Source organism: Pseudarthrobacter sp. AG30 (genome assembly GCF_003116525.1).
Lineage (GTDB): Bacteria > Actinomycetota > Actinomycetes > Actinomycetales > Micrococcaceae > Arthrobacter.
In genome coordinates this window covers 85392-141950 of the sequence record NZ_QEHL01000016.1, presented here as the reverse complement: position 1 = coordinate 141950, position 56559 = coordinate 85392, and the positions used below count along the sequence as shown (strand labels likewise).

Here is a 56559-nt window from a genome sequence, read left to right as displayed (position 1 = left end):
CATGGCCCGCTGGAGGCGCTCGTCGATCTCGGCCCCGCTGATTTCCGCCTCGGTCCGGATACGGCGCATCAGCTCAACCTGAAGGTAGCTGATGGGATCCAGGTATTGGTCGCGGATCTCCAGGGAACGCTTCAGCGTGGGCTGGGCGTCCAGGAGGATGTCCTCGCCGGTGAGCTTGCGGACCTCGACCACTGTGAGTTCGTATTCCTCCCGGATGGTGCGGAACAGGTGGTGCAGTTCTTCCGGGACCAGGGTGGACACGTAGTAGCCGGCGATGTCCATGTCCGTCTTGGCCAGGGTCATCTCCACGTTGGACAGCACGGACCGGAAGAAGTTCCAGTGGTCCATCATCTCCACCAGCTGGGCGGAGTGACCGGCTTCCCGGGCAGCCTTCAACCCCGAGCCCACGCCGAACCAGCCCGGCACGATCTGCCGCGACTGCGTCCAGCCGAACACCCATGGAATGGCGCGCAGGCCGCCGAGGCCCGCGCCCGAATCCGGACGCTTGGACGGCCGGGAGCCGATGTTGAGCGACCCGAGCTGTTCCACCGGCGTGGACGCCATGAAGTAGGCGGGCAGGTCCGGGTGGTCGATCAGCTTGCGGTAGCGGTCGAACGCGGCATCCGAGATGGACTCCATGACGTGTCCGTATCGCTCCCGCTGGTCCTCGGAAGTCCGGGGGGTGCGGTGCAGGGCCGAACCCTGCAGCACCGCAGCCAGTGAGAGTTCCAGGTTCTCCCGGGCCAGTTCGGGCAGGGAGTACTTGTCCGAGATGACCTCACCCTGTTCCGTGAACTTGATTTCGCCTTCCAGGACGCCGTTGGGCTGGGCCAGGATGGCGTCATAGGTGGGTCCGCCGCCACGGCCCACGGAACCGCCGCGGCCGTGGAACAGGCGGACGCGGACACCGTGCTTGGCCGCGATATCGCGCAGCTTGCGCTGGGTCTTGTGGATCTCCCACTGGCTGGTCATGACGCCGGATTCCTTGTTCGAGTCCGAGTAGCCCAGCATCACTTCCTGGACGTCCCCGCGCAACCGCACCAGCTCCCGGTAGGAGGGATCGGACAGCAGCTGGTCGACAATCTCGGCCGAGGCCCGCAGCTCCTCCACCGTTTCCAGCAGCGGCGCGAAGCCAAGCTTGGCGTAAGGCTTGTCGCCGAACAGGTTCACCAGGCCGGCTTCGCGGGCCAGGACGGCAGCGGCGAGGACGTCGTCTGCGCCGCGGGTCATGGAGATGATGTAGGTTTCGATGACGTCCGGCCCGTACATGCGCAGGGCCCGCCGGATCTCCCGGAAGACGTCGTAGGTGCCGTCGGCGGCGCCGTCGAGCTTGATCGGGTGGCCGGAGAGCGGGCGGCGGGACGCCAGTTCGGAGCCCAGCACCTCGAAGCGTTCCTCGCGGCTCAGCTCCGCGTAGCGCAGCCCGGGGCCACCAATCCGGTCCATCAGCTGCCCGACGGCGTCGTGGTGGTGATCGGCGTGTTCGCGGATGTCCAGCGTGGCCAGGTGCAGCCCGAACGAGGCGATGGCGCGGCGCACCCGTGCCAGCGAACCGTCTGCGGCCAGGGCTGCCGAGTGGTTGCGGAGCGAGAGTTCGAGCAGCTGCAGGTCGGCCATGAGTTCATCGGTGGCGTTGTAGTCGCGCCCGTGCTCGTGGTTCGAATTGACTGCCACCCGCTTGCCCGTGTTGATGAGCTTGGCCTTGATGCAGGTGAGCTTCAGCCGGTAGGGCTCCTGCGCATTCAGTTCCAGGACCCGCTTGTCCAGGCCCGGCAGGTTCTTCAGGTCCGTTTCGATTGATTCGAGCAGCGCGCGGTCGGCACCGGCCAGGGCGGTGGAGTTGGAGAGCACGGAGATCAGTTCATCGATCATGCCGATGCTGATGCGGATGGCGCTCTGGTTTTGGATCTGGAGGATTTCCCGGGTCACGGCCGCGGTGACGTTCGGGTTGCCGTCGCGGTCACCGCCGATCCAGGAACCGAACCGGATGGGTGCGTCCTTGGCGGCCAGGCTGACACCGTGCTCACCCAGGAGGTCGGCGAGTTCGGACAACATCTGCGGCATGGCGTCGGTGAGGATGCCGCCCAGGTAGTAGATGGCGTTCCGGGCCTCATCCACGGGCGTGGGCCGGACCTGGCGCAGTTCGTCGGTCTGCCACATCTGGTCGATGATCTCGGCCAGCTGCCGGTCCTGCCTCCGCCGCGCCGTTGACCCCTCGGCCGTGGAGTGGGACAGGACGTCGGAGATCTTGCGGATCTTGTCCAGGACCGAGCGGCGGGACGCTTCGGTGGGGTGTGCGGTGAAGATTGGGCGGACGTCCAGCCCGTTGACCACTTCCTGGAGGACGTCCGGGCCCGCCTGCTCGGCGATGTCCGCCACGGTCTTGGCCAGCCAGCCGTCCTTTTCCGCCCGGTTTCGCAGGCCGCGGACCCGATGGACCTGCTCGGCGGCGTTGGCCAGGTGGAAGTAGAACGCGAAGGCGCGCACCAGGTCGGTTGCCTGCTCAATCGGCAGGGAGCCGAGCAGTTCGCGGACCTGGGCGACGACGTCGTGCGCGCTCCAGGGGCCGGTGGCGTCCGCGCCGCCGCGCGCCGCTTCCTTGGATTCCTTGGTCAGCAGCCGGACCTGTTCCACGAGGTCCAGGAGTTCGGGCCCATGCTGGCGGACCAGGGATTCGCCGAGGAGGGTGGAAACACGGCGGACGTCTGCCCTCAGTTCGGAGGCCAGGTCTGTTTCGGGATGTGCGGCAGTGTGAGCCATGGAAGCTATCTTTCGAGGGTTTCGGACTTGGCTCGTACACTGCGCTGGATACTGTGAGCCACGTTACTAGCTAAAGATGCTACCCCCGGTCCGGCGCCACAGTGGAATCTGTCTCAAAAGATGTCGCCACCGGCGGAATGAACAGGAAATACCCGTGGTTGTAGCGTGGGCACACGCAACCGGAAGGAACCATGTCCACCACCACCGCAGCCAAGTTCGAGCGCTGGCAGCGCTTCCGCACCAACCGGGACAAGGCGCTGGCAGCCCCGCACGGCTGGCTCACCCTGACCTCTTTCCAGTGGCTCGAGGACTCACCGGCCGGCGTCGACCTCGCCCCGGGCCTCTGGTCCGTGGACGGCACGACGGCGGTACTCACCGCGGTCCCGGCGGACGGGCTCACGCTGGTGGAGACGGGCGGAAAGGTGGACGGGACCGTGTCCGCTGTCCTCGCGGACGAGGAGTCGCTGATGTGGGTCCGGTTCGGCGGCCCGGACGGGAACCAGGTGGTGGTGGAACTGGCGATGCGCGGCGGGAAATACGCGATCCGCACCCGGGATTCGGCCTCGCCGGTGTTCACCGAGTTCGACGGCGTCCCCACCTACCCGTACAACCCGGAGTGGGACGTCACCGGCCGGTTCGTGCCCTACCCTGAGCCGGTGGAGGTACCGATCGGAACCGCCAACCCGCTGGTGGACGGTGTGCACCGCAGCGTGGGTGAGGTGGTCTTTGGCCTCCCCGGCAGCAGCCACGAGTTCCGGCTGCAGGCCGAGGAGGAGAAACTGGGCGCGCTGACCGTCACCTTCCACGACGAAACGAACGGCGACACCACGGACGACTGGCGGAAGCTTTCGCTGCCCCGGCCCCGCCCGGACGGCTCCGTGGTCCTGGACTTCAACCGTGCCATCAACTACCCCAGCGCCTTCACCCCCTACGGCACCTGCCCCATGCCCGTGAAGAACAACAGCCTGGACATCCGCGTGGAGGCAGGAGAGAAGCAGCCGTACCCGGGCGCGTGACCGGTTTCGACAGGCTCAACCCCCGAACGCTGACACGCCTGTGATGGCCCGGCCCACGATCAGGGTGTTGACCTCGAACGAGCCCTCGTAGGTGTAGATGGCCTCGGCGTCGGCGAAGATCTTGGCCATCCGGTAGTCGGTGACAATGCCGTTGCCGCCAAGGATGGACCGGCCCAGCGCCACGGTTTCGCGCATCCGGGCGCTGAGGTAGGACTTGGCCAGGGCCACCTGCGGCATGCCCGCAGCGCCCTGGTCCTGGAGCCTGGCGATCCCTGCCATCATTCCCATGCTGGCTACGGTGTTGCCCAGCATGGTCACCAGCTGTTGCTGGATCAGCTGGAAGTGCGCCAGCGGCCGGCCGAACTGCTTCCGCTCCACAGCGTACTGCCGGGCGACGTCGAACGCCGCCAGCTGCTGGCCCACCGTCTGCCAGGCCACCATGATCCGCGAACTGCGCAGCAGCTCCTTGGTGTCCTCGAAGCTGCTGATGCCGCTAAAGCGGTCCGCCTCCGGCACCCGCACCTCGCTGAAAACGATGTCCGCGTTCTGGACGGTCCGCAGCGCGATCTTGTTCTCGATCCTGCTCCGGCTGACGCCGGGCAGGCCGGCGTCCACGATGAAGCCCCGGACTGAACCGTCGGCTTCGTCGCGCGCCCAGACCAGCATGTAGTCGCAGAACGTCCCGTTGCCGATCCAACGTTTGGCGCCGTTGAGCACCCACGTGTCGCCGGCGTCGTCCGCTTCTCCGGTGCCGGAGGAAATCCGCCGGGCACGTGTCTCCATGCCGCCGGCGACGTCGGAGCCGTGCAGGGGTTCGGTGAGGGCGAAGGCGCCGGTGATCCGCAGGTTCGAGGCGTCGGCCAGCAGCCGCCGTTTCTGGTCCGGCGAGCCGAAGGCGTGCAGGGATTCGACGAAGAGGTCGTGGTGGACCAGGAAGAACGTGGCCAGGGAGGTGTCCACGCGGGTCATCTCCGCGATGACCAGCCCGGCGAACAGGTTGCTGTAGCCCCGGTGCGCCGGCGTGCTCAGTTCCAGGGCGGCCAGCTTGGGCAGGATGTGGGCAGGGAACTCGGCTTTGTTCCACCAGTCGCCGGCGTAGGGTGCCACGTCGGCGGCAAGGAAGTCCCGCAGCTCCGCCAGCTTGTTGCGCTCGGCCTGTCCCAGCATGGATTCGACGGCGAAGAAGTCCGCCGCCGGCAGGTCCGGGATGTCCGGGGAACTCATCGCGGCCCCATCCGGATGGCGCCGTCCAAGCGGATGGTCTCCCCGTTCAGCATGGCGTTATCGACGATGTGCGCCACCAGGTTGGCGTACTCCGCCGGCTTCCCCAGCCGGGACGGGTGCGGTACCTGGGCGCCCAGCGAGTCCTGGGCCTCCTGCGGCAGGCCTGCCATCATGGGCGTTTCGAAGATGCCCGGGGCGATGGTGACCACCCGGATCAGCGAGCGTGCCAGTTCCCGGGCGATGGGCAGCGTCATGGCGGCCACGGCCCCCTTGGAGGCTGAGTAGGCGGGCTGGCCGATCTGCCCGTCGAAAGCGGCCACGGATGCCGTGTTGATGATGACGCCGCGCTCCGGGCCGCCCAACCGGGTGGCGACGGGTTCGGTGGCCGCCATGGCCTCGGCCGCCAGCCGCAGCACGTTGAAGGTGCCGACCAGGTTGACCTGGACAACGCGGCCGAACGCTTCCAGCGGCAGGACGCCAGCACGGCCCAGCACCTTGCCGGGAGTGGCAATTCCTGCGCAGTTCACCACGATCCGCAGCGGGCCCAGCCCGGCGGCTGTTGCGACGGCGGCCCGCACCTCGGCTTCGCTGGTCACGTCCGCCGCGGCGAAGACGGCGGACTGCCCGGCTTGGGTGCGGCCGTTGAGGTCGTCCGCCACCGCCTGGCCGCCCGAGGAGGCGAGGTCCAGGAGCACCACCGAGGCGCCGTCGTCGAACAACCTGCGTGCGGTGGCCGCTCCCAGCCCGGAGGCCCCGCCTGTGACCAGGGCGACGCTGCCTTTGATGTCCATACATCCTCCTTGATGCGCGTGCCTCCGGCCGCGGCGCGGCCTCGGGCAACAGTTAATGAATGTTAACTGAAATACGGCGCCGCCGCACTCACCCCCGCGGAGCCGAGGACCCGGCACCGCCGCTAGGGTGGACGGCATGACCCCCAGCAGCACCGACTTGGCCACCTGGCAGGACCGTGCGGACCACGCGGCCCGCTCCGTGACCGGGCTGTTCGGCCGGAACCTCTTGCTCCTTCCCGGAACGCACCTCGCTGCCGTGGTGTGGCAGGGCAGGCACCCGGCCGGGAAGGACGCCCCCGAGGCGGGGCAAGAACCCGTTGCGGGGCAAGAACCCGGCCGGCCGCGGGAGCGGTGGCTCGCCGCACTCCGCGGCGCAAGGCCCGCCGCGCGTCTGCTGTCCCCGTGGCACTACTGGTGGCAGGCGCATTACGTGGACTGCCTGGTGGACACCGGCCTGCGAGAGCTGGCCGGCGGAGCCACGCCGGCTGCTCGGTTCAACGGGCCGGACCGTCCCAGCGCAGGGCATCTAGCCTCACGGCTGGTCACCGGTATGAGGCTCCGCAATGCCCTGACGCTCGTGAACAGCTACTACGACGACATGGCATGGCTGGCCCTGGCGACCCTGCGGCTGGACAAGCTCGCAGAAGAAGCGCAGCGGCCCGGACGCCGGCGCAACGCCCGGGTGCGTTCCGCACTGGCCCTGCAGTTCGACTCCGCCTGCACCGACGATTTGGGCGGGGGGACGTTCTGGAGCAAGAAGCGCGATTTCAAGAACACCCCGGCCACGGCACCTGTGGCGTTGTTCTATGCCCGCACCGGCCGGCGCGGCATGGCACAGACGCTGCTGGACTGGCTGGACGCCACCCTCTTCGACCAGGATCAGGGACTCTACCTCGACGGTGCACGGCTGGGTCCTGCCGGGGACGTGCTGGTGGAACGGTCGCTGTACACCTACAACCAAGGCCCGGTCCTGGGCGCCCTCCTGGAACTGGGCGGCGACGCCAACCTGGCCCGGGCCGCCGCACTGGTGGACTCCGTCCAGCGGCTGCTGACCGTTCCGGCAGCCGGCGGCAACGCCAACGCCGGCACGGTGCTGCGCTGCGAAGGAACGGGCGACGGCGGTCTCTTCACCGGGATCCTCTGCAGGTACCTCGCGCTTGCCGCGGCGGACCGGCGGCTACCCGGGCCTGCCCGCGCTGCGGCCGCTGCGTTGGTGCTGGACACCGCCGAGGCGTTCTGGGCCGGACGGCGGCCGGTGGGCGCCGGTGAAGCAAAGGCGCCCCTGGCCGGCAGGAGCATCTTCTCCGTTCACGCCTGCCAACCCGCGGACCGGACCTATCCGCCGGGAGTGCCGGTGGAGCTCGCCACCCAGCTGCAGGCCTGGATGACGCTGGAGGCAGCGGCCACGGTCATGTCCGCCGGCCGGGCCACTGAACAGCCCGGTCCGGCCGTATGACAGGCAAGCCCGGCCAAACCGGCAGGGCCTGCGCTCAGCGGATACCGGACAGCGGCGTGACTGTTCCGGCTTTCAGCGTCAGGGGCACGTCAGCGGCCAACCGGACCTCTTTCGGACCTGCCGGCGGGAACATGAGGGACGTCAGGGACTGTCCGTCCACGAAAACCTCCACGGAGGACCGGTCCACGTAGGCGGTCAGCTGCACGGTCCCGCCGGCGGTGCGCGCCTCCACCGAACGGGCCTGGCGGTAATCGCCGCTGCCCTCGGAGGGTCCCTTCCCCTGGCCGCCGGCCGCGGCGTCCCCGTCCCGGGTGATGAAGGCCCGGCCGGCCGCGAAGTCGTAGCCGATGGTGGCGTAGGTGGTGCCACCGCTTTGCAGGAGCAGGGTGGCTTTCCCGGTGCCGTCGGCGGGTTTTTCCAGCTCGACGTCGGCCTTGAACGCTCCGGTGTCCGGGATGGGCAGGGTACGGGCATCCCGGATCGGGCCGGCGGGCACCTGGACAGGCGTCCCTTCCAAGGACTGGAGCGCAGGGGTGGGCGCCTGCACCAGGGCGGGGCGGCCGGCGCCGGACGCGAGCCGGATGTCGCGGACCACCGAAGCCGCCCCGAACCAACCGTCAGTGGGCAACTCCCGGGCATAGGCCCAGTTGTTCATCCAGCCGATGGCGTGCCGGGATGCCTTCCGCTGGCCATCGCTTTGGCGCGGATCATCCCAGGTGACGGCCGCGTAGAAGTCCGCCCCGCCGTCGAGCCACTGGTGGCCGCCGTCCGCCGTGAAGGCCTTGCCGTCGAACCCGCCGGTCCAGTAGGCCAGGCCGGTGGTGCGGCCTTCTTTGGAACCGTTGGCGCTCGCGGCCAGGACCCAGGTGCGTTTGGCGGGGTCGCCGTCGATGTCCATTTGGAAGAAGTCCGGGCACTCCAGGATTCCCAGCCCGTCCTGCTCGAACCCGGACACATAGGTCCACCGCTTAAGGTCGGGGGAGGTATAGAACCCGATCTTGTGGCCCTCAGCGAGGAGCATGAGCCACTGGTTGTTGGCGTCGTCGCGGACAATGCGCGGGTCCCGCCAGTGCTCCGCGCCGGGGTTTTCCATCACCGGGTTCTGTCCATAGCTTTGGAAGCTGTAGCCCTGGTCCGTGGAGTAGAAAAGGGACTGGCGCTGCACGCCGTCGAGCTGCTGGGTGAGCACCGCGATGACCGCCCCCTTGCCAAAGCCCGCGGTGCCTTCCGTGTCCACCACGGCGGAGCCGGTCTCGATGTCCCCCAGTCCGTTGCGGAACTTGGGGATGGCCACGCCCCGGTTCTCCCAGTGCACCAGATCGGTGCTGGTGGCGTGGAACCACTCGGTCCCGTTCCCCTCCGGATAGTCGGCGTTGTAGAGGTAGTAGTAATGCCAGAGACCATCCAGGAAGAAGGGCCGCTGGGGATCATTCATCCACCGCTGGTCCGGGGTGAGATGGTAGGCAGGCCGGTAGCCGGCTTGGCCAGCCGGTGGCGCCTGCGGCCCCGGGGGAGCCGTTGATGCTGGGGGCGCCGTGGGTGCCGCACCATCGTGCTGTCCGTCGACCGTCCGCGTGTTTCCGGTAATCACCAGGGCCGCCGCCACCAGGAGCACGGCCACGGCTGCGGCCGTCCACAGAAGGGGGCGGCGCCGAAGGGCGGCATACGCCGGTCCGAAAATTTTGGGGAGCATGGGGTCATCGATCCGTCGCTGAACGCACAAGTGCCGTCCCCCGGGTCGGGGAACGGCACCAGCGCAAGTGAACCGTCAATTTTACCCGGCAGGCCGCCGGGAGCCGAATCCGGTTCGTCATGCGGCCGCAGCTAGTCACGGCCTGCGGGGCGCTTCTTCTGCGGATACGGCGTCTCGCCCCGTGCCAGCATCTCCACGAACGCGGCGATCCGGCGTTCCCGGGTGGCTGCCTGCTTGGCCGTGTTGGTCCGGAACACCAGGGCGAACAGGTTGGTCTTGGTCAGGACATCGAACATCTCCTGCGCGGCCGGGTTCGCGGCGATCGCTGCCGCAAGGTCCGGGGGGACCTCCACGTCGGCCTGGCCGCCGTAGGCTGCTTCCCAGCGGCCGTCCGCCTTGGCCGCGGCAACTGCCGCCCTGCCGGCGTCGGTCATTTTTCCCTCCGCTTCCAGCCGGGCGACATGCCCCACGTTGCGGGCCGACCAGATACTCCTGGGCCGCCGGGGTGTCATCCGCTGAAACGAGCTTTCATCATCGCGGCGCCGGAGCTGACCGTCGATCCAGCCAAAGCACAGGGCCTCATCCAGGGCCGCCGGATAGTCGAGGCCGGTCACCGTGCCGCCCTTCTTATGCAGCACAAGCCAGACGCCGGGGCTGGTGCTGTGGTTCGCTTCCAGCCAGGCGCGCCAGGCAGCGGCGTCGGGCACCAGCAGTTCCTCGAGGTCATCGGCCATGGCCCCATTCTGCCGGGAAAATGACCTACCACAAGCCCCTGCGCACCGGCCGGCCACGTGGCATCATGGCCATACAGCCGCACACCACCCAGCACCAAGGACAACGCCATGCTCCGAGTCCGCCCCGTCCACTTCACCTCGCGCACCGACACCTGGAAGCAGTTCCTTACCGTACTGGGGATGGCACAAACAGAGGACGACGGCGGCTGGCAGGTCTTCGATTCCGCGTCCGGCCGCCTGGCGCTCCATGGGGCGGAGGCCGGGTCCGGGCAGGACGGCCGCACCGTCTTCGCGGTGGAGGTGGGCGACGTGGCAGAGTTTGCCCGCCGCACCAACGACTCGGCACAGGAGGAGGCAACCGTGCCCGCCGAACTGGTCACGGCCGACCACGGCGAAGCCTGCCGCATCAGCGCGCCGGACGGCTTCAGCTTCCTGGCCGACAAGGCCGTCCACGAGGCCCAGTGCGCCGACGCCGACCCCGCCCTTGCCGTCGTCGCCGTCTGGTACACCGCAGATCCGGAAGCTGCCGTCCGCACCATGCTGCATATCGGGGCGCGGCCGCGGCCCGTGCCCGACGACGACGAAACCGCCGACTTCACGACCAAGAACGGCGGCGTCCTGCTGGTCCGGGCGGCGTCCGGGCCGTCCCGCTCCGGCCTGGGCTTCGAGTACGGCGGCCCGCTGGAACCGTTGCGGGAGCGGCTCGCTGGAGCCGGTTTCCCGGCCAGCGTCACCGAGGAGGCCTTCGGGAGCACCCTCCACGTGGCCAATCCGGACGCTGGCAGCCCCAACGCGCCCGCCACCGTCTGGATCTCGGAGCGCCGCCCCATGGGGTAGAACTTAACCATGAACGTGCGCACACCTGACCCGAATCCCGGCTGGCTCTCCGAAGAAGACCTCTTTGAGGCGCGCGGGCGGCTGCCCATGGTGTACGTGGAGGCAGTTCCAGTCAGGCTGGACCCGCTGGGCTACGTCAACGAGGTGGGAACGCTGCTGCAGGCCGATGCCGACGGGACCATGGTGCGCTCCCTGGTGTCCGGCCGGGTCATCTACCGCGAGACCATCCGCGCCGCCCTGCTGCGGCACATGGAAAAGGACCTGGGCCCCCTGGCGTTCCCCCAGCTTCCGCTCAGCCCCGTGCCGTTCACGGTGGCCGAATACTTCCCGGCACCGTCCCAGACAGGGTTCACCGACGAGCGGCAACACGCCGTGTCCCTGGCCTACATCATCCCGGTCACGGGCGAGTGCGAACCCCGCCAGGACGCCCTGGAACTGACGTGGATGACCCCGGAAGAAGTGCTCAGCCCGGGCGTCCAGATGGAGTTTTCCGGCGGCCGCGGCGGCCTCATCCGGCAGGCCCTGGCCTTCGCAGGCGTGGGCTTCTGACCACCCCGCCGGGACGTGGGGGTCCCCGGTTTTAGGTGCCCGGCTTTGTAGACTGTAGGGCGGACCGCAAGAGAACTTAAGGACTCCCATGACCGAAACACCAGCCGCCAGGCACCACCGTGAACAGCAGGCTGGATCTCTGACCACCGGCACCCACATCCTCCTTCCGGACGGCCAACGCACCGCCGAAATCGACCAGGTGGAGCTTGAGCGGGACGACTACGGCTCCCCGGCCCTGGTACTGGCGAGCCTTTCCGGCGGCGGAACGCTGAGGGTTGCCGTGGGCGCCACGGTCACCGTTGTGGATGGAGCGCACGACGACGTCACGCAGCTTCCGCTGCCGGCGGACCTTCCAGAGGCCGCACCTTTGCCCGAGGCGGGAGCCGCGCCGGCCCAGCCGGCGGCCGGGACGGGCCCCATTGCGGTGGCGCCCGCCGTCGTCCTTCCCCCGCTGCCGCCCGCGCCGCCCGCGGCAACCGGACCCAGCGAGGAGGAACTCGCGCTCATCCCGGCGCCGGCCGGCACCCCTGAGTCCGTGGTGGAAGCCGCTGCGGAAGCGCACCCTGATGCGGAGGGTGTCCTGCTCCTGGCCGACCGGCTGTCCAAAGGGGTCAACTTCAAGTCCGGCAGCTGCCTGAAGGACCTCAGCGACCTCGCGCACGAACTGTTCGTCACGCTCAAGGACGCAGACGCCGCGCTGTCCGTCGCGGACCTCCTCACGGTGCTGCCCTACGACGGCAACCCGGGCCGGTGGACCTCCGTGGAAGCATCCCTGGCACTGGCCAGCTACATCTGCCGGCAGGACGGCCAGGATAAACGCGCCGAAGTCTACGAGAAACTGATCCGTACCCCGGAAAACCAGGAAACGGATCCGTTCAAGGCGCGCATGGCGGCCAAGGTGCGGCAGCGCTCACTCAACGAGCCCAACCTGTACGACAAGGAAATCTTCCGCTCGATCGACAACTCCAACCACGACGCAGAACGCGAATGGCGGCTCCTGCGGCTGGAGTCCCTGCTGTTCCTGCGTGCCCACGGCGGTTCGGAAACCATCGGCATGACCGAACTTGAACGGCGCATCAGCAACGAGCTGGAGGCAGTCCGAGCCTGAGCCCGGCGGCGACCCTCCGGCGGTAAAAATTCCCCCTACCCGGGGCGTAGCCGGAGTTGTACATTCGGGGCTATGACGAACAATCTCAGCGTAGTGATCAACGCCGACGCGCCGCAGGTCTGGACCATGCTGCGTGAACCGTCCAAGGTGGCCCAGTGGCACGGCTGGCAGGCCGAGGACCTGGAGTCCGAGATCAAGCAGATCTATTTCTCCGGCGACGAACAGGAATCCGCGGACCATACCAGCCTGACGGTGCACGGCGGGGACACGTTCGAACTCCACCCGGTGCCGGAAGGGACAAGGGTCAGCGTCACACGCGGGGCGCTGGACCACAATTCGGAGTGGGCAGCCTGGGACGAGGACATCACCCAAGGGTGGCTGACGTTCCTGCAGCAGCTCCGCTTCGCGCTGGAACGCCACCCGCACGGCAAGCGGCACACCCTGTTCCTGCACCTGACGGACGGGAAGGGCTCGGCCATCGAAAAACTCGGGCTGAAGGACCTTCCGGCCCCGGGCGAGCCGTACCAGGTCACTTTGGATACCGGAGAGGAAATCAGCGGCAAGGTCTGGTACCGGACCAGCCACCAAGTGGGCCTCACCGTGCACAGTTACGCCGAGCACGGCGAAGGGCTGCTGGTGGTTGCGGACCACCCTGCCATCAAGGACGTCCGAGCGGAGGGCGACGGTTCGCTGGTGGTGGTTTCCACCTATGACCTTGGCGCCGGAGCCTTCGACGCCGTGCGTTCCGCCTGGGATTCTTGGCGGGAGGCCAACTACCCCGGGACGGACCCAGCCAGCTGACGCTCCGCCGCCGGCCTGCCCGGGGCCGGTTGCCGGCGTCGTAAGGTTTGCTGGCAGACTGGTGTGGTGCCTGCCAACCCTGCCTTCGCCCTGCCTGAAACCCAATCGCAGTTCTCTTTCACCGTAGGCACGCGGCTGGCGGACTCCTGCCCGCCGTCAGCGGCCCAAGAAAGGGAAAACGGCGGCGAGTTCCTGGGCCGCACCGGCACCATCACCACCCCGCACGGTGAGATCCAGACGCCGGCGTTTATCGCCGTCGGCACCAAAGCAACGGTCAAGGCGGTACTGCCGGAATCGATGGCGGACCTGGGCGCGCAGGCCCTGCTGGCCAATGCCTACCACCTGTACCTTCAGCCCGGCCCGGACATCCTGGACGAGGCCGGCGGCCTGGGCGCCTTCATGAACTGGTCCGGTCCCACGTTCACGGACTCCGGCGGTTTCCAGGTGATGAGCCTGGGGTCCGGGTTCAAGAAGGTCATCGACATGAAGACTGTTGCTGCCGCGGGCGCACCCGGCCCGGATGACGCCGTGGCCCCCGGCAAAGAGCGCCTGGCGCACATCGACGACGACGGTGTCTGGTTCAAATCCCACCTCAATGGCGACCGCCACCGCTTCTCCCCGGAAATTTCCATGCAGGTCCAGCACCAGATCGGCGCGGACATCATGTTCGCGTTCGACGAGCTGACCACCTTGCAGAACTCCCGCCGCTACCAGGAAGAGTCCCTGGAGCGCACCCGGCTGTGGGCGGTGCGGTGCATTGAGGAGCACTTCCGCCTGACGGAGGACCGCGCGGGCAAGCCGTACCAAGCCCTGTTCGGCGTGATCCAGGGGGCACAGTACGAGGACCTCCGCCGGAAGGCGTGCCGGGACCTTGGTGCCATGCCGTTCGACGGGTTCGGTATTGGCGGGGCCTTGGAGAAGGAGAACCTGGGCACGATCGTCCGCTGGTGCAACGAGGAACTGCCGGAGGACAAGCCGCGCCACCTGCTGGGGATCTCCGAGCCGGACGACATCTTTACGGCCATCGAAAACGGCGCCGATACGTTCGACTGCGTCTCCCCCACCCGCGTGGCCCGGAACTCGGCCTTCTACACGCCCTACGGCCGGTTCAACCTTTCCGGCGCCAAATACAAGCGCGATTTCGGGCCCCTGCAGGAAGGCTGCGACTGCTACGCGTGTGCCAACTACTCCCGGGCATACATCCACCACCTGTTCAAGGCCAAGGAAATGGTGTCCGCCACCCTCATCTCCATCCACAACGAGCGGTTCGTGGTAAAGATGGTGGACGACGCCCGGCTGGCCATCGAGTCCGGCACGTTCTTCGACTTCAAGGCGGAAACCCTGGGCCGGTACTACTCCTGAGCGTACTCCCGGCAGCCTCCGCTATCCTGACCAGATGCTCATTAAGATCCAGGCCGCAGCAGGCCCTGCCGAAGCCCTTGTCGCCCGTCCGTCCAGCGGAACCGGCCCGTTCCCCGGCGTGATCCTTTACATGGACGCCTTTGGCCTGCGCCCCCGCATCGAGGAGATGGCGCAGCGCATCGCGGACTGGGGCTACGTGGTGCTGGCCCCCAACGTCTTCTACCGGGACGGAACCGTGGAGCAGCTGGCCCCGGCCGTTGACATGTCCACCCAGGAAGGCCGGGAAGCGGCCGGCAAGGCGGCGTTCCCGCGGGTCGGCCACCTGACGTCGGACAAGGCGCTGCCGGACATCGATGCGTGGGTTGCCGCGCTGGCCGGACTCGACGGCGTTGCCCCCGGCCCCATCGGAACCACCGGCTACTGCATGGGCGCCCGACTTGCCGTCCGGACCGCCACTGCGCACCCCGAGGTAGTGGCAGCCTGCGGTGGCTTCCACGGCGGCGGCCTGGCCACGGACGAGCCGGACAGCCCGCACCGTGGGCTGGGGAACGCACGGGCCCGCTTCGTGTTCGGCCACGCCGACAACGACAGGAGCATGGCCCCGGACGCCGTGGCCCGCTTGGGCGACGCGCTGCGGGACACGGGCTTGGAGGCGTCCAACGTCATCTACACCGGGGCTCCCCACGGGTACACGATGGCGGACACGTCGGCCTTCCACCCTGAAGCCACGGAACGACATTTCCGTGAACTGCGGGCCCTCCTGGACGGGACGCTGAAGGCCTGACCCGGCCGGCCGCCGTCGAACTCGCCGGAGAGCTGCCGGATCGCCGGAACGTTGCGGCGATCCGGACGGCTTCCGGCGATCCGGACGGCTTGCGGCGAGCCCGGGAGGCAGGGCGGCCCTGGCAGGTTTTCCACATGACGACGGCGGCGCCTTCCTGAGTTGCCGCAGCGGCAGGATCCTGTCCGGATGACACTCCAGCCGCCTTTCCGTCTCCCCTCCCTTCCGAGCACCGGCAACCTATGGCGGACGGCGCAGTTGCACGAGAGCGGCCTCAATTCCCGGGCCATCAAGGCATTGGTCCTCCACGGGAAGCTGGTACGGCTTCGCCACGGCTGCTACATCCGCGCCGAGCTGTGGGAGAAGCAGACAAGTCCCGTCCGCAGCAAGCAGTTGATTCGCGCCCACGCGCACGGGACCCTGACCACCTCATCGGGCGGCTATGTGTACAGCCATACCTCTGCGGCCCGGATGCACGCTCTGCACCTGTGGGCAGTCGATGACACGATCCACCTTCTGCTGCCGCGGAATCCTTCCAGCGAGCGGCTCGGCAAGGATGTCCAAGGCCATACCCGGCCGTGGACAGCGTCGGAGGTGGTCACCCTCGGCGGCCTCAGGGTGACCTCGATGGAGCGGACGGTAGTTGATTGCGCCATGATGCTGGGTTACCGGCAGGCACTGGTACTGACCGATCATGCCCTCCGGCTTGGGGCCGACAAAACCCTCCTCGAAAGCATGGCCGAGGGGCTGGAGGGGCGCCGCGGGATCCGGACCCTCCGGCGCGCCCTTAACCATGCAGATCCACGTTCGGAGTCAGCCGGCGAAACACTGACCCGGGAACTCCTGATGCGGCTGAAACTTCCCCTGCCGGAGCCCCAGGTGTTGGTAGCAACTCGTGCCGGCCGGTACCGGCTGGATTTCGCCTGGAAGGACAAGAAGGTGGCACTCGAATTCGACGGGAAAGCGAAGTACTTCGACTACCGGCCAACGGCTGAGGTGCTGTTTCAGGAGCGGCAGCGCGAGAAGGACCTCACCGAGAACGGCTGGACCTTCCTTCGCCTGACCTGGGCCGACCTCTTCCGTGAACATGAGTTCAAAGCCCGTGTCCTGGCCGCACTTGGGCGGTAGCCAAACCGCCGGGTGGAGCGCCAGATCGCCGGAACGGGACCAGGTCGCCGGTTCTTTCCGGCGACCTGGCACCGTTCCGGCGACCTGGCATCTTTCCGGCGATCTGACACCCACGCGGCGTGAAGCGCCACACCCGGGCCGGTGCCGGAACACAGCGATTATCGGATCCCAAGCATTCTTTGAACACGTTCAGTTTTATGTCACACTCGTTTTTGAACACGTTCAAGAATGGGGAGACGCGGTGGTTGCCAAGAGTGAACAGACCCGGCAGCGGGTGGCGGACACTGCGCTGCGCATGTTCCGTGAGATCGGCTTCGAGAAGACCACCATGCGCGCCATCGCTGCCGAGGCAGGCGTTTCCGTAGGCAACGCCTACTACTACTTCGCGTCCAAGGACGATCTTGTCCACGAGTTGTACATCCAGGTGCAGGCCGAGCACGCTGCCCTGGCCTCCGAAGCGCTGGAGCGGACCGCCGGATTCGCTGAGCGGCTGAAGGCCACATTGCATGCCGGCCTTGACGTCATGGCCCCGTACCACCGCTTCGGAGCGGACTTCGTGGCCACCGCCATCCGGCCAACATCGCCGGTGAACCCGTTCTCCGGGGGCTCAACCCTCGCTCGGGAAGCATCCCTGGATATCTTCAGGAACACGGTGGACGGGACCCGCCCTGCCGTACCGAAAAAGGTGCGGGACGACCTGCCGGAACTGCTCTGGCTCTGCTACATGGGCATCACCCTGTTCTGGGTCTACGACACCTCCGAGGGCCAGCGGCGGACCAGGAAACTGGTGGACGGAGCGGCTCCACTGGTGGCCCGCGGACTGGCACTTGCCCGCATCCCGGGAGTCGGCAAGGTGCTGGACGACGTCCTCGACCTGAGCCGCAGCATCCGCGGTTAAGAAAGACAACAACCATTGGGGGAAAAGGTGGACAGCACAAGGACAGTTGTACTGGCAGGCGCTTCGGGCTTCATTGGCACCTACCTGCGCCGGCGTTTCCAGGAGGACGGCTGGATGGTGCGGACCATAGGACGAAAGGGAACGGGCAGTGCCGGGGCAGCATGGGCCGACGACGCCGGCATGGCCCGGGTGCTCAACGGCGCCGAACTGGTGGTGAACCTCGCCGGACGCTCCGTCTCGTGCCGTTACAGCGAGCGGAACAAGGGGGTGATCATGGACTCGAGGGTGTCCACCACCAAGGCACTCGGCCGGGCCATCGCGCGGTGCCAGGAGCCGCCGTCGACCTGGCTGAATGCCAGCACCGGAACCATCTACCGCGATGCCCGCGATCGTCCCCAGTCCGAGTTCGACGGCGAGCTGGGCACCGGCTTCTCGGTGGACGTGGCCAAAGCTTGGGAAGCCGCCCTTGAGTCGGCGGTCACACCGGGAACCCGGAAGATCCCCCTGCGGATCGCTATCGTGCTGGGCCGCGGCGGCGGTGCACTGGCTCCGTTCGCCAACCTCGCACGGCTGGGGCTGGGCGGCCACATGGGTGATGGCTGGCAGAAGTTCAGCTGGGTCCATGTGGAGGACCTGTACCGCAGCATCCGCTTCCTGCACGCGCGGACCGGCATCGCAGGGCCGGTAAATGTGGCTTCACCGGAAGTGGTGAGCAACCGGGAGATGATGCATTTGGTGCGCCGGGCCTACGGCGCGCGCTTCGGCATACCTACCCCGGGATGGCTCCTTCGGGCAGGCGCCATCCTGATCCGCACGGAGACCGAACTCGTTCTGAAGAGCAGGTGGGTACAGCCGCAGAAACTGCTCGACGCGGGCTTCGTTTACAGCCAGCCGGAGCTGGGGCAGGCCTTGCTTCAGATCGCCCGGTCCCGGCCGTGAACCGCCCGCTCCACGTCCCCTTTGGACCAGGGGCATTCGTGCCCGGCGCCGCACTGGCAGGCTCTGAACCGCTGGATTCCTGACCATATGACGTCCCGATGCCCTGTACGTCACCACATGGAAAGCGCCCGACGCCGGGTGGCAGGATGGGGGCATGACTTCCGCTACCCCTGATGCAACGCTGTCCGTCAACGGTCCCGCCGTCGTCCTCACCATCGCAGGTTCCGAGGCAACCGGCGGTGCCGGCGCCCAGGCCGACCTGAAGACATTCCAGGAGCTGGGCGTCTTCGGCATCGCGAACCTGACCTGCATCGTCTCCTTCGACCCGAAGGACAGCTGGAACCACCGCTTCGTGCCGGTGGACCAGCAGGTGATCGCTGACCAGCTGGAGGCGACGACGGCGGCGTATGGTCCGGCCTCCGGCGCACCGTCCGCGCTGGACACGGTGAAGATCGGCATGCTGGGCAGCCCGGCAACGATCAGCACGGTGGCCTCCGCGCTGCAGGAAAACAGCTTCGCCAACGTGGTCCTGGATCCGGTGCTGATCTGCAAAGGCCAGGAACCGGGCCATGCGCTGGACACGGACCAGGCCCTGAAAGCCCAGATCCTGCCGCTGGCAACCTTCATGACGCCGAACCACTTCGAGGCGGAGTCCCTGTCCGGGCTGGAGATCACCGACGTCGAGTCCCTGAAGGCCGCCGCCGTCCGCATCCACGAACTCAGCGGTGCAGCGGTCCTGGCCAAGGGCGGGGTGCGGCTGGAAGGCCCGGACGCCGTCGACGTCTTCTACGACGGTGAGACCCTGGAAGTCCTCACAGCCCCGAAGGTGGGCGAAGTTGCCGTCTCCGGTGCCGGCTGCTCGCTCGCCGCAGCCGTGACCGCGGAGCTGGCCAAGGGCGCCACGCCATTGGATGCAGCCCGGACCGCCAAGGACTTCGTCACCGCCGGTATCCGCAACCGCGTAGCGTCGGGCGCCCCGTTCGATGCGCTCTGGCAGGGCGGCGCCCGGTAGAACCTCTTCTCCCCGCGCCGCGTTCGCCGGAAACCTTCGAGCTCGCCGGGAGTTTCCGGCGAACCCGGGAGTTTCCGGCGAACTCGACGTGTTCCTAGCGCCGCGGGATGTTGCGCAGGTTGCTGCGGGCCATGCTCACGGCCTCGCCCGCTCCCCGGTTCAGGACCACCTTGGACATGGCGGTGGCGAACCCCAGCACCTGCGAGCCGGAGATCTTCGGCGGGATGGACAGCGCCTTGGGATCGGTGATGAGCTCCACCAGTGACGGGCCGGGGTGCGCGAACGCCTCCCGGTACGCCGCCTCGATCTGCGCAGGATCGGTCACCCGGACGGCATGGAAGCCCAGGGCTTTGGCCACGGCCGCGTAGTTGGCGTCCGGCACGTCCACGCCGAAGTCGGGCAGCCCGTCCACCAGCATCTCCAGCTTGACCATGCCCAGGGTGGAGTTGTTAAACACCACCACGTTCACCGGCAGCTTGTAGGCGGCCGCGGTGATGAGCTCGCCCAGCAGCATGGACAGCCCGCCGTCGCCGGAGACGGAGATGACCTGGCGGCCGGGGTAGGCCAACTGGGCGCCGATGGCGTGCGGCAGGGCGTTGGCCATGGAGCCGTGCAGGAAGGACCCGATCAGCCGGCGGGTGCCCAGCGGGTTGATGTACCGCGCGGTCCAGACGTTGCACATGCCGGTGTCCGCTGTGAAGATGGCGTCCTCGGCGGCCACCTGGTCCAGCAGCGACGCCGCGTACTCCGGGTGGATGGGCTGCTTCTTCTCCACCTTCCGGGTGTACGCACCCACGGCCTTGTTCATCAGCCGGTCATGCTTCTTCAGCATCTGGTCCAGGAACCGGCGGCTCTTCTTCGCCGTCACCAGCGGCAGCAGTGCGCGCAGGGTGGGCAGCACGTCGCCGTGGACGGCAATGTCGACGTCGGTCCGGCGGCCCAGCCGGTGGGCCACCCGGTCCACCTGCGCGGTGCGGGTGTCCGGCAGGAACTGGTCATAGGGAAAGTCGGTGCCCAGGAGGACCAGCAGGTCGGCGTCCTCGATGCCCTCCGCGGCGGCTCCGTAGCCCAGCAACCCGGTCATGCCGATATCGAACGGGTTGTCGTACTGGACGAAGTCCTTGCCGCGCAGGGAGTGGCCCACCGGCGCCTTGGCCAGTTCGGCGAGCGCCATCAGCTCGCTGTGCGCCCCCTCCACGCCGGCGCCGGCGAAAATGGCCACCTTGCCGGCGTCGTTGATGGCGTCCGCGAGGGCCTGGACGCTGGCCGGGTCCGGGACCAGGCTGGCCGGCCGGAAGGTGGCCGGGAGCGGCGTGGGGCCTGCGGCTTCCAGTCCTGCGATGTCGCCAGGCAGGGTCACGACGGCGACTCCCCCAAGCCCCAGCGCGTGCTGGATGGCGCTGTGCATCACCCGGGGCGCCTGCTCAGCGGTGCTGACCAGCTCCGAGTACACCGAGCACTCGTTGAACAGCCTGTCCGGGTGGGTTTCCTGAAAAAAGCTGCTGCCGATCTGCTTGCTGGGAATGTGCGAGGCGATGGCCAGCACGGGCGCCCCGGAGCGGTTGGCGTCGTAGAGCCCGTTGATCAGGTGCAGGTTTCCGGGGCCGCAGGATCCAGCACAGACCGCCAGCCTGCCAGTGAGCTGGGCTTCGGCAGCGGCGGCAAAGGCAGCGGCTTCCTCATGGCGGACGTGGATCCAGTCGATGCCGCCCTTCGCGGCGCCACCCGTTTGGCGGACGGCGTCCACGATCGGGTTGAGGCTGTCACCCACAATCCCGTAGATCCGCTGCACGCCGGCAGCCTGGAGTTGTTCGATGAGCTGGGTGGCAAGTTCCTTGGCCATGGTGCAGACTCCCGCGATTGTGGTGGTGTTGACACTCGCCCAATATAGTCCGCCCACCCCGGGCACACCGCCCGCCGCCAGCGGCCGCGGTGGTGCAGCTAGCCGGGCGCGTTTGCCAACGCTGCCTGCGCCTCCGCGAAGAGCGCGCCGGCGAGCAGGGTGGCGGTCCGCACAATGAACGCACGACGCCGGGCGGTGCGGTCAGGGCCGCTGCCCGCCAGGAGGGTGTCGATCTGGGGCAGGACGGGCCAGCCGTCGCAGAGGGTGATGACGGTGATCAGCAGGTCCGCGGCGTCCGTGCGGTCGATCCCGGGCAGGACGTCAAGCACCTGGCCCACCTTGATGGCGCAGTGGTCGGACCGGGTGGCACGGCTGACGGTTTCCTTGCCGCGTTCAAGGCCTTCCCAGAACAGGAGCCGGGGCAGGACGCCGTCGGTGGTGTGCCGGTCAAAGAGGCGGCCGGCGTATTCTCCAAACGCTTCCGGCCCGCTGCCGCTAATGGGTACCTCGGTCATGACCCGGACCATTTCGGCGGCCAGGACGGCGTCGAAGAGCTCATCCTTCTTGCCGAAGTACTGGTAGATGCGTTCCTTGTTCACGCCCGCGGCAGTTGCGATCCGGTCCACCCGGGCTCCCGCCAGGCCCTTGGCACTGAACTCCTCCGTGGCAGCAGCGAGCAACAGTTCCTTGGTCCGCTCCGTGTTCCACGCCATGACACAAGTCTACGCAATTCCAACCAGGTAGTTGCAATTGTTGCAGGCCGCGGTTTATTGTCGTTGCAAACAAAAAGCAACTAACTAGTTGGAGTTCCCATGGACACGGTGACACAGCCCGCCTCCCCCACCATTGCCAATTCGACAACCCCCACGCCACCGGAGCCCGCGGCGCTGCCCATTCCGCCGTCCATCCACGTCCGCGCCGCCATCACCTGGCTGGCCATCTTCCCGCTGGTGGCCATCGGAATGATGGCTTCCGCCCCGTTGATGGAAAGCTGGCATCCCATCTTCCGGGCGATGGCCCTGACCATGGTGGTGGTGCCGACTGCGGTGTACGTGGTACTGCCCCGCCTGTTCGCCGCCCACGGCTTCCTGGCGCGGCGGCGGACTGCCCGGCGCTAAGGACCCCCAGCGCATAAGGAGGCGTACGACGACGGCCTGGCAGCCGTCGTCGTACGCCTCCTTGGGAACCAGGCACCCTGGTGCCTCCCGGACTAGACGCCGAGCGGATCCTTGTCCTTGCCGCCACCCACCGGCGTTTGTTCCCAAGCGTGGCCCTGCTCGTCATCGAGGTGGGTGGCCTTCTTGTTCTTCAGGGCGAAGATGTAGACCAGCAGCGAGATGCCGATAGCCACGGTGACGTAGGTGAAGAGGAGCTCAACCTGCCCGGCCTTCTGCAGCGCGGCACCGATCAGCGGCACCGTCCCGCCGAAGAGGGAGTTCGCGATCGCGTAACCCAGGCCGACGCCGAGGGCGCGGATGGAAGCCGGGAACAGTTCGGCCTTCACCAGTGCGTTGATGGAGGTGTAGCCGCCCACGATCAGCAGGCCGCCCATCATCAGCATGAAGGCCACGAAGGGATCCTTCGTCCCGGCGAGCGCGGACATCAGCGGCCAGGTGAACAGCACGCCGGTGATGCCGAACCAGAGCAGCAGGGGCTTGCGGCCCACCTTGTCCGAAATGATGCCGTAGACGGGCTGGAGCAGCATGAAGATGAACAGCGCCCAGAAGTTGATGACCGAGGTCGTTTCCTTGGCGATGCCGCTGGTGGTGTTCATGAAGCTGAGGATGAAGTTGGTGTAGGTGTAGAACGCCACCGTTCCGCCCAGGGTGACGCCGATGCAGATCAGCAGCGCCCTCCAGTGCTTGGTGAAGAGCAGCCTGAGCGTTCCGGGCTGGGCTTCCCCGGATGCCTTGGCGTTTGCTGCGGCCTCGACCTGGCTGGCGGAGACGGTTTCCTCCATGGAACGCCGCAGCCACAGCACGACCAGTGCGGCCACGCCGCCGATGGCGAACGGGATGCGCCAGCCCCACCCGGCCAGGGCCTCCTTGTCCAGGACGTTCTGAAGGACCACCAGCACCAGCAGTGCCAGCATCTGGCCACCAATCAGCGTGACGTACTGGAAGCTGGAGAAGAACCCGCGGCGTTTGGCGGTGGCCGCCTCCGACATGTAGGTGGCGCTGGTGCCGTATTCGCCACCCACCGAGAAGCCCTGGACCAGGCGCGCCAGCACCAGCAGGACCAGCGCCCAGACGCCGATCACGTCCTTGGTGGGCAGGATGGCGATGAAGAATGAGCCCGCGGACATCATGGTCACGCTCAGCGTCAGGGCCGCCTTCCTGCCCTTGCGGTCGGCGAACCTGCCGAAGAACCAGCTGCCGATGGGCCGCATCAGGAACGTGACGGCAAAGACAGCCATGCCTTCCAGTGCGCCCTGCAGCGGATCCTTGGAGTTGAAGAAGTGTGGCTGGAAGTACGCCAGGAACGCCGTGTAAATGTAGACGTCGTACCATTCCACGAGGTTGCCCGCGGAGCCCTTCAGGATGTTGCCCACCGCCCGGCGGGTCTGGGCTGCCTCCGACTGGGGCGCGGCTTGTTGGGTGCTCATCGGTGAGTTCCTCCTGTAGTAACCTCGGCCTCCTGCGGCGGAGGGCCTCATCCACGGTATGGGTGATCCACCGCACAACCAACGAGGAACGCACTTTCCTAACACTTCCTTAGGTTTCGCGGCGCCCCGCTTTCCCCCTGCCCGACCTCCCGCCGTCGGGCAAATTTTCCCGCCACGCGGTAGTCTCACGGGGGCGGGAATGAACCGGCAACTGGACCTGGAAACAGTGGAAACGCGGCAAGGAAGATGGCCATGGACGTGCTGATCGTCGAGGACGACGACGCCATGGCCGGCGCGCTCACGGCCGCCGTCGAAAGCGCCGGGCACCACCCGCGGCGGTTGTCCCGGGGCGCTGACGCGCTGCTCTCCCACCGGAATTTCCGGGTGATCCTGCTGGACCTCGGGCTTCCGGACATGGACGGCCTGGAGGTGCTGCGCAAGCTCCGGCAGGTCACCGATGTGCCCATCCTGATTTTGACGGCGCGCGACGACGAACGCAGCGTGGTGCTCGGGCTCCGCTCCGGCGCGGACGACTACCTGGTCAAACCGGTGAAGCTGGTGGAACTGCTGGCCCGGATAGAAGCTGTAACGCGCCGGGCCGGGCGCAGCAGGGGGACGCCGCAGGAGGTGATCGTGCTTGGCGATGTGGAGATCGACCTGGCCAAGCGCACCGCGTCCAGGGCAGGCGAACCGGTGCCGCTGACCGCCACGGAATTCGAACTCCTCGCCTTGCTGGCCAGCCATGCAGGCTCGGTGGTCACCAGGGAACAGATCCTGGACGCCCTCTGGGGTGACGCCTTCCTGGCCTCGTCCCGGTCCCTGGACGTGCACCTCACCGGGCTGCGGGCAAAACTCGGCAAGCCGGGATTCATCATCAATGTCCGCGGCGTGGGCTACCGCGTCGAGGCGGCTGCCGGATGAGGCTGCGGGTGCTCGGGGTCCTCAGCGTGCTGTGCCTGGTGGTGGTCTTCCTCATCTCGGGCACCATCCTGACCTCCGCCTCCCGGGAGCTGACCCAGGAACTGCAGATCAATCGGGCGGCCTCCTTGAACCGGCTGGCACAAGTGGCCTTTGACGCCGCGAACGACGGCGACACCGTGCGCCTGCAGCGGGAAATGGACACCTATTCCGGGCTGTATGGCGAGGGGATGGTGGTCCGCGTCCAGCAGGCCACGCTGCGTTCGGGGGACCTGGACGCGGGCCGGCCCGATGTGCAGGACGCGCTGTCGATGGCCCGGCTGAACGTGAGCAACACGTCCCTGGAACCGCTGGAGCCCTTCGGCGCGGGGTCGCACGTCATTTTCCGGCCCTTTGGCAGCGCCAGCCAGGTGCTCGGTGCCGTGGTCCTGGACGTCCACGCGGAGACGGCCCGGCAGAAGCTCCAGCAGCGCTGGCTCGGAGTGGGCGTTGCCGCCCTGGCGCTGGCAGCAGTGCTGCTGCTGGGGGCGGCCAGGGTCACCGGCTGGGTGCTGCGGCCTGTCCTCCGGCTTGATTCGGCGGTGCACGAGCTGGAACGGACCGGGCGCACTGAGCGGCTTCCGGAGGAAGGTCCCCCGGAGCTGCGGGAACTGAGCCGGTCGTTCACGGCGATGGCCAGGACCGTGAGCGCCAGCATGGAAGCGCAACGGCAGCTGATCGCGGACACGTCCCACCAGCTGCGCAACCCCGTGGGCGCACTCCGGCTGCGGCTGGACCTGCTCCAGCTTGAGCTGAAATCCGCCCGCGAACACGACGCAGCGGACCGGGCCGTGGCGGAGCTTGAGCGGGTGGAGGACATCCTTGACGGGGTTATGAAACTTGCCGCCGCAGAGCACCGGGCCTCGGAAGGGTACCTGCGGGCATCTGGCTCTCCCGCAGACCATGCGGCCGCCCTGCCCGTCGACCCGTTCCCCGTCCTTCAGGGGGAAATCGAAAGGGCGGCACCCCTGGCGGACCAGGCCGGGTGCCGCCTGGTGCTCGGGCCGGCACCCCATCCTGCGGCCCTGATTGCGTGCCGGGCCGCCGAGCTGGCCCAGATGCTGGACGAACTCCTCGGCAACGCCTTCAAGTACGCGCCCGGGGCCACCGTCACCGCTGCCGTGCGGACGGAGATGGACGCGGTTGTGGTGGAAATTTCCGACGACGGCCCGGGGCTTTCGGCGTCCGAACGCGCCTCGGCTGCCACCAGGTTTTGGCGGTCCCCCCGGCACTCCTCGGTTCCGGGGACCGGGCTGGGTATGACCATCGTGGGTGAGCTTGCCGCCGCGAACGGGGCCCGGCTGGTGCTGGCCGAAGCAGTCCCCCACGGATTGACGGCCCGGATCGAGTTCCACGCCTACTCGAATGCCGCCCCGGATGCGATGCCCGGCGGTGGTACCCGTGCCTAGCGTTTCCATCCCCGCACCGCACCCGTCCCGCCGGTCCGTCGTGGCGTGGGCCACCGCCGTCGGACTTGCAACCGTGCTGCCGCCCGCCCTCAGTGCCTGCACCGGCGGGGACCGGCCGGAGAGCCTCATTGTGGCGGGCGGCGAACCGGGCGGCTTCTACCTCGAGTTCTCGACGCTCCTGGCGGCGGCCCTGGAGCGTCACGGCGTGGCCAACCATGCGCGTGCCGTAGCCACCGGCGGGAGCCTGGACAACATTGCCGAACTCCGAGCCGGGCGCGCCGCGTTTGCCGTGGCCCTCGCGGACGCTGCCGGGGACAAATCCAGCGGGAATGCGCCAGAGATCGCTGCGATCGGGAAGGTCTACGAAAACTACGTCCACTGCGTGGTGCGCAAGGACAGTGGGATCCGGGATGTCTCCGGGCTTGCCGGGCGCCGGGTTGCCGTGGGACAGCCGGGGTCCGGTACTTCCCTCACCACCCCCCGGCTCCTTGAAGCGGCCGGCCTGGGTGCCTCGGCAACTGCCGCAGCGCCCACAGCCGGGACCGCCGCCGTCGAAAATCTTGGCCTGAACGACGGTATTGCCGCCCTGAAGGCGGGTGCCGTGGATGCGTTGTTCTGGTCCGGTGGCGTGCCGACGGCCGCCATCGCCGCAGCCCAGCAGGAGGTGGCGCTGCGGCTGCTGGACCTCTCCGGCCTGCTGCCCGAGCTGCGACGGCGGTACGGCGGCATCTATGACCGTGTCCTCATCCCCGAAGGCAGCTACCCCGGCATCCCGGCCGTGTGGACGGTGGGCGCACCCAATTTGCTCCTGTGCCGCCGGGACCTGGACAACGCCACGGTGGAGCGGACGGTGCAACTGCTGGTGCATAACGCCGGCGAACTCATTCCACAGTCCAGCCTGGGGGTGCAGTTCCTTAGCGCCGAAAGCCTCATCAATACCGCCGGCGTCCCCCTGCATCCCGCCGCGGCCGACGCCTACCGGACCCTGCACGGCTGACCCAACGCCCGCTCACCTCCGACCGGAAAACCCCAAACGCCCGCTCACCTCCGACAGGAAAAACCCAAACGCCCGCTCACCTCCGACCGGAAAACCTCCAACGCCCGCTCACTTCTTTGGCAAGATGTGAGCGGGCGTGCGGGGGATAGCTGCAAGACGTGAGCGGGCGTGCGTGTCAACTCCCGGAGTGGGCCTGCAGGAAGCTGTACACCTCGGTTTCGTCCACGCCCGGGAAGGCGCCGGGCGGCATGGCGGCCAAGAGGTGTGAGTGGGCCCGCGCCGACGGCCAGGCATTGCCGGCCCACTGGTTGGTCAGTTCGGCAGGCGGACGCTTGCAGCAGGTCGGATCCGGGCAGTTGGAGGTGGCCCGGGCCGTGGTCTCGCGCCCGCGGAACCACTTCACGTGCTGGTAGGGCACCCCAATGCTCAGGGAGAACTCCCCGGCGGCGGAGCGCTCCGTGCGGGCCGTGCACCAATACGTGCCCGACGGCGTGTCGGTGTACTGGCTGTACGCGCTGAACTTGTCCGGCACGTCGAACACCGCCCGCGATGTCCACGCCTTGCACGACGGTTGCCCCTCGATGGCGCCGGTGTGGTCCTGGGGGAAGTTCACGCCGTCGTTCTCGTAGGCCTTGTAGATGATCCCGCTCTGGTGTGTCTTCTGGAAATGCGTGGTGATGCCCAGGTGCTTGGTGGCCAAGTTGGTGAACCGGTGCGCGGCGGTCTCGTAGGACACAGCGAACGCATCCCGAATGTCCTCCACCGCGATTTCCTTGGCAGCTTTGGCTTTCTGCAGAAATTCCACCGTGGCCTGTTCGGGCAGGAGCAGGGCGGCCGCGAAGTAGTTGGTGGCCACCCGCTGGGCCAGGAAGTCGCCGTAGTTCTTGGGCGTTTCATGGCCCAGGACGTAGTGGCCCAGCGCCTGCAGCAGCACCGAGCGGGGGTCGTGGTCCTGCCGCTGGCTCTGGGTCAGGTAAATTCTGCGGTTCTTCAAATCCGTCACGGACCGGGTGGAATGCGGCAGATCACCTACATGGTGCAGGGTGAAACCGAGGTGCGCGGCGATGTCTGCGATGACGTGCTGGCTCAGCGGACCGGCGGTATAGCCAACCTCCTTGAGGACCTTTTGGGCCTCGGCCTCATACTCCGGAAAGTAGTTCCCGCGTTCCCGCATCATGGCCCGCAATTCACCGTTGGCGCGGCGGGCTTCCTCGGGGGTGGCCACCTGCTCGTTCATCTTCCGTTCGAGCTCGTGCAGCAGCCCCACCTGCGCCTCCAGGACATCCAGCGGGAGCCGCGAACTGATGCGGATTTTGGGCAGATCCAGCGACTCGTACAGCGGTCCGCGCTGGTACCGTTCCAGCTCAATTTCCAGCGCGGCGCGGCGGCTGGGCGGCTCGGCCCCGAGCAGTTGGTCAATGCTGACATTGAGCGCCCCCGCGAGGTGTTGAAGCAGCGTCAGCTTGGGCTCACGCTTGCCGTTTTCAATCAGGCTCAACTGGCTGGGAGCGGTGCCGACGGCGGCGCTCAGGTCATCGAGCGTCAGGCCGGCTTGTTTGCGCAGGTGGCGGACGCGGCGTCCCAGGGCGATGACGTCCAGTTCCGGGGCGGCGGTGGAGGGCGTCTGGGAAACGTCCCTGTTCCAGCTTGAAGGCGACATTTCTGAAGAATACGGGAAGAAGTGCATTTCTTTCCATAGTTTTCATCTAGAAAGGGGGTTGAAAGTGCTGAAAAGTAGTTGTCACGGAAAGAAACACCGCACCGGATAAGCCGGTGGGAACCTCAACGGCGAGGTTCCCACCTACTCCATCCGGAGCTCAATCAAGGAGATCAACGATGACTGCAGCATTTGAGCCCACCCAGCAGCCGTCCGGCCAGGACACAACTCAGCAGGCCGCCGCCCTGGAGCTCGAGTGGGCCGCCAACCCCCGCTGGGAAGGTGTGACCCGGGACTACTCAGCCTCCGACGTCGTCCGTCTCCGGGGACGTGTCTCCGAGGAACACACCCTGGCCCGCCGTGGTTCGGAGAAGCTGTGGAAGCAGCTCACCGAGGAGCACAAGACCGGCGGCTACACGAACGCCCTAGGTGCCCTCACGGGCAACCAGGCCGTGCAGCAGGTCAAGGCAGGCCTGCGCGCCATCTACCTCTCCGGCTGGCAGGTGGCCGCGGACGCCAACAACTCCGGCCACACCTACCCGGACCAGTCGCTCTACCCGGCCAACTCCGTTCCCACCGTGGTCCGCCGCATCAATAACGCCCTGCTCCGCGCCGACCAGATCGAGTTCTCCGAGGGCATCCAAACCGTCGAGGACTGGCTGGTCCCGATCGTCGCGGACGCCGAAGCCGGCTTCGGCGGCCCGCTGAACGCCTACGAACTCATGAAATCCATGATCCAGGCCGGCGCGGCCGGCGTTCACTGGGAGGACCAGCTCGCCTCGGAGAAGAAGTGCGGCCACCTCGGCGGCAAGGTGCTGATCCCCACCCAGCAGCACGTCCGCACCCTGAACGCGGCCCGCCTGGCAGCCGACGTCGCCGGCACCCCCACGGTCGTCATTGCCCGCACCGACGCCGAGGCAGCCACCCTGATCACCTCCGACGTAGACGAGCGGGACCAGGAGTTCATCACCGGCGAGCGCACCGCCGAGGGCTTCTACAAGGTCCGCAACGGGATCGAACCCTGCATCGCCCGCGCCAAGGCCTACGCCCCGTACTCCGACCTCATCTGGATGGAGACCGGCACCCCGGACCTGGAGCTGGCCCGCAAGTTCGCCGAATCCGTCAAGGCCGAGTTCCCGGACCAGATGCTCTCCTACAACTGCTCGCCGTCGTTCAACTGGCGCAAGCACCTGGACGATGACACCATCGCCAAGTTCCAGCGCGAACTCGGCGCCATGGGCTTCACGTTCCAGTTCATCACCCTGGCCGGATTCCACGCCCTGAACTACTCGATGTTCGACCTCGCCCACGGCTACGCCCGTGAAGGCATGAGCGCCTACGTCGAACTCCAGGAGAAGGAATTCGCCTCCGAATCCCGCGGCTACACCGCAACCAAGCACCAGCGCGAAGTCGGCACCGGCTACTTCGACACCATCTCCACGGCGCTCAACCCCAACGCCTCCACCCTCGCCCTGGTCGGATCGACCGAAGAGGGCCAGTTCCACTAATCCCCCGCCCACCGGTGACCCGTTCGCTTCGCTCACCGGAGAGGCACGACGGCGGCACCCACCTGAGCGTGCCGCCTGGCCGGGAAGGGGAATCCGGAAGCGTGCGTAAAAGGGGCCCTGTCCCTGCCGTCGACCGAGCTCTGCGAGGTCATACGGCGGGGATGGGGAATAGCACGCGGAGGATTTCCCTTTCCAGCCCCACCCAGGCAAGTCCCGCCGTCGAACTTCCCTTTCGTCTTTAAGGAGACTGAAATGAACAGCTTCACTGACAGCTTCACGATCAATGGCATTACCTTGACCGCCCAGCCCATTTGCCGGCAGGACGAGGTGCTGACGCCGGATGCCCTCTCCTTCATTGCCAAGCTGCACCGGGCCACCGCTGAGCGGCGCCAGGAGCTGCTGCAGGCACGGCGCGCGCGGCGGGCCGACATTGCCGCCGGAACGGACCCGCGCTTCCTGCGGGAGACCGAGCACATCCGTAATGATTCGTCCTGGCGGGTGGCTCCCCCGGCACCCGGCCTGGAGGACCGCCGCGTCGAGATCACGGGCCCGGTGGACAAGAAGATGACCATCAACGCCCTGAACTCGGGAGCGAAGGTGTGGCTCGCCGACATGGAGGACTCTTCCACCCCCACCTGGCGGAACGTCATCAAGGGCCAGCTGAACCTCACCGACGCGCTGGAGCGCCGGATCGACTTCACCACCGAAGAAGGCAAGGACTACAAGCTGAAGGCGGACGGCGACCTGCCCACCATCGTGGTCCGCCCCCGCGGCTGGCACCTGCCGGAAAAGCACATGCTGATCGACGGCCAGCCCATCGCCGGCGGCATCGTGGACTTTGGCCTGTTCTTCTTCCACAACGCCCGCCGCCTGCTCGCCCAGGGCAAGGGCCCCTACTTCTACCTGCCCAAGATCGAGAACCACCTGGAAGCCCGGCTGTGGAACGACATCTTCATCCTGGCCCAGGACCTGCTCGGCATCCCGCAGGGCACCATCCGAGCCACCGTGCTGATCGAAACCATCACGGCAGCGTTCGAGATGGAGGAGATCCTCTACGAACTCCGCGACCACGCCTCGGGCCTGAACGCCGGCCGCTGGGACTACATCTTCTCCCTGATCAAGAACTTCCGTACCCGCGGCCCGCGCTTCGTCCTCCCGGACCGCGGCCAGGTGACCATGACCCAGCCGTTCATGCGTGCCTACACCGAACAGCTGGTCCGGGCCTGCCACAAGCGCGGTGCCATGGCCATCGGCGGCATGGCCGCAGCCGTTCCCAACCGCAAGGACCCGGAAGCCAACGCCAACGCCCTCGAGAAGGTACGTGCGGACAAGACCCGCGAGGCCAACGACGGGTTCGACGGTTCCTGGGTGGCCCACCCCGACCTGGTGCCCGTCTGCCGCGAAGTGTTTGACGGCGTCCTCGGCAGCAAGCCCAACCAGCTGGACCGGCTCCGCGAGGACGTCACCCCCGATGACCGCGCCCTGATTAACGTCGCTGCCACCACCGGCACCATCACCGAGCAGGGCATCCGGAACAACATCGAGGTGGGCATCCGCTACATCGAGTCCTGGCTCCGCGGCAACGGCGCCGTAGCCATCCACAACCTGATGGAGGACGCCGCCACCGCGGAGATCTCACGGTCGCAGCTGTGGCAGTGGATCTACGCCCGCGCCATCACGGACCAGGGCGAGATCATCAGCCACGAGTGGGTGGAAGAACTCTTGGACGAGGAATTCGCCCGGCTGGAGCGCTTCGACGGCGACCGTTTCGAGGACGCCCGAGACATCTTCGAGGAAGTCACGCTCAGCCGTGAGTTCCCGTCCTTCCTGACGCTCCCCGCCTATGCCCGCTACCTCACGGAAGCCCGCGAGAAGGCCACGGTCGAGGAGCTGGCAGCGGCCTGACCCACCACAACTTCCGTTTGCCGGGCCGGCACGCCCTTCGCAACAGGCCCCCCGAAATCCGGGGCGCCGGCCCGGCGACGGAGCACCCCTCACACCCCCGCTCACTTGTTGCAGGAAAACCCGAAACGCCCGCTCACTTTCCCCAAGAAAGTGAGCGGGCGTTCCGCCGTTTGATGCAAGAAGTGAGCGGGCGTTCCGCCGTTTGGTGCATCAAGTGAGCGGGCGTTGGGGTGGCGGAACGTCCGACGGCGGACGCGGCCTTAGCGCCCCTTCGGCACCTTCCGCACGGACAGGGTGGTGCTGGCGAAGAAGGTCAGCACGGAGGCCAGGATGACCAGCAGGGCCGGCGTCCACGAGCCGGACGTGTCGTGGACGAAGCCCACCAGCGGAGGGGCAATGGCAGCGAGGCAATAGCCAAGGCCCTGGACCGTTGCGGACATCCGGCCGGCGGAGGCTTGGTCGCGCGCCAGCTTGATCACGGCGATGAAGATCAGGGTGATGCCGCCGCCCTGGGCGATGCCGCCGGACGTGGACCACAGCCACCACAGCTGCGGCAGGACCAGGAGCCCTACGGGGACGGCAAGCCACAACGTCCCCAAGGTGACCGCCACCGCCGTCGTACTCATGTATTTGGCCGCAAAGGGAACGCCAAGGCCGCCCACGATCGCCAGGATCTGGAAGATCGAGGACGCGGCACCGGCCTGGGCGGCATTCATCCCCAGTTCGTCGTGCAGGTAGCTGGGCAGCCAGGCGGTGACGCCGTAGTAGGAGAACGCTTGGCCGCCGAAGCCCGCGGTCAGCCCGAACGTTGTCCAGCCGGAACTGCGCGCCGTCGCCCGCTGCCCGTCCCCACCCGAGGCCTCATCCGGATCCGACACCAGGAATGCCGTGCGCGGCCCCACCGCCAGGACCCACACCACAATGGCGGCGACCGCAAGGACAGCGACGGCGGCGAGCGCAAGCCGCCACCCGGTGACCGCTGCCAGCGGGGCCATGGCCACCGAGGTCAGGAAGGACCCGATGTTCAATGCCGCCGTGTAGATCCCCATGGCGGTCCCCTGCCGGCGCGGTGCGAAATCGCGGCGGATGATCAGGGGCACCGCAATGTTTCCCACCGTGATGGCCACCCCGATGAGCACGGTACCGGCCACCACCAGCACCGGGCCGCCCGCGGAACGGACCACCACGCCGGCAAGGACACCCAGGATGGTCAGCGTGACGGCGAACTCTGCCCCGAACCTCCGCGCCGCCAGAGAGGCCAATGGAGCAGCAAGCGAGAAGCAGAGCACCGGGATACTCGTCAGCAGCCCCAGCATGACCGGCGAGAAGTGCAATTCGGCCTGCATGAGGTCCACCAGGGGCGCGACCGCCACGAAGGGGCCCCGCAGGTTCAGGGCCAGCAGGCCGATGCAGGCCAGCAGGATCCAGCTCTTGGGCACGCGGGAAAGGACGCCGGCGCTCACAGGGACAACATGGGGAATGGGCTTTGATTCATCACCCTCATTGCTATCACGCCGCGCGAGCCCGGAACTCCAGGCGACCACCTGCGCGGCCCTGCCATACGATGAACGTGACTGTGGACGACTGGACACCGCAAAGGACACCCATGACGCACCGGCTTGCCATCCTTGATGACTACCAGGACGTGGCCCACGGCTTCGCCGACTTCGCGGCCCTGGAGGCTGCGGGCGTCACCATCACCTCGTACCGGGAACCCTTCGCCTCCCGCGACGCCCTGGTCTCGGCGTTGGCAGGCACCACCATGGTGATCGCCATGCGCGAGCGGACCGCGTTCCCGCGTGAGGTGTTTGAGCAACTTCCCGCCCTGCAGCTGCTGGTGACCACCGGCATGGCCAACGCCTCGATCGACGTCGCGGCGGCGGCCGAGCACGGAGTTACCGTGTGCGGCACGCCCGGCTCACCCACTGCCGCCCCGGAGCTGACCTGGGCCTTGCTGCTGGCCATCGCACGGCATCTGCCGGCCGAGGACCACTCGCTGCGCGCCGGCGGCTGGCAGTCCACGGTGGGCTTCGAGCTGGCAGGGAAGACCCTTGGCATCGTGGGGCTGGGCAAGATCGGCCGCCGGGTAGCGGCGTACGGCCGGGCCTTCGGGATGGACGTGGTGGCGTGGAGCCCGAACCTGACGGCGGAGGCCGCGGCCGACGCCGGCGCGCGCCTGGTCTCGAAGGCGGAACTGTTCACCCTCGCCGATGTCGCAACCCTCCACCTGCGGCTCTCCCCGCGCTCCGAAAACATCGTGGGCGAGGAAGAACTGCGGCTGCTCGGCCCCGAAGGCATCCTCGTGAACACGGCGCGGGGGCCCTTGGTTGACCAGGACGCACTCCTCAGGGCCCTGGCCGAGGGCTGGATCCGCGGCGCGGCCCTGGACGTCTTCGACCAGGAACCGCTGCCGGCCGGGCACCCGCTCCAGGCCGCCCCCAACACGGTACTCTCGCCCCACCTGGGCTACGTCACGCAGGAAAGCTACCGGCAGTTCTACGGCGGAGCCGTGGAGGACATCACCGCCTGGCTGGCCGGCTCCCCCATCCGCACCATCACCGACTGAGCCGGAAGGCGCCCATGACCCACAGCATCCGCAGGGCAACAGCGGACGACGCCGGCCCGCTGGCCGAGCTGGCAGCCGTCACCTTTCCGCTTGCCTGCCCGCCGTCGTCGTCACCGTCCGACATCGCCGCGCACCTGGCCAACACGCTCAGCGAAGCACACTTCACGGGCTACCTCGCTGACCCGGACATCACCATCCTGGTCATCGATGCCGACGGCCCGCTCACCGGCTACAGCCTGCTGGTGGACCGGCCCGCCACGGACCCGGACGTTTCCTCCGCGCTGACGCTGGTCCCGTCCGTGGAGATCAGCAAGTGCTACGTCCACCCTGACTACCACGGGTTGGGCGCCGCCGCCGAGCTCATGCACGCCAGCCTTGAGGCAGCCGCCGCAACCGGTGCGGCGGGCGCCTGGCTGGGCGTCAACAGCCAGAACGCCCGGGCCATCCGCTTCTATGGGAAGTCGGGTTTCCGCAAGGTGGGAACCAAGTCCTTCCGGCTGGGCAGCACGGTGGAACACGACTTCGTGCTGGAACGCCCCCTCCCTTAGGGGAGCCTGCGGGCGCCAAGGCCCGCCGCCGCCGCTTCCAACGGGTAGGCCAGCGGCGGCCGGGGCTCGGCCAGCAGCTTCAGTCCCGGCGGAAGGCCTTCAATGGTGCCGGTTGTTCCGGTGGCTTTGATGGTCACCCGGCTTCCGTCCAGCAGGACATTTTCGGCCCGGAACGTGCCCACTGTCTCCGGCAGGATCGGTGCCAGGTGCACCACCCCGCGGGTGAAGACGGGGTCGAACCGCAACAGGATCCGTGCCAGTTGCACGGGCGCCGCCGCGGCCCAGGCCTGCGGCGAGCACGCGGTGGGATACGGAACCGGGCCAGGGTATTCGCCACGGTCGAACCCGCAGAACAGCTCCGGCAGCCGCCCGTCGAAATGCCGGGCGGCGTCGAGGATCCCGGAGGCCACCCGCTTGGCCTCGTCCACGAACCCGTAGCGCATCAGCCCGGTGGCCACCAGTGCCGTGTCGTGGGGCCACACCGAGCCGTTGTGGTAGCTGACCGGATTGTAGGCGCCCATGTCGGACGCCAGCGTGCGGATGCCCCAGCCGGTGAACATCTGCGGGGACATCAGGTTCTCCATGACGGACACGGCTTTGTCTTCGTCCACGACGCCCGTCCAGAGGCAGTGGCCGATGTTCGAGGTCAGCGCATCGACGGGCCGTTTGTCCTTGTCCAGCGCCACCGCGTAGTAGCCCTTGTCCGGCAGCCAGAACTTCTTGTTGAACTCCTCTTTGAAGGCGGCTGCCTTGTCTGCCCAGTGCTTTTCGAGGGCGGAATCGCCGCTCCAGTGGGCCAGCAGGGACCTGCCAAGGTACGCGGAGTAGACATACGCCTGGACTTCACAGAGGGCGATCGGGGCTTCGGCGATGGTTCCGTCGGCGAAATTGATCCCGTCCCAGGAGTCCTTCCAGCCTTGGTTCACCAGGCCGTGGTCGTTGGGCCGGAGGTATTCCACGAAACCGTCGCCGTCCCGGTCGCCGTATTTTTCGATCCATTCCAGCGCCCGGTCGGCGTGTGGCAGCAGGGGCTGGATCGCGTCCCGGGAAAGGCCCCACCGGCTTAGCTCCCCCAGGGTGGAGACGAAAAGGGGGGTGGCGTCGGCGGTGCCGTAGTACGCCGTCCCTCCCAGGGACAGGCCGGCAGTGACGCCGAGCCGGACCTCATGCGGGATGCGGCCAGGTTCCTCTTCGGAATCCACGTCCACTTTCTTACCCTGGATCCCGGCCAAGGTTTGGAGCGTGCCCAAGGCGAGGTTGGGGTTGACCATCAGGCTCATGTAGGAGGTCAGCAGCGAATCCCGGCCGAACAGGGCCATGAACCAGGGCGCCCCGGCCGCCACCGCAGCCCGGTTGGGATGGTGGGCATCAAAGATGCGCAGGGCACCAAGGTCGCTCTGGCTCCGGTTGAGCACGTTCTGGAAGCTGGAGTCCTCGATGCTGATCCGCGGAACGCCTTCCTCCCAGTCCAGGTGCCGGCGAACCCCTTCCCGGTGGTGCGGAAGCCGCCCCTCCTTGAAGGGTTCCTCCGGCGCCTCACCGTTGACCAAGGGCACCACTATGACGCTGGTGCTCCATTTGCCCCGTGCCGGAACAGTGACATGGAACCGCAGCCCGTCCGTGCTGACCTCCGCCCCCCGTGCGCCGACGGCGGTCCCTCGTTGCTGGCCGTGCCGTGATGCTTCGATGACCAGCCTCCCGTCCGTGATGGCCCGGGTGGTATCGTCCAGGCCGCTGGTACGGCCGCCCTTTACTTCGAAGAGGTCTGCCTGGTCGGCGTCGACGAGCAGCTCGATCTCGCACTCCACCGGTTCGGCCGCATAGTTTTCGAGGGAAATGTCGTCCTGCAGCCCCGGGCCGATGTGGCGGACCTGGCGGACCACCAGGGGGCTGTCAAACCTGCCGCCGGGCCATTTGGCTCGGCCCACGAACGTGGCCTCGAACGGTTGCGGGCGTTGGGCTGACAATGGTTCGCGCAATGCGCCGTTGATCCTGAGCATCCAGCGCGAGATGATCCGCGTGTCCTGGAAGAAGGCTCCGTTGGTTCCGGCGTCAGGACTGATGTCGCCCGTGCCGGAGGAGATGCAGAACGACGATCCCTCCAAGACCGTGACCGATCCCGAATCGGATACTGCTGCCTCGTTGTCTTCGTTCCAGGCGGTCATGGAAAGGCTCCCTTCTCCGGCAGATGCCCCCTGGATCGGGAAGCATTCAGGCCCCCAGTAAATTCTGGTGCACCCGGGGAACCTGCGGAACCCCTGAGGGCGTCCTCCCTTCTATGAGTTCGGCGTAGAGCTCCAGGTGGTCGGCAACCATCCGGGCGGCGCTGAAGCGCTCTTCCACGGCTTGCCGGCACACAGCCCTGTCCAGCCCGGCCGCGGCCGCCACAAAGCCGGCCAGTTCCTCGGTTTTTCCCAGGAATCCCGTCCGGCCGTGCTCGACAATTTCCGGAGCCGCTCCGATGAGCGTCCCAATCACCGGTGTGCCGGTAGCGAGCGCCTCGATCATCACCAGGCCGAACGGTTCGGACCACTGGATAGGGTTCAGGAATGCCGTTGCACCGCCGACCAACCGGTATTTGGCGGCATCGTCCACTTCCCCGACGAAGTCCTCGTTGGGGCCCAGGATTGGTTCAATGACTTCCCGGAAAAAGCGGACCTCCTCCGGTTCGCGCATCTTGACCGCAATTTTGAGGTGCATTCCAACCTGCCTGGCGATGGTGATGGCCTCAAGGAGTCCCTTGTCCGGACACGAGCGGCCAACGAAACACAGGTAGCCGCCGCTGCCGGTCCCCACGGGGACGGCGGAGAGGTCCATCCCGTGGTGGATGATCCGGGTGACGGGAACAGCGGGGGCGTGCGACGCCTGGTCCTTGGAGATGGCGATCACGGCACCACGCCGGGCAACGGCGCGGTAGATATCCGCCGCTTGGGCGTGGATGGGCCCGTGGATGGTGGTGGCCACCGGGACCCCGGCCGGCCGGTGCAGGTAGAGGGGCCCCGCCATGGTGTGGTCGTGGATGATGTCGACGTCCTGCAGTCCCTCGTAAGCCCTGACAACATGGCTGAGTTCGCTGATGCTGGTGCCGAGTCCTTCGTACTCGGCGGGCCGCATCCCCGGAACGAGCCTAACCGGGCACGTACTCTCGAGCGGTGCCGCGAGCAGGACCTCGTGCCCGGCGGCGGCGAAGCCCCGGGCAAGGGCGTCCACCACCCTTTCCGTGCCTCCGTAGGTTGCCGGCGGGACCGGGATCCACGGCCCTGAGACAAGTCCAATCCGCATTCCTGGCCTCCCAGGTTACAGGCCGGGCTCCCCAGCAGGCCGGGCAAAATTACGCCGGATGCGCTCTTGCACCCGATGAGTCTTCGATTCCGAGGGCCGCTGCATGACCACCTGATCCGACTATTGCCCACGACGGCCGCTGCCACAAGACCCAATGTGGCGGATCTCATGGCAGGTGCCGGAATGGCGGCCCCTGCCGGCCGGTTATGCAGGCCATGAAGATTGAGATCTGGTCCGACGTCGCCTGCCCGTGGTGCTTCATCGGCAAACGCCGCTTTGAGGCCGCCCTGGCATCCTTCCCGCACCATGATGATGTTGATGTGGTGTGGCGGAGCTACCAGCTGGATCCTGGGCTGCCGGAGCACTTCGATGGCACCGAACTGGAATACCTGAGCAGCCGCAAGGGGATGCCGGCCCAGCAGGTCTCGCAGATGTTCGAGCACGTGGCACAGCAGGCCAAGGACGAGGGCCTCAACTACCGCTTCGACAAGGTGGTGGTGGCCAACAGTTTCACGGCCCACCGGCTGATCCACCTCGCTGCCGTCCACGGCAAGCAGGACGCCGCCAAGGAGCGCCTCCTCAGCGACCATTTCGAGCACGGCAAAGACATTGGCAGCCGGGAATACCTGGCAGGACTGGGCCGGGAGCTTGGCTTGCCGGAGGACGAGGTGGACGAACTGTTCACCACGGACAAGTACTCGGACGCGGTGCGGTCCGATTTCCAGGAAGGCCAGTCCCTGGGCATCAGTGGTGTCCCTTTCTTTGTCATTGACCGCAAGTTCGGCCTGTCCGGCGCCCAGCCGGCGGAAACGTTCACGCGCGCGCTTAACCAGGCGTGGCAGGAAGCCAACCCGTTGGTGTTGGTCGATTCCGCGGAGGCCGGGGCCTGCGGTCCGGATGGCTGCGCAATCTAGCGCCGTTTACTGACACATCGCGGTAAAGTGTCTGCATGCCCAGGATTTCAGCGGCCAGCAACGCCGAACAACGCGCTGACACGCAGCGCCGTATCCTCACAGCCTTCGGCGAACTCCTTTTCACCCACGGCCTTCCCGGGTTGACCATGACGGACGTGGCCCGGCACGCAGGGGTGGGCCGGACCGCCGTCTACAACTACTACGCGGACATCGAAGAACTGTTGATTTCCCACGCGCTGGAGGAGACGGAAAAGTTCCTCTCGGACCTGCGCGACTCGTTGGGCCGCCTGGAGAACCCGGTGGAACGGCTGGCCCTGTACGTCCGCGCCCAGGTGGTTGACCTCAGCCGCCGCCACCTCCCGCCCGGACCGGCCATGGGCGCCGTGCTGTCGCCGTCGTCCTTTGCGAAACTCTCAGACCATGTCAGCGAGCTCAGCACCCTGCTGCAGGGCATCCTGCGTGACGGCATGGAGCAGGGCTACCTGCCGGTAGCGGACCTGGGGCAGCAGTCCCAGCTAATCCTGGGCACGCTGTCCTCCAGTGCCGCCAGGGGCAGCGACGAGCCTGCCGAACTGGAAGCGCGCGTGGCCCGGACGGTGCGGTTCATCCAGCTGGGTGCGGGAGCAAGGTTCGACGACGAAGGCCGGCCCCTGCGCGTGGCCGGCCTTCCAGCGGCGGCCGGCTAAGCGGCGGCCGGCTAAGCGGCGGCCGGCTAAGCCGTGGTCAGCGCGCCGGCACTACCGGAAGCTTGTTGGCATCCGCAATGCGGCGGCTTTCCCGGGGGCAGCCCAGGGTCCCCGGGGTCTGGTCCACCACATCGGCCGGGACGAGCGCTGCGAAGTCATGGGCCAGGATGACGTCCACGCTGGCGTCGGTCCTGCTGTCCTGGAAGTAGTCGGACCCCGGAACGTTGCGCTGCACCGTGAAAGCGGCGGCCTGCCCGGCCGCTCCAGAGACCACCGCCGCAACGCCCCGGTAGCCGGCATTGACGTTCGACACATTGCCCACCGCGAACTTCCGCGCCAGGAACTCATCCGCCACGGAGCGGGCCAGGCCGGCCCGGGTGGTGGAGTTATAGACGTTCAGGCTGACCTTGTCGTTGGGCGTGTAGTCGAACACCGCCGTGGGGCACGAAGACACCGGCTTCTGGCTGGGCTCGGCCGTGGGAACCTTCAGCCGCCCGTTAATGATGGCGAGGGCAACGATGATGGCCGCGGCGATCAGCCCAACCAACAGGACCAGGACCACGCCGTGGAGCACGCGGCGGCGGACCCGGGCCGTTTCGTCGGCGTCCTTGGCCGCTTCCATCGCCGCCCGCAGCTCGGCTCCGGACACCACCCGGTGGCCGTGCAGGACGCTGGGGTCCTTCGGCGCGCGGCTAGCCATCAAGCACCAGGACCCGGGCGTGGATCGCCGTGCGCTGGTGCAGTGCCGTACGGACCGCGCGGTGCAGGCCGTCCTCCAGGTAAAGGGTTCCCTGGTATTGCACCACGTGCGGGAACAGGTCACCGAAGAACGTGGAATCTTCGGCCAGCAAGGCCTCCAGGTCCAGCGTGCGCTTGGTGGTCACCAGTTCGTCCAGCCGGACCGGCCGCGGCGGCAGCGACGCCCACTGTTTAGGGGTGCTGTAACCATGGTCGGGGTAAGGGCGGCCCTCGCCCACAGCTTTGAATATCACCATGCAACAGTAGGCACCGCGCCGCCCCAGCGAAAGCATCAGGGCGGACCGGCGCCAGGTTGTAGCCAAACAGTGACCATCCGTCACATCGCACCATTCCACGGCAGCGGGCCGGTTCCTGCTGACAGAATGGAGCCATGACCGCATCCGACTCCCCCGCCATGCCCGTGTCCGGAACCCGCCTGCCATCCACGCCGCCGCTGGCGCTGCTGCTGGATGTGGACGGACCGGTGGCAAGCCCGGTGACCCGCGACGTGAAGCCGGACATCATCCTTGACCTGGTGGCACTCGCGGCGGCCGGAATCCCCGTCATCTTCAACACCGGCCGCTCGGACGCGTTCATCCGCGAACAGGTCATGGAACCGATGATCGCCGCCGGAATCCCGGCGGGAACGGTCATCCACGCCGTGTGCGAGAAGGGCGCCGTCTGGTTCAGCTACACAAACGCCGGGGCGGGCCCCATCCACGTGGACCGGGAACTGGCTGTCCCTGCAGCGTACGGCGACGACATCCGGCGCCTGGTGGCGGAGGATTACGCCGCCCACATGTTCTTTGACGAAACCAAACGCGCCATGGTCTCGGTGGAGCAGCACATCGACGTGCCCAGCGCCGAGTACCTGGCCGAGCAAAAACTGTTCGACGCGGACGCCATGGAGCTCATGGGCAGGCACGGCCTGGGCGTTGTCCGGCTGGACCACCATGCGCCCAATTCCGACGACGCCGTGGACTACCGGGTGGATCCGAGTCCGTGCGGCTGGGCAAGGACCTCGGCGCCAGCCGCGCGGTGGAACTGCTGGCCGCCCAGGGGATCACGCCGCAGGCCTGGCGGACGGTGGGCGATTCCCGGACCGACTACGCGATGGCCGACTGGCTGCACCACAACGACCACCCGGTCAAGCACGTTGACGTCCGGCCCGCGGACGGCGTGCCCGGCAAACCCTACCCGGTCCTCACGGCAGCGGACCTGGGACTGGACAGCACAGTGATCCACGACGACGCCGGCGGTGCTTTCCTGCGCGCCTGGCGGGAGGCGCTGGGCGCCTAAATCCCTGCCGCCGCAGTCCGAAACCTGCTGTTACCACGGCAGGACTATCATGCAGGTAAGAAAGCTTACTTCGACCACCACGGAGACAACCATTACAGAAGCACCGGTCCAGGACGAGGTCTACTACGGCGGCCAGGCGTCCGTGGAGGAACAATTTCACGCCGAGATCACGTCGGCGGCGGCGGAACAGCGGCTCAGGCACCGCCCCGATGTCATCCGGCACAAGGGCCGCTACGCCCTGATCAACGACACCAGGACCCCTTACCAGGCCATGGTGGAAGACCTGCTGTTCCTGCGGAATGTCCTGGCAAACGCAGGCCTGGCGTACCTCCTGGTCCGCGGCAACAACGACCGCCCCGTGGTGGCACTGGACTGGAAGAGCCGGATGAAACTCCGCGCCGCCCTGGTGGAGGCATGCCGGGACGAGCCCTTCTACTCCATGACCGTGGACGCCAAGAAGAAGACCTCCGTCCTGGTGGCCGACGGCGAGCTGTCCTCCAACCGGCAGGCACGGATCTTCCGGCTGTACCGGCCGCGGGTGGAGCCGGTGGGCGGTTTCGAGTTCGGCGCCTCCGCCGGCGTCCAGATCGAGCTGTGGTCCTTTGAAGGCGAAGAACTGATCCTCCCCATCGAGAACTCCCTGACCCGCAGGACCATGCTGCGGCAGGACGCCGTCCGCGGCACGGTGGAACGCTACGGCCACACCTGGCCCACCATCGAGAACATGTTCGCCGACCACGCCAGCGACATCAGCTTCGACATCGACCTGGTCTTTTCCTGGGTGGACGGAAGTTCTCCGGAGTACATCGCGGCCCGCCGCGCGCAGCAGCAGGGCGTGGTCCTGGGCGAGGGCGACGACCACGAGGCCCGATTCCGGCAGATCAACGAACTCAAGTACGCGCTGCGCTCCGTGTACATGTTCGCCCCGTGGATCCGCCGCATCTTCATCGCCACGGACTCCCCCGCTCCGGCCTGGCTGGCAGAGCACCCGTCCGTCACGATCGTCCGCAGCGAAGAGTTCTTTGCAGATCCCTCGGTGCTGCCCACGCACAATTCCCAGGCGGTCGAGTGCCAACTGCACCACATCGAAGGGTTGTCCGAACACTTCCTCTACTCCAATGACGACATGTTCTTTGGCCGGCCCGTAGGCCCGGACATGTTCTTCACACCCGGCGGCATCACCAAGTTCATTGAGGCAGAAACCAGGATCGGCCTGGGCGAGAACGCTGCCGAGCGCAGCGGGTTTGAGAACGCCGCCCGGGTCAACCGCAAGCTTCTCTGGAACCGGTTCGGGCGGATCACCACCCGGCACCTGGAACACACTGCAGCTCCGCTGCGGCGCAGCCTCGTGGCCCAGATGGAGGAAGAATTCCCGGAAGAATTCCGGAAGACGGCGGCCAGCAGGTTCCGGGCAGCGGACAACATCTCCGTCACGAACTCGTTCTACCACTACTACGCCCTGCTGACAGGCCGAGCGGTCACGCAGACGGCCGCGAAGGTGCGCTACGTGGACACCACCATGCGGGCCGGGATCAACTACCTGCCCAAGCTGCTCGCCAAGCGGAACATGGACTTCTTCTGCCTGAACGACGGCAGTTTCCCCGAAGTCAGTGCCGACGAACGCGCAGAAGCCGTGACCGACTTCCTGGAAAAGTACTTCCCCATCAAGGCTCCCTGGGAAAAGTAAGTCCGGGCACGGGTGCCCGGACTTACCGGCGGCCGGCTCCGGAACCCGGCGCGCCTATTTGCTGCTGGCCACGCCCTGTTTGGTGCTGCGGCGCTGCTTGGCAGTTTCCGGAATCCGGACTCCGGCAGCTGCCAGGCGCCGGGCGGTTTCCTCGGGCGAGACGTATTCACCCACGGTGGCCGCGCGGCCCATCGGGACCACCGAGTGCACGATTGTGTGCTCGTATACGTGCACCAGGTTGAAGGCCTGTCCGCCGTCCTGCCCGCGGGTGCCTCCCACCGGAACGTTGAGGTCCTGCGTATAGCAGGATGCTGACGCGACCGAGACCGGAACACCGGCGAAGCTGGCCGTGGTGGAGTAGTGCAGGTGGCCGGCCAGGATGGTGCGGACGTCAGAGTTGCGGACCACCGCCGCCAGGGAGGCTTGGTCGCGCAGCTCCACCAGCACCGAAAGATCGAGTACCGACGGGACCGGCGGGTGGTGGAGTGCAAGGATGGTGCCGTCCGGGGCCGGCGTTTCGAGTTGCTGCGCCAGCCACTCCAGCTGTGCTGTGCTCAGCTCGCCGTGGTGGAATCCAGGGACGGTGGTGTCCAAGGTAATGACTCTCAACCCGTTGATGAAGTAGCTGTGGTCCACCGGCTCATCGGTGCCTGGCTGGTCCAGCAGGCCCCGGCGGAAGTTCGCACGGTCGTCATGGTTACCCATGGCCCAGATCACCTTGGCGCCAAGTTCCTCGCATGCAGGGTCAACGATGGCCCGCAGTTTCACATAGGCTTCGGGATCACCCTTGTCTGCGAGGTCGCCCGTGAAAATCACAGCCTCCGGCCGTGCACCGGACGCCTTGACTTCCTCGAAAAGCTGGATGAGGCGTGCTTCGCTGTCGACTGTTCCGTAGAGGGGTTCTGGACCTCCCAACAGGTGGGGATCGCTCAAGTGGAGTAGGAAGTGGCGTGGCCGGGGATGTTCGGCCTCGATGTGCTCCATTGCTACCTCTATGGTCGGTGGGAAGCCGTTCTTCCCTTGTACCCTTCAGTAATATTTATCCAATCAGACATTTGGCAAACTTGGGGTGAATCGCCGTAGCTGATGTGGAAAAAATCAAAAGAACTGCGCTTCTGCAGACTTAATTCGGCCTGCCCGGCGGATCAGCCCAGCGCTTCCTCGATCGCTTCGATGACCTTGGGCGCGTCCGGCTCCACGGTGGGGCCGAACCTGGCCGCCACTGTCCCGTCACGGCCCACCAGGAATTTTTCGAAATTCCACTTCACCGCTCCCGGCAGCAAACCGGTGCGGAACTTGGTCAGCTCGGAATACAGCAGGTGCTGGTTCCGGCCCCGGACGTCCGCCTTGGCTGTCAGCGGGAACGTCACGCCGAAGTTGCGCTCGCAGAATTCCGCGATTTCGCTGTCGGTGCCGGGCTCCTGGCCGGCGAACTGGTTGCACGGGACACCGAGGATCTCGAAGCCGCGGTCGCGGAATTTTCCGTAGAGTGCCTCGAGACCGGCGTACTGGGGCGTGAAGCCGCAGTTGGAGGCGACATTGACCACCAGCACCACCTTGCCCTTGAACTGGCCGAAGTTCGTCCTGGTTCCGTCGTTGAGGAGCAACGGGATCGGGTACAGGGGCGCCGGGCGCTGTGTTTGCGAAAGGAAGCTCATAAGGGCAATTCGTTGCCGTCGGCACGGTGTACGGGTCCGACGTTGAAGAATTTTCCCGTCTAGGACGTCGTCGGGACAGGCGTGGGCTCCAGCGTTGTTGGACCGGGTGTGGGCTCGAGCGTTGTCGGGGCGGGTGCCGGCGCCACCGTCGTCTCAGGCGCCGTCGGGGCAGGTGCGGGCGCCACCGTCGTCGCAGGCGCCGTCGGGGCAGGAGCCGGCTCCACCGGTGCGGGTGCGGGTGCAGGCGTCGGCTCCGTGGCCGTCGGCGTCGGGGTCGGCTCACTCGGCATCGGCGTCGGCGTCGCGGCAAGTTCGGGCGGCGGCGTCGGTTCAGTCGGCGTCGGGCTCGGGTCCGGAGGCGCGGGTGTCGGCGTCGGGCTCGGATCCGTGGGCGTGGGCGTCAGCGTCGGGCTCGGATCCGTGGGCGTGGGCGTTGGTGTCGGCTCACTGGGAGACGGGGACGGCGACGCCGTCGGGTTGCCGGCTGTCGGATCGGACGACGGCGGCGGGGCACTGGGCGAAGGCTGGGCAGACGCCGTTGGGGCCGGCGTCGTCAACTGCCCGTTGGACATTGGAAAGAAGGTACCGGACGGGGCCGGGCCAGGCAGCAGCGGCGCCGGACCAGGCGAAGCCTCCAGCCCGGCGGCCGGGGACGATCCCCTGTCCACCTGGAGCGGGATGGTCCAGCTGACCCTCCCGTCGGACAAGCCAGGCCCGGGGCCGTAGGAAACCATGCCGGCCGGGAGTGATTGGCCCACGGCGCGCAGCTGGAGGAAGCTCCAATTCAAGGGATTGGTGTAGCGGCCGTTCTGGATGGTCTCAAAGTGCAGATGGCAGCCCGTTGACCAGCCCGTGGTTCCCACCCGGGCGATAACCTGGCCCACCTGGACCCGGTCGCCGGTATGGACGCCAATCGACTCAAGGTGGTTGTACGTGGTGATAAGGCCGTCACCGTGGTCGATCTCCACCCGGTTGCCTCCGCCCCAAGGATGCCATCCGGCCGCCCGGACCACCCCGGTGTCGGCCGCATAGACGGGGGTTCCGCAAGCGGCCGCGAAGTCCTGGCCAAGGTGGAAGTCTCCCGAAGTCCCGCTGAGGGGACTCACCCGGAAACCGAAGGGCGAGCTCGGGTCGAGCACCTGGAGCGGCGCCATCAGGAAGCCTGCCGGCGGCCGGCCTACACCGGCCGGGCTTACCACTACTCCCGCCGACGAATCCTGGAAACCGCCCAGCGCTGCATGCGGGAAGGCCAAAGTGACATTGGGATCCGAGGCGACGGCCGGCGGAAGGGAACCGGCACCAACCTGGTCCGAGGCCGGCGGCCCGGTACTGCCATCCACCCCCCGGGTGTCCGTACCCGCGACCGTCCCGGCCGACGCCACGTCAACGGCAGTCCGGGCCCGGTCGAGCGCCCCTGCCAACCGGACGGGTCCTGCGGGGCCGCCGGAAAGATTGACTGCACAAGCGGCAGCCGCGACCATACCGGCGGCGGCCACGGCACGGACCAGGTGGGGAAATGTCCGCTGGGCCGGTTTGCCGTTACCGGGCACCCAATAATTGCCCATTGATTGACTCCAGGACGGGGGTTGCCGCGCGTTGTCTCGACGGTACGTCCCATGGGACCACAGGTCCGCCCGCCGGGGAACCCTGGAGCAGCACAATGCGGGTTTTTTGTGGGCGTTGGGTGCAGGGACGCGCCAGCCGGCCAAGCCGCCGACTGACGCACAGGCCGAAATGGGCAAGAATGGCTCATGCGCAATTTCGTTCGTACCTGGCGGGACGAAATCAAGAAGACTTTCTCCGGGAACGCCGATGCACCACCGGAGTGGTCGCTGCGGCTCGCGGAGGGCGACGATGCCGGCTACCACCTGCCAGGGTCGGCGGTGTGGGCGGTCCACGGCTCCATGTCCCCGATCGTGGGCGGAATCCGGACACTGCTGATGCAGTCGCTGCATCCCGGTGCACTGGCGGGCGTGCATGAACACTCCAACTTCCGCGAGGATCCCCTCCGACGGCTGGCCAATACCATCCGTTGGATTTTCACGGTGACCTACGGTTCCACTGCCGCCGCGGAGGAGGCCTCACGGCGCGTGCGCCGGCTCCATGAACCGGTGCAAGGCAGCTACCAGGACAATGCCGGCACCGAACGCGCCTACAGCGCCAACGATCCCGGGCTGGCGGCCTGGATCCACATCGCCTTCACTGACGGATTCCTGGCCGCCCACCGGATCTGGGGCGGACCGATCCCCGGCGGAGAAGATGCCTATGTCCGCGAGTGGGCCCAGGCCGGGCGGCTCATGGGCGTGGAGGACCCGCCAGTCACCCGGGCAGAGATGCGGAGCCAGCTGGACGCCTGGTACGAGCAGGGCGAACTGCGGGCTGACGGCAGGGTCAGGGAAACGGTGGAGTTCATCCGCAACGCACCCCTGCATCCACTGCTGAGGCCGGGTTACCGCATATTGTTCGCGGCCGCCGTTTACAGCCTGGAGCCCCGGTACCGCCGGATGCTGGGCCTCTCCGTTCCACGGCTAGGCCCTTTCCCGCTTCCGGTGCGGCTGGCCACAAAGCTGGTGCTCGGCGTCGTACATCTCGCCCTGGGCGGCATCCGCAGGCGCAAGGGTCCCAGCGAAGCAGCAGCCCGGGAACGGCTGCGGCGCCTGGGCGAACCCGCCGCTGACCTGGCCTGAGAAACTGCCCGCCGTCCCGTTGGGAAGGCCTGGATGGTTAAACGAAAGAACCCGGCCCCGGCAGCTGCCGGGGCCGGGTTCCAACCGGCGGAGAATGGGGGATTTGAACCCCCGAGGGCGTTAACCCAACACGCGTTCCAGGCGTGCGCCATAGGCCGCTAGGCGAATTCTCCAACTGCTTCTGAATCAAAAGCAGGTACCAGATTACCTGAACTTTTCCGCATCGCCCAATTGGCCCGCGCAGGGCCCGTTTTCGAACGCGCCCGGCAAGACCTTCAGGTCCCGCCAGGCTCCGTCCCTGACCCGGCAATGGACGCCCCCAATGCGCCCATTCCCTGTTGCTGCACCGTTGAGCTGCCGGGTCCGGTTCGTTCAACCAGGCCACGCAGCTCACAATCTTGAGATTGCCCCAATCGGTGTATATACAAATGATCGTGGCTGCCCCGGGGATAAGCAATGGAAATCCGCGACGTGACCGGCGTTTCCTGCCTCGCGCCACCTCCGTCACCGCGGCAGCCGGCCGATTCGAGTCGCGCCCCATGTTCAGGTAAAGTGTTTGACGGCCCCTCATGTGGCGTCATCCTGTTGAACTCCCCCAGGACCGGAAGGTAGCAAGGGTAAATGGGCTCTGGCGGGTGCATGGGGGGTCTTTACTATTCCCCCACAGGGCGGCAGGATGTCAGCCCGGATTGGTAGGGTTTTCTCTGTGACAGTTACCACCGCCCTGTACCGCAGATACCGTCCCGACTCGTTCGCTGACGTTATCGGGCAGGAGCATGTCACCGAACCGTTGATGACGGCTTTGCGCAAGAACCGTGTCAACCACGCCTACCTTTTCTCCGGTCCCAGGGGCTGCGGCAAAACCACCTCCGCCCGCATCCTGGCGCGCTGCCTCAACTGTGCCCAAGGCCCCACTGACACCCCGTGCGGAACCTGCCCCAGCTGTGTGGAACTGGCCCGTGGCGGCTCGGGTTCCCTCGACGTCATCGAGATCGACGCCGCGAGCCATGGCGGCGTGGACGATGCCCGGGACCTCCGTGAGCGCGCCACCTACGCCCCGGTCCGGGACCGCTACAAGATCTTCATCATCGACGAAGCCCACATGGTCACCTCGGCCGGGTTCAACGCCCTCCTGAAGATCGTCGAAGAGCCGCCGGAACACATCAAGTTCATCTTTGCCACCACGGAGCCGGACAAGGTCATCGGCACCATCCGCTCCCGGACCCACCACTACCCGTTCCGGCTGGTACCGCCCGAGCCGCTGATGGCCTACCTTGAGCTGCTGTGCCGCCAGGAGAATGTTCCGGTGGCTCCCGGCGTGCTGTCCCTGGTCATCCGGGCCGGCGGCGGATCCGTCCGCGACTCCCTGTCCGTCCTGGACCAGCTCATGGCAGGCGCCGGACCCAACGGGCTGGACTACGAGCTCGCCGTCGCACTCCTCGGCTACACCCACGCCTCACTGCTGGACGACGTCGTGGAGGCCGTGGCCGCATCTGACGCCGCAACGGTCTTCCGGGCCGTAGACCGGGTCATCCAAACGGGCCATGATCCCCGGCGGTTCGTGGAAGACCTGCTGGAACGCTTCCGCGACCTCATCATCGTCCAGGCCATGCCGGAAAGCGCGCACGCCATCCTGCGGGGCATGCCGGCGGACCAGATCGCACGGCTTCAGAACCAGGCGCACAACCTTGGCGCCGCAGAGCTGTCGCGGGCTGCGGACGTTACCAACACGGCCCTGACCGAGATGACAGGAGCCACGTCGCCGCGGCTGCACCTTGAACTCCTGTGCGCCCGGATCCTCCTGCCCAGCTCCGAGCAGAACGAACGCGGCATGGCCGCACGGATCGACCGGGTGGAGCGGCGGCTCAACTACGCCGGGAACGACGTCGGCGCTGCCGCAACGGCCCAGCCGCAGGTGCCCGCCGGCCCGGCCTCACCCAGCCAACACCCTGCCGAAGAAGCTGCCCGGCCCGTTCCCCACCCCGGCCGGGATGCGGCGGACCAGCCATCGAATGCTTCGCCGGCGCCCGCCGTCCGCCCGCAGGAAACCGAACAGGCCGCTCCCGCCCAGGCCGCATCGGCCACCCCTGCGGCGCCTGCTCCTTCCGCGGGACCGGCATCCCCTGCAGGTCCCGCTTCCGGGACCAGCCATGGCGCGCCCGCTCAGGATGCCCGCAACCCCCTCACTCCCCCACGCGTAAGCACCAGCGACTGGCCTGTGGAGGAGCCGGCCCGCGGCCGCCAACCCCAGGCGCCCGCTGCGGCAGCAGCCCCCGAGGCAACGCCTCCGGCGCCACAGGAGCAACCTGCACGGTCCGCCCCGGCAGCTCCCCCGGCAATGGGTGACGTTGAAGTCCTCCGCAGGGCCTGGCCTGATGTCCTGCAGACCCTTTCGAAGATCAAGCGCAGCACCTGGGCCCTGGTGGAACCGAATGCACAGGTCAGCGCCTTCGACGGCAGCGTCCTGACCCTCTCCTTCACCACGCCCGGACTCGCCGGAGCCTTCGGCCGGGCGGACCACTCCGACAATTTGCGCCAGGCCATCCACAAGACGGTTGGAATGGACCTGCAGATCAACGCGGTTGCCGGCGGCGCCAGCCAGGCGAGCTCTGAGCCAAACCCAAAAGTTCCGGCCAGCCCGGTGGTTCCGGCCACGTCAGCTGACGTTGCCTGGGGACTTGCCCCGGCCTCCGCCACATCATCGGCTGCCACGGCGGACAATGCTGCCGCAGCCACGCCGGCTGCAGCACCAGTACCTGCGCCTGCCGCATCGCCGGCACCGGCCGTAACCCCTGTGACTGCACCTGCCTCCGTGCCAGCCCAGGCTGCGTCGTCGCCGGCATCCGCCGCAGCCGCTCCGTCCGCTGGGGACAACCAGCGCCGGGAGTCTGTCCAGCCGGCATCTGAAGGCACCGGAGGCCCGGGCAAGGGATCCGGCCCCGCAGTGTCGCAGTCCCCCTACCCCTCCGCCGCCGGAGACTACTCCTATTCGGACGACGACTGGGGCCCGCCCCGGGACGAGGACGCTCCGCCGCTGGATGAAGAGCCCCCCATGGACTGGGAACCTTCGGCCCCTGCTTCCGGCACCACCGCAACGCCTGCCTCCACCGCCGGCACGGACCGGCCCGGCGGCAGCAACCGCACAGAAGCCGCGCCTAAGGCGGGACCCGCTACCGCCCCTTCCGCCAATACCGGTAACGGAGAGGCCCCGCCTGCGGTAGCCGCCCACGACCCATGGGCCCGGGCCGTCGAACAGGCCCCCGGTGTCTGGGTGGTTGGGGACAAGAGCAACGTGGGCGCGCCGCCTGTCAGTGCTTCCGTGGACGAACCGGCGCCCCCGGCCCCTGCCCCGACCCCGCATTACGAACCGGCCACCGCACAGGTGCCGCCCGCTATCCCGTCCTCCGCAACCAGGGCCACGGCCGAGGCCGACCGGGGTGTGGGAGCGGTGAACCACAACAGTCGTGCGGACTCCGTCCGGGAAACGTACAAGCCGGCCCAGGCCATGCGTGCTCCGGAACCTGAACTTGCCATGGCATCAGCCGGGCCCGCCACGTCTGCCCCGTCGCGGCCACAGGCTCCGGCGGCAGCGCCCGCCGCAGGACGGCCTGAAACGCGGCAAAGCCTCTACCAGCGGCTGTCCAACAGCCCGGAAGCCGAGGCCGGCCGTGCCAAAGCGCCCGCCAGGGCCGCAACGGCCCCCAGCGCGTACGTCCAGGACATCCCGAGCGCCGACGACGAAACCATCGAGGAGTCCGGCGTCTTCGGACGCGCGGCGGTGGAGCGTATTCTGGGCGGAAAGCTGATCGAGGAACGGTCCAACGACGGCAGTCCCCTAGCGCCCCGGTACTGACCGGCCACAACGCCACAAACCGTTGGTCCGCACCTGGTGACCTGCCCCCCATCCACATCGAACTAAAGAGGGAATTGTGTACGAAGGTGCTGTCCAGGAGCTGATTGACGAGCTCGGACGCCTTCCAGGGGTGGGACCCAAGTCGGCGCAACGGCTGGCGTTCCACATCCTCGAAGCTGATCCCCAGGACATGAAACGGCTGGTCGAGGCCATCACCACGGTCAAGGACAAGGTCAAGTTCTGCACTGTCTGCGGCAACGTCACCGAACAGGAACTCTGCAATATTTGCAGGGATCCGCGCAGGGACCCGGCCGTGATCTGCGTGGTGGAGGAGTCCAAGGACGTCCTTGCCGTGGAACGTACCCGGTCCTTTCGTGGCAGGTACCACGTACTTGGCGGTGCGATCAATCCCATTGCCGGCGTCGGGCCGGAGCAACTTCGCATCCGCGAACTGCTCACGCGGCTGAACGACGGCGCCATCCAGGAAGTCATCATCGCCACAGACCCCAACCTGGAGGGCGAGGCGACGGCGACCTACCTTGCCCGCATGCTTAAGACGATCGGTATCACGGTCACCCGGCTGGCGTCCGGCCTGCCGGTGGGAGGCGATCTCGAATACGCGGACGAAGTCACTTTGGGCCGCGCCTTCGAAGGCCGTCGAAACGCCCTGGCCTGAGGGGCTGCCCGCCGGCCGCAATACCGGGCCCGGCCGGATTTTCCTGCAGTCGGACGACAGCCAGCCTGTCCAGGCGTTGTCCGGCCGGGCTGCCGCCTGCACGCCAGTCCCGTCGTGGGCCGGTATGTGGTCATAATTCAACGTCCCTCCGGGCACGGCGATAAACTGTCGGAGGAAGTCGCGCCGCCAGGCTTCATGGCCTCCAAAACTCCAACTGATCCGATGAAGGTACGCGCATGAGTACGCCCACTACCGAACTGCACAACGCAACCCAGCCGCAGGTGGCGCCCGCCGCCGGCGCGGTGACCAAACAGCTCATCGTGCAGAAATTCGGCGGCTCCTCCGTGGCGGACGCCGAGGGTATCAAGCGCGTGGCCAAGCGCGTGGTCGATGCCCAGGATGCCGGCAACGAGGTGGTGGTTGTCGTCTCGGCAATGGGCGACACGACGGACGAACTCCTGGACCTCGCCGCGCAGGTGACAGATTCCGCTCCCGCCCGCGAAATGGACATGCTCCTGTCCGCCGGCGAGCGCATTTCCATGGCGCTGCTGGCCATGGCCATCAACAAGCTCGGCGCGTCCGCACAGTCCTTCACCGGGTCCCAGGCCGGCATGATTACCGATGGCATTCACGGCAAAGCCCGGATTATCGACGTCGACCCGCACCGCATCCGGACTGCGCTGGACAAGGGCAACATCGCCATCGTTGCCGGTTTCCAGGGCATGAGCCGGGCCACCAACGAAATCACCACCTTGGGCCGTGGCGGCTCGGACACAACGGCTGTGGCACTTGCCGCGGCGCTCGAAGCGGATGTGTGCGAAATCTACACCGACGTCGACGGCATCTACACGGCCGATCCGCGCGTTGTCCCCTCAGCCCAGAAGATCGACACCATATCCAGCGAGGAGATGCTGGAACTCGCCGCCTCGGGCGCGAAAATCCTGCACCTTCGCTGCGTGGAATATGCCCGCCGGTTCGGTGTGCCGCTGCACGTCCGTTCCTCATTCAGCCAGCATGAAGGCACCTGGGTCATTCCCGGCGCCGACGACAAGATCACCACTCAAGAGGGAGTTGCCTTGGAGCAGCCAATCATCTCCGGCGTTGCGCACGACCGTTCCGAAGCGAAGGTCACCGTGGTCGGCGTTCCCGACATTCCGGGCAAGGCCGCTGCGATCTTCCAGGTCATCGCCGACGCCCACTCGAACATCGACATGATCGTCCAGAACGTTTCCACCCACGGCACGGGCAAGACGGACATCTCCTTCACCCTGCCGATCGTCGAGGGCGCCGATGCCCTGGCCGCCCTCCACGCAGCGCAGGACCAGATCGGCTTCGAGGCCATTGAATACAACGAGCAGATCGGCAAGCTCTCCCTGATCGGCGCCGGCATGCGGTCACACCCCGGCGTTTCGGCCACGTTCTTTAAGGCCCTGTCCGATGCCGGCATCAACATCAACATGATCTCCACCTCTGAAATCCGCATCTCGGTGGTAACCCACGCTGACCTGCTGGACGAGGCCGTGCGCGTGATCCACCAGGCGTTCGGCCTGGACAGCGAAAGCGAAGCGACGGTTTACGGCGGCACCGGCCGCTGAGCATGCACGGAAAAGCCGGGCAGCCGTTACTTTGGTGACGGCTGCCCGGCTTTTCCGGTATCCGGTCTATCGGTCCAGGTCTTCCCGGCGCACGGCGTAGTGGTGGCCTGTTGAATCGGTTTCCACCACGAAGTGCGAAAGATCCTCTTCGGAGGCCTGCTCAAATTCGTCGTGTTTGTGCACCACGGGCGTGTCGGGATCCAGCCGGGTGGCAGGGCCGAAGAAGAAGCGGAGCCTCTCGGTCAGGCCCATGAAACCGCTGAGGACATGTGCCACTGTTTTCCACCCCCTTCCCGAACCTCGGGCGAAAGTGCCGCTGCCTCCTAGCGGAAACAGTGCCCTTATTCTAGTCCCGGGGCCGGAAAAAGGCGCCTGTGACGGCGGCGCGAAAGGGCTACCGCAAGGAACGGTCCTCAGGGTTCCTGGGCACAACATAGGTGCTGCCATCCGGCCTGGTAATGGTCTCCCACTGCTGGGTTTCCGCCTGGCGCTGGACCAGCAGCCGGCGGTTTTCCTCGGTCATATCGTGGGCCAGCGCAGAGCGGTTGGCCGGGCCGAAGACAGCCCTGAGTTTTCCCGTGGCGCGCATAAAGCGCTGGGAGGCGTTGCCTTTGTCCCCGGACCTGTCCCTGGCCATGAACGCGTTCCTTCCACTCACTGCTTGCTTACCGTCAATGTACACTAATAATTCGTGCACTAACAATGTAAGGAAGCCATGACCCCCACATCTCCCGTCGATGCCGCGGATGAAGACCTCTTGCTGGAACACCAGCTGTGCTTTGCGCTGACGGTGGCTGCCCGAAGCGTCGTGGGCGCCTACAAGCCGGTGTTGGAAAAACTCAACCTCACACACCCGCAGTACCTGGTGATGCTGTGCCTGTGGGAGACCAGCCCGCGTACTTTAAGGAACATCAGTGCGGCTTTGGCCCAGGAACCGGCAACCATCTCTCCACTCCTGCGCAGGCTCGAGGCGGCAGGGTTGATTACCCGGGCACGCGCTGAGGGCAACGAACGCGCCCTGGCGGTGGCCCTGACGCGAGAAGGAAGAGCGCTCCGGGAACAAGCACTTCAGGTTCCGGGAACCATGATGGAACGGCTGGGCCTCACCCGGGAACAGGTGACCGAACTGCACGCCTCCATGATGGGACTCATCGCCGCCACGTCGGAGGGCACGCGCTGACCGGCCATCCATCAAGCGGCCCGGCCGCCGGCCCGGGGTTTTCCGGCAAAACCGACGACTAGAATGGCATGACGAAGGGGAGGTGGCCTGATGCGTAACCTACGATTGGCCGCAGCGGTCCTGGCCATGGGTGCCGGGCTGCTCTCCGGTTGCGGCGGTTCGTCCAACGACGGGCCCTCCGCGTCCGGCAGTTCACCCGCAGGGCCCTCTCCCGATACTGAAACTTCGGCCGCGGCCCCCGCGCCCGCAACGTCACGTCCCGGCAATGGGCCGGGGCAGGGCAACGCCAAGCTCGCCATTACCGTGATGCCGTCCGAGGGCGCACCCGCGCTCGACTACATTTTGGTCTGCTCCTCCGGAACCCCCGCCGCGGAAAGCCGCCACCCGGATCCTGCTGCTGCCTGCGCAGCCCTCAAAGCGAACCCCGCCATCGTGGCCCAGGCCGCGCCGGGAAGCAACCGGACCTGCACCCAGCAGTATGGCGGCCCGCAGAAAGCGACTGTGACCGGGGCCGTGGATGGCGTCGCCGTCGAATCCTCCTTCGCCCGGACCAACGGATGTGAAATCAGTGCGTGGGACGCTGCCAAGGATGTGCTCGGTGCCGCCGGTGGAGCTTCTTAGCCTGCTGGCGGAGGACAGCGCCCAGGCACGGGAGGAAGCCCACCTGCAGCGCGTAAGCCGCTACGCCGATCCTTATCTTGCCCGCCGGTCGGCCGGGCAGAAGCATCCGGTGGAAGATTTCCTTTTCACCTATTACACCCAGAAGCCGGGCCAGCTGAAGCGCTGGCACCCGGGGGCCGGGACCGTCCTCACCGGCAGGCAGGCAGCCGCCCGGCAAGGCTGGAAGCACTACCGGACGCTCGACGACGGCGAGCTTGCCTCGCTGGGGCTGGCTGCGGGGAGCATGGCAGTCACCTTTGACCGGGCCGCCTTCCTTGCCGACCGCAAGGAGGCAGTGGCGTTCGCGGGGGTGATCCTTCGCGGCACGGCGGCACGGCCTGCACAGTTCGGCTGCTTCGGCCTGCATGAATGGGCCATGGTCTACCGGCAGGACAAGTTCGATCTCCGCCACGAATACCTGCACCTGCGGCTGGGATCAGCAGGTACGGACAAGGTGGTGGAGGACAACAAGATCCGGTGCACCCACTTTGACGCGTTCCGGTTCTACACCCCGGATGCCATTCCGCTCAACGAGTTTTCACCCAGCCGTGAATCGCAGC

49 protein-coding genes, 1 tRNA gene, 1 other RNA gene and 2 pseudogenes (2 of these 53 running past the window's edge) are annotated in these 56559 nt (G+C 67.1%); 33 read left to right on the top strand and 20 right to left on the bottom strand.

Annotated features, from left to right (window positions below):
- On the bottom strand, nt 1–2760 hold the 5' portion of the coding sequence (ppc, locus tag DC347_RS14165) for a phosphoenolpyruvate carboxylase (protein ID WP_109045906.1). 48 nt of this gene lie to the left of the window's left edge; 2760 of the gene's 2808 nt are visible here — the first part of the coding sequence; the start codon lies at nt 2758–2760; its stop codon lies off the left edge, out of view.
- A 191-nt stretch (nt 2761–2951) separates the two neighbouring features.
- Between ppc and DC347_RS14160 the strand changes: the two genes are divergently transcribed.
- The gene (locus tag DC347_RS14160; RefSeq protein ID WP_109045905.1) at nt 2952–3776 is read left to right on the top strand and encodes a DUF1684 domain-containing protein; all 825 of its coding nucleotides are present in this window, start codon (nt 2952–2954) and stop codon (nt 3774–3776) included.
- A gap of 15 nt (nt 3777–3791) precedes the next feature.
- On the opposite strand, the gene DC347_RS14155 is transcribed toward DC347_RS14160, so the two are convergent.
- Nucleotides 3792–5000, bottom strand: coding sequence for an acyl-CoA dehydrogenase family protein (locus DC347_RS14155; protein WP_109045904.1), 1209 nt, complete (start codon nt 4998–5000; stop codon nt 3792–3794).
- Entirely contained in the window at nt 4997–5791 is a 795-nt protein-coding gene (locus tag DC347_RS14150; protein ID WP_109045903.1) for an SDR family NAD(P)-dependent oxidoreductase, read from the bottom strand. The genes DC347_RS14155 and DC347_RS14150 overlap by 4 nt, the downstream gene beginning before the upstream one ends.
- Before the next feature lie 136 nt (nt 5792–5927).
- Here DC347_RS14150 and DC347_RS14145 point away from each other — a divergent pair, with 136 nt between their 5' ends.
- Nucleotides 5928–7247, top strand: coding sequence for a glycoside hydrolase family 76 protein (locus tag DC347_RS14145; RefSeq protein ID WP_109045927.1), 1320 nt, complete (start codon nt 5928–5930; stop codon nt 7245–7247).
- A 34-nt stretch (nt 7248–7281) separates the two neighbouring features.
- On the opposite strand, the gene DC347_RS14140 is transcribed toward DC347_RS14145, so the two are convergent.
- Nucleotides 7282–8940, bottom strand: a complete 1659-nt coding sequence (locus tag DC347_RS14140; protein ID WP_109045902.1) for a glycoside hydrolase family 32 protein — start codon at nt 8938–8940, stop codon at nt 7282–7284.
- A gap of 131 nt (nt 8941–9071) precedes the next feature.
- Nucleotides 9072–9674: a YdeI family protein gene (locus DC347_RS14135; protein ID WP_018763776.1), complete on the bottom strand. Its 603-nt coding sequence runs from the start codon at nt 9672–9674 to the stop codon at nt 9072–9074.
- 108 nt (nt 9675–9782) lie between these two features.
- Between DC347_RS14135 and DC347_RS14130 the strand changes: the two genes are divergently transcribed.
- The 10 genes from DC347_RS14130 to DC347_RS14085 all read left to right on the top strand — a co-directional run bounded on the left by DC347_RS14130 (nt 9783) and on the right by DC347_RS14085 (nt 19089).
- On the top strand, nt 9783–10511 hold the full coding sequence (locus DC347_RS14130) for a hypothetical protein (RefSeq protein WP_109045901.1): 729 nt from the start codon (nt 9783–9785) through the stop codon (nt 10509–10511).
- 9 nt (nt 10512–10520) lie between these two features.
- A complete protein-coding gene (locus tag DC347_RS14125; RefSeq protein WP_018763774.1) occupies nt 10521–11060 on the top strand; it encodes an NUDIX hydrolase family protein in 540 nt (179 codons plus the stop codon).
- An 88-nt stretch (nt 11061–11148) separates the two neighbouring features.
- Complete coding sequence (locus tag DC347_RS14120) at nt 11149–12168, top strand: DUF6707 family protein (RefSeq protein WP_109045900.1); 1020 nt, start codon at nt 11149–11151, stop codon at nt 12166–12168.
- Between the two features lie 72 nt (nt 12169–12240).
- Nucleotides 12241–12969, top strand: a complete 729-nt coding sequence (locus DC347_RS14115; protein WP_109045899.1) for a hypothetical protein — start codon at nt 12241–12243, stop codon at nt 12967–12969.
- A 66-nt stretch (nt 12970–13035) separates the two neighbouring features.
- A complete protein-coding gene (gene tgt / locus DC347_RS14110; protein ID WP_109045926.1) occupies nt 13036–14331 on the top strand; it encodes a tRNA guanosine(34) transglycosylase Tgt in 1296 nt (431 codons plus the stop codon).
- A 34-nt stretch (nt 14332–14365) separates the two neighbouring features.
- Nucleotides 14366–15115 carry a dienelactone hydrolase family protein gene (locus DC347_RS14105; protein WP_109045898.1) on the top strand — a complete coding sequence of 250 codons (750 nt, stop codon included), beginning with the start codon at nt 14366–14368 and terminating at the stop codon, nt 15113–15115.
- Nucleotides 15116–15301: 186 nt separating this feature from the next.
- A complete protein-coding gene (locus tag DC347_RS14100; protein WP_109045897.1) occupies nt 15302–16240 on the top strand; it encodes a type IV toxin-antitoxin system AbiEi family antitoxin domain-containing protein in 939 nt (312 codons plus the stop codon).
- A gap of 241 nt (nt 16241–16481) precedes the next feature.
- Complete coding sequence (locus DC347_RS14095) at nt 16482–17138, top strand: TetR/AcrR family transcriptional regulator (RefSeq protein ID WP_109045896.1); 657 nt, start codon at nt 16482–16484, stop codon at nt 17136–17138.
- A gap of 27 nt (nt 17139–17165) precedes the next feature.
- Complete coding sequence (locus tag DC347_RS14090; RefSeq protein ID WP_109045925.1) at nt 17166–18077, top strand: TIGR01777 family oxidoreductase; 912 nt, start codon at nt 17166–17168, stop codon at nt 18075–18077.
- A gap of 154 nt (nt 18078–18231) precedes the next feature.
- On the top strand, nt 18232–19089 hold the full coding sequence (locus DC347_RS14085; protein ID WP_109045895.1) for a hydroxymethylpyrimidine/phosphomethylpyrimidine kinase: 858 nt from the start codon (nt 18232–18234) through the stop codon (nt 19087–19089).
- 94 nt (nt 19090–19183) lie between these two features.
- Here DC347_RS14085 and DC347_RS14080 read toward each other — a convergent pair whose 3' ends face one another.
- Together DC347_RS14080 and DC347_RS14075 are read right to left on the bottom strand one after the other, a co-directional pair.
- The gene (locus tag DC347_RS14080) at nt 19184–20932 is read right to left on the bottom strand and encodes a pyruvate dehydrogenase (protein ID WP_109045894.1); all 1749 of its coding nucleotides are present in this window, start codon (nt 20930–20932) and stop codon (nt 19184–19186) included.
- 98 nt (nt 20933–21030) lie between these two features.
- The gene (locus DC347_RS14075) at nt 21031–21645 is read right to left on the bottom strand and encodes a TetR/AcrR family transcriptional regulator (RefSeq protein WP_109045893.1); all 615 of its coding nucleotides are present in this window, start codon (nt 21643–21645) and stop codon (nt 21031–21033) included.
- A gap of 99 nt (nt 21646–21744) precedes the next feature.
- Between DC347_RS14075 and DC347_RS14070 the strand changes: the two genes are divergently transcribed.
- Nucleotides 21745–22050 carry a hypothetical protein gene (locus DC347_RS14070; RefSeq protein ID WP_109045892.1) on the top strand — a complete coding sequence of 102 codons (306 nt, stop codon included), beginning with the start codon at nt 21745–21747 and terminating at the stop codon, nt 22048–22050.
- 92 nt (nt 22051–22142) lie between these two features.
- Here DC347_RS14070 and DC347_RS14065 read toward each other — a convergent pair whose 3' ends face one another.
- Nucleotides 22143–23537 (bottom strand): MFS transporter, encoded by a 1395-nt coding sequence (locus DC347_RS14065; protein WP_109045891.1) that lies wholly within the window; start codon nt 23535–23537, stop codon nt 22143–22145.
- Between the two features lie 252 nt (nt 23538–23789).
- On the opposite strand from DC347_RS14065, the gene DC347_RS14060 reads away from it, so the two are divergent.
- The 3 genes from DC347_RS14060 to DC347_RS14050 are packed head-to-tail and all read left to right on the top strand — an operon-like array spanning nt 23790 to nt 26900.
- Nucleotides 23790–24458 (top strand): response regulator transcription factor, encoded by a 669-nt coding sequence (locus tag DC347_RS14060; RefSeq protein WP_109045924.1) that lies wholly within the window; start codon nt 23790–23792, stop codon nt 24456–24458.
- Nucleotides 24455–25903 (top strand): HAMP domain-containing sensor histidine kinase, encoded by a 1449-nt coding sequence (locus DC347_RS14055; protein WP_109045890.1) that lies wholly within the window; start codon nt 24455–24457, stop codon nt 25901–25903. The genes DC347_RS14060 and DC347_RS14055 overlap by 4 nt, the downstream gene beginning before the upstream one ends.
- Nucleotides 25896–26900: a TAXI family TRAP transporter solute-binding subunit gene (locus DC347_RS14050; protein ID WP_109045889.1), complete on the top strand. Its 1005-nt coding sequence runs from the start codon at nt 25896–25898 to the stop codon at nt 26898–26900. Before DC347_RS14055 ends, DC347_RS14050 begins: the two co-directional genes overlap by 8 nt.
- Before the next feature lie 175 nt (nt 26901–27075).
- Here DC347_RS14050 and DC347_RS14045 read toward each other — a convergent pair whose 3' ends face one another.
- The gene (locus tag DC347_RS14045) at nt 27076–28587 is read right to left on the bottom strand and encodes a helix-turn-helix transcriptional regulator (RefSeq protein ID WP_018763758.1); all 1512 of its coding nucleotides are present in this window, start codon (nt 28585–28587) and stop codon (nt 27076–27078) included.
- 149 nt (nt 28588–28736) lie between these two features.
- Between DC347_RS14045 and aceA the strand changes: the two genes are divergently transcribed.
- Both aceA and aceB read left to right on the top strand, forming a co-directional pair.
- Complete coding sequence (aceA, locus tag DC347_RS14040) at nt 28737–30065, top strand: isocitrate lyase (RefSeq protein ID WP_109045888.1); 1329 nt, start codon at nt 28737–28739, stop codon at nt 30063–30065.
- Between the two features lie 252 nt (nt 30066–30317).
- Nucleotides 30318–31970: a malate synthase A gene (aceB, locus tag DC347_RS14035; RefSeq protein WP_109045887.1), complete on the top strand. Its 1653-nt coding sequence runs from the start codon at nt 30318–30320 to the stop codon at nt 31968–31970.
- A gap of 260 nt (nt 31971–32230) precedes the next feature.
- Here the strand turns inward: aceB and DC347_RS14030 are convergent, their stop codons facing one another.
- Nucleotides 32231–33433, bottom strand: coding sequence for a CynX/NimT family MFS transporter (locus tag DC347_RS14030; protein WP_109045886.1), 1203 nt, complete (start codon nt 33431–33433; stop codon nt 32231–32233).
- 143 nt (nt 33434–33576) lie between these two features.
- Here DC347_RS14030 and DC347_RS14025 point away from each other — a divergent pair, with 143 nt between their 5' ends.
- Nucleotides 33577–34536 carry a D-2-hydroxyacid dehydrogenase family protein gene (locus DC347_RS14025; RefSeq protein WP_109045885.1) on the top strand — a complete coding sequence of 320 codons (960 nt, stop codon included), beginning with the start codon at nt 33577–33579 and terminating at the stop codon, nt 34534–34536.
- 14 nt (nt 34537–34550) lie between these two features.
- Nucleotides 34551–35084, top strand: coding sequence for a GNAT family N-acetyltransferase (locus DC347_RS14020; RefSeq protein WP_109045884.1), 534 nt, complete (start codon nt 34551–34553; stop codon nt 35082–35084).
- Here the strand turns inward: DC347_RS14020 and DC347_RS14015 are convergent.
- Together DC347_RS14015 and DC347_RS14010 are read right to left on the bottom strand one after the other, a co-directional pair.
- Nucleotides 35081–37249, bottom strand: coding sequence for a glycogen debranching N-terminal domain-containing protein (locus DC347_RS14015; RefSeq protein WP_109045883.1), 2169 nt, complete (start codon nt 37247–37249; stop codon nt 35081–35083). The genes DC347_RS14020 and DC347_RS14015 overlap by 4 nt on opposite strands.
- 46 nt (nt 37250–37295) lie before the next feature.
- The gene (locus DC347_RS14010) at nt 37296–38366 is read right to left on the bottom strand and encodes a glycosyltransferase family 4 protein (protein WP_109045882.1); all 1071 of its coding nucleotides are present in this window, start codon (nt 38364–38366) and stop codon (nt 37296–37298) included.
- Nucleotides 38367–38581: 215 nt separating this feature from the next.
- On the opposite strand from DC347_RS14010, the gene DC347_RS14005 reads away from it, so the two are divergent.
- Nucleotides 38582–39280: a DsbA family oxidoreductase gene (locus tag DC347_RS14005; RefSeq protein WP_109045923.1), complete on the top strand. Its 699-nt coding sequence runs from the start codon at nt 38582–38584 to the stop codon at nt 39278–39280.
- Nucleotides 39281–39315: 35 nt separating this feature from the next.
- Entirely contained in the window at nt 39316–39966 is a 651-nt protein-coding gene (locus tag DC347_RS14000) for a TetR/AcrR family transcriptional regulator (protein ID WP_109045881.1), read from the top strand.
- 37 nt (nt 39967–40003) lie between these two features.
- Here the strand turns inward: DC347_RS14000 and DC347_RS13995 are convergent, their stop codons facing one another.
- The gene (locus DC347_RS13995; RefSeq protein ID WP_109045880.1) at nt 40004–40666 is read right to left on the bottom strand and encodes a LytR C-terminal domain-containing protein; all 663 of its coding nucleotides are present in this window, start codon (nt 40664–40666) and stop codon (nt 40004–40006) included.
- Nucleotides 40659–40958: a type II toxin-antitoxin system VapB family antitoxin gene (locus DC347_RS13990; RefSeq protein WP_026264985.1), complete on the bottom strand. Its 300-nt coding sequence runs from the start codon at nt 40956–40958 to the stop codon at nt 40659–40661. Before DC347_RS13990 ends, DC347_RS13995 begins: the two co-directional genes overlap by 8 nt.
- Before the next feature lie 137 nt (nt 40959–41095).
- Between DC347_RS13990 and DC347_RS13985 the strand changes: the two are divergent.
- Together DC347_RS13985 and DC347_RS13980 are read left to right on the top strand one after the other, a co-directional pair.
- A pseudogene (locus DC347_RS13985) lies at nt 41096–42003 on the top strand (hypothetical protein).
- A 49-nt stretch (nt 42004–42052) separates the two neighbouring features.
- Complete coding sequence (locus DC347_RS13980; RefSeq protein ID WP_109045879.1) at nt 42053–43690, top strand: stealth family protein; 1638 nt, start codon at nt 42053–42055, stop codon at nt 43688–43690.
- A 54-nt stretch (nt 43691–43744) separates the two neighbouring features.
- On the opposite strand, the gene DC347_RS13975 is transcribed toward DC347_RS13980, so the two are convergent.
- Nucleotides 43745–44674: a phosphodiesterase gene (locus DC347_RS13975; RefSeq protein WP_109045878.1), complete on the bottom strand. Its 930-nt coding sequence runs from the start codon at nt 44672–44674 to the stop codon at nt 43745–43747.
- A 161-nt stretch (nt 44675–44835) separates the two neighbouring features.
- Nucleotides 44836–45348, bottom strand: coding sequence for a glutathione peroxidase (locus DC347_RS13970; protein WP_109045877.1), 513 nt, complete (start codon nt 45346–45348; stop codon nt 44836–44838).
- Nucleotides 45349–45456: 108 nt separating this feature from the next.
- On the opposite strand from DC347_RS13970, the gene DC347_RS21960 reads away from it, so the two are divergent.
- The gene (locus DC347_RS21960) at nt 45457–46074 is read left to right on the top strand and encodes a hypothetical protein (protein WP_240617800.1); all 618 of its coding nucleotides are present in this window, start codon (nt 45457–45459) and stop codon (nt 46072–46074) included.
- A gap of 74 nt (nt 46075–46148) precedes the next feature.
- Here DC347_RS21960 and DC347_RS21955 read toward each other — a convergent pair.
- Nucleotides 46149–46502: pseudogene (locus tag DC347_RS21955) on the bottom strand (M23 family metallopeptidase); the annotation flags it as partial.
- 597 nt (nt 46503–47099) lie between these two features.
- Here DC347_RS21955 and DC347_RS13960 point away from each other — a divergent pair.
- Nucleotides 47100–48035, top strand: a complete 936-nt coding sequence (locus DC347_RS13960; protein ID WP_109045875.1) for an oxygenase MpaB family protein — start codon at nt 47100–47102, stop codon at nt 48033–48035.
- A gap of 88 nt (nt 48036–48123) precedes the next feature.
- Here the strand turns inward: DC347_RS13960 and DC347_RS13955 are convergent.
- Nucleotides 48124–48208, bottom strand: a tRNA-Ser gene (locus tag DC347_RS13955).
- A 385-nt stretch (nt 48209–48593) separates the two neighbouring features.
- Here DC347_RS13955 and ffs point away from each other — a divergent pair.
- From ffs to DC347_RS13935, 4 genes are all read left to right on the top strand, one after another.
- Nucleotides 48594–48690: signal recognition particle sRNA small type (gene ffs, locus DC347_RS13950), an RNA gene on the top strand.
- Nucleotides 48691–48741: 51 nt separating this feature from the next.
- The gene (locus DC347_RS13945; RefSeq protein WP_240617799.1) at nt 48742–51888 is read left to right on the top strand and encodes a DNA polymerase III subunit gamma and tau; all 3147 of its coding nucleotides are present in this window, start codon (nt 48742–48744) and stop codon (nt 51886–51888) included.
- A 76-nt stretch (nt 51889–51964) separates the two neighbouring features.
- Entirely contained in the window at nt 51965–52564 is a 600-nt protein-coding gene (gene recR, locus DC347_RS13940) for a recombination mediator RecR (protein ID WP_018763158.1), read from the top strand.
- 236 nt (nt 52565–52800) lie between these two features.
- Nucleotides 52801–54159, top strand: a complete 1359-nt coding sequence (locus tag DC347_RS13935; protein WP_018763157.1) for an aspartate kinase — start codon at nt 52801–52803, stop codon at nt 54157–54159.
- A 66-nt stretch (nt 54160–54225) separates the two neighbouring features.
- On the opposite strand, the gene DC347_RS13930 is transcribed toward DC347_RS13935, so the two are convergent.
- Entirely contained in the window at nt 54226–54435 is a 210-nt protein-coding gene (locus DC347_RS13930; RefSeq protein ID WP_109045873.1) for a hypothetical protein, read from the bottom strand.
- A 118-nt stretch (nt 54436–54553) separates the two neighbouring features.
- On the bottom strand, nt 54554–54796 hold the full coding sequence (locus DC347_RS13925; RefSeq protein WP_018763155.1) for a hypothetical protein: 243 nt from the start codon (nt 54794–54796) through the stop codon (nt 54554–54556).
- Between the two features lie 78 nt (nt 54797–54874).
- Here DC347_RS13925 and DC347_RS13920 point away from each other — a divergent pair, with 78 nt between their 5' ends.
- The 3 genes from DC347_RS13920 to DC347_RS13910 form a co-directional block, all read left to right on the top strand.
- A complete protein-coding gene (locus tag DC347_RS13920; RefSeq protein WP_109045872.1) occupies nt 54875–55339 on the top strand; it encodes a MarR family winged helix-turn-helix transcriptional regulator in 465 nt (154 codons plus the stop codon).
- Nucleotides 55340–55429: 90 nt separating this feature from the next.
- Nucleotides 55430–55960 carry an SSI family serine proteinase inhibitor gene (locus DC347_RS13915; RefSeq protein WP_026264981.1) on the top strand — a complete coding sequence of 177 codons (531 nt, stop codon included), beginning with the start codon at nt 55430–55432 and terminating at the stop codon, nt 55958–55960.
- A protein-coding gene (locus tag DC347_RS13910; RefSeq protein ID WP_018763152.1) for a hypothetical protein crosses the window boundary here: on the top strand, nt 55938–56559 show its 5' portion. Its footprint extends 311 nt past the window's final position; the window shows 622 of its 933 coding nt (coding positions 1–622); the start codon lies at nt 55938–55940; its stop codon lies off the right edge, out of view. The genes DC347_RS13915 and DC347_RS13910 overlap by 23 nt, the downstream gene beginning before the upstream one ends.

Excerpts from the sequence above, each read along its gene's own strand:
- aceB (WP_109045887.1), top strand. The coding sequence starts at position 30,318 with ATGAACAGCTTCACTGACAGCTTCACGATCAATGGCATTACCTTGACC.
- DC347_RS14065 (WP_109045891.1), bottom strand. The coding sequence starts at position 23,537 with ATGAGCACCCAACAAGCCGCGCCCCAGTCGGAGGCAGCCCAGACCCGC.
- DC347_RS14005 (WP_109045923.1), top strand. The coding sequence starts at position 38,582 with ATGAAGATTGAGATCTGGTCCGACGTCGCCTGCCCGTGGTGCTTCATC.
- DC347_RS14075 (WP_109045893.1), bottom strand. The coding sequence starts at position 21,645 with ATGGCGTGGAACACGGAGCGGACCAAGGAACTGTTGCTCGCTGCTGCC.
- DC347_RS13995 (WP_109045880.1), bottom strand. The coding sequence starts at position 40,666 with ATGGCTAGCCGCGCGCCGAAGGACCCCAGCGTCCTGCACGGCCACCGG.
- aceA (WP_109045888.1), top strand. The coding sequence starts at position 28,737 with ATGACTGCAGCATTTGAGCCCACCCAGCAGCCGTCCGGCCAGGACACA.
- DC347_RS13915 (WP_026264981.1), top strand. The coding sequence starts at position 55,430 with ATGCGTAACCTACGATTGGCCGCAGCGGTCCTGGCCATGGGTGCCGGG.
- DC347_RS14055 (WP_109045890.1), top strand. The coding sequence starts at position 24,455 with ATGAGGCTGCGGGTGCTCGGGGTCCTCAGCGTGCTGTGCCTGGTGGTG.
- DC347_RS13920 (WP_109045872.1), top strand. The coding sequence starts at position 54,875 with ATGACCCCCACATCTCCCGTCGATGCCGCGGATGAAGACCTCTTGCTG.
- DC347_RS14060 (WP_109045924.1), top strand. The coding sequence starts at position 23,790 with ATGGACGTGCTGATCGTCGAGGACGACGACGCCATGGCCGGCGCGCTC.
- DC347_RS14080 (WP_109045894.1), bottom strand. The coding sequence starts at position 20,932 with ATGGCCAAGGAACTTGCCACCCAGCTCATCGAACAACTCCAGGCTGCC.
- DC347_RS14105 (WP_109045898.1), top strand. The coding sequence starts at position 14,366 with ATGCTCATTAAGATCCAGGCCGCAGCAGGCCCTGCCGAAGCCCTTGTC.
- DC347_RS14155 (WP_109045904.1), bottom strand. The coding sequence starts at position 5,000 with ATGAGTTCCCCGGACATCCCGGACCTGCCGGCGGCGGACTTCTTCGCC.
- DC347_RS13960 (WP_109045875.1), top strand. The coding sequence starts at position 47,100 with ATGCGCAATTTCGTTCGTACCTGGCGGGACGAAATCAAGAAGACTTTC.
- DC347_RS14115 (WP_109045899.1), top strand. The coding sequence starts at position 12,241 with ATGACGAACAATCTCAGCGTAGTGATCAACGCCGACGCGCCGCAGGTC.
- DC347_RS14140 (WP_109045902.1), bottom strand. The coding sequence starts at position 8,940 with ATGCTCCCCAAAATTTTCGGACCGGCGTATGCCGCCCTTCGGCGCCGC.
- DC347_RS14120 (WP_109045900.1), top strand. The coding sequence starts at position 11,149 with ATGACCGAAACACCAGCCGCCAGGCACCACCGTGAACAGCAGGCTGGA.
- DC347_RS13975 (WP_109045878.1), bottom strand. The coding sequence starts at position 44,674 with ATGGAGCACATCGAGGCCGAACATCCCCGGCCACGCCACTTCCTACTC.
- DC347_RS14125 (WP_018763774.1), top strand. The coding sequence starts at position 10,521 with ATGAACGTGCGCACACCTGACCCGAATCCCGGCTGGCTCTCCGAAGAA.
- DC347_RS14000 (WP_109045881.1), top strand. The coding sequence starts at position 39,316 with ATGCCCAGGATTTCAGCGGCCAGCAACGCCGAACAACGCGCTGACACG.
- DC347_RS14145 (WP_109045927.1), top strand. The coding sequence starts at position 5,928 with ATGACCCCCAGCAGCACCGACTTGGCCACCTGGCAGGACCGTGCGGAC.
- DC347_RS13935 (WP_018763157.1), top strand. The coding sequence starts at position 52,801 with ATGAGTACGCCCACTACCGAACTGCACAACGCAACCCAGCCGCAGGTG.
- DC347_RS14085 (WP_109045895.1), top strand. The coding sequence starts at position 18,232 with ATGACTTCCGCTACCCCTGATGCAACGCTGTCCGTCAACGGTCCCGCC.
- DC347_RS14160 (WP_109045905.1), top strand. The coding sequence starts at position 2,952 with ATGTCCACCACCACCGCAGCCAAGTTCGAGCGCTGGCAGCGCTTCCGC.
- DC347_RS14100 (WP_109045897.1), top strand. The coding sequence starts at position 15,302 with ATGACACTCCAGCCGCCTTTCCGTCTCCCCTCCCTTCCGAGCACCGGC.
- DC347_RS14135 (WP_018763776.1), bottom strand. The coding sequence starts at position 9,674 with ATGGCCGATGACCTCGAGGAACTGCTGGTGCCCGACGCCGCTGCCTGG.
- DC347_RS14015 (WP_109045883.1), bottom strand. The coding sequence starts at position 37,249 with ATGACCGCCTGGAACGAAGACAACGAGGCAGCAGTATCCGATTCGGGA.
- DC347_RS14020 (WP_109045884.1), top strand. The coding sequence starts at position 34,551 with ATGACCCACAGCATCCGCAGGGCAACAGCGGACGACGCCGGCCCGCTG.
- DC347_RS14010 (WP_109045882.1), bottom strand. The coding sequence starts at position 38,366 with ATGCGGATTGGACTTGTCTCAGGGCCGTGGATCCCGGTCCCGCCGGCA.
- DC347_RS14150 (WP_109045903.1), bottom strand. The coding sequence starts at position 5,791 with ATGGACATCAAAGGCAGCGTCGCCCTGGTCACAGGCGGGGCCTCCGGG.
- DC347_RS13925 (WP_018763155.1), bottom strand. The coding sequence starts at position 54,796 with ATGGCCAGGGACAGGTCCGGGGACAAAGGCAACGCCTCCCAGCGCTTT.
- DC347_RS14045 (WP_018763758.1), bottom strand. The coding sequence starts at position 28,587 with ATGCACTTCTTCCCGTATTCTTCAGAAATGTCGCCTTCAAGCTGGAAC.
- DC347_RS13980 (WP_109045879.1), top strand. The coding sequence starts at position 42,053 with ATGCAGGTAAGAAAGCTTACTTCGACCACCACGGAGACAACCATTACA.
- DC347_RS13970 (WP_109045877.1), bottom strand. The coding sequence starts at position 45,348 with ATGAGCTTCCTTTCGCAAACACAGCGCCCGGCGCCCCTGTACCCGATC.
- DC347_RS14025 (WP_109045885.1), top strand. The coding sequence starts at position 33,577 with ATGACGCACCGGCTTGCCATCCTTGATGACTACCAGGACGTGGCCCAC.
- DC347_RS14130 (WP_109045901.1), top strand. The coding sequence starts at position 9,783 with ATGCTCCGAGTCCGCCCCGTCCACTTCACCTCGCGCACCGACACCTGG.
- DC347_RS14070 (WP_109045892.1), top strand. The coding sequence starts at position 21,745 with ATGGACACGGTGACACAGCCCGCCTCCCCCACCATTGCCAATTCGACA.